Origin of the sequence: Micromonospora sp. M61 (assembly GCF_018070245.1) — a bacterium.
In the GTDB taxonomy this organism is placed as follows: domain Bacteria; phylum Actinomycetota; class Actinomycetes; order Mycobacteriales; family Micromonosporaceae; genus Micromonospora; species Micromonospora zamorensis.
In genome coordinates this window covers 1-43,938 of sequence record NZ_JAGPYA010000060.1, presented here as the reverse complement: position 1 = coordinate 43,938, position 43,938 = coordinate 1, and the positions used below count along the sequence as shown (strand labels likewise).

The window sequence follows — 43,938 nt, the reverse complement described above, 5'->3', positions numbered from 1 at the left end:
ACGGTCACGACCGCCGGCTCGAGCGGCGGCACGCCGTCGGCACTGCCGAGGGGCTTGCCCAGCAGCAGGCGAACGTACTCCGACCCGATGAATCCGGCTCCGCCGGTGACGAGGATCCTCACGGGTCGGGAAGTCTACGCCGACCGTTCGGCGGCGGCGGCACGTGTTCTGGCACTGCCGGTTAGGGCCGCCCGGACGATTGCAGGTGCAACAGCGTTCCGGTAGAAAGTGCCAGCGACGTACGACTCGTCGTGTTGCACGTGTCGAAAAACGGGGGCGAGAAACGGCGTGTCGCTGGTCAATGCTGCTCGGCCATCGCCGGGTCCGGACACCACACCACCGCCCGGCCGCCGCATAGCGGGCCTGATCCGGCGACTGATCGCACCCGAGCGGCTGTACATCGGAGCGCTCGGTCTGACCGGCCTGGCGGCGGTCCTGTCGGTGGCGCTGCCGCCGGCGGAGCGCGGTGAACTCTCCGCGAACATGGTGAGCGCGACACTGGGCGCGGCCGTCGGTGGTCTGTCCCTGGACACGTTCCTGCTGTCCAGGCCGGGCGGCTGGGTCTTCTCCCGGGGGCGTCCCTGGGTCCTTGCGATGCTGGCGTCCTCGATCCTGCTCTCCGTCGTCGCCGCAGCCGTACTCACCGCGGTCGCCGGGATCGGCAGTTACCTGGTCGGCGTGGGGTCGGCCGCAGGTCTGACGATCTTCAACACGGTCTCGTCGATCGCGCTGCGGCAGAAGGGCTTCATGGCCGTCTACTCGCTGCGGGCGGCGAGCGGCGCGGTCCTGGTCGGTGGTTACGTCGGGCTGTACTTCGCCGGCTACCTCGACGGCGGCCTGTGGAGCATGGTCTGGCTGGTCGTCCAGTGGGTCAGCGCGCTGGCGGTGTGCGGCCTGGTGCTGGGGATGCTCCGGCGGATCGGGCGCGCGCCACGGGCGCAGGCGACCGGGGTGGACTACCGCGCCGACCTGGCCGCCGTCGGCAACCTCCATCTCGGGATCTTCGCCCAGATGATGACGCTCCGGTTCAACCAGATCCTGGTGGCCCGGTTCGTCGGGGCCGGCCCACTCGGCGTGTACGCCCTGGCGGTCGCCGCACTGGAGTTCGCGCAGGCCGGTGCCGTCGTACGGGCGCAGCGAATCCTGGCCAGCCGGGATGGCACGGATGGGCCCGACCCCACCCGAGCCGTGGTCACCGCGGCCCTGCCGGTCGCCCTGGCGGCCGTCCTCGGGCTCGGCGTGCTCGGTTACCTCCAACCCGAGTACCGGCACGCCTGGATCCTCGGCCTTGTCCTCCTGCCCGGTTCGCTGGCCACCGCCGCCGGCAAGAGCTGGAGCGCCCTGCTGCTGAAGAGGCGGGGCGAGCGGGCGACGACTGTGGTCGCCATGATCACCTTGGCGTTCGCGATCCCCGCGTACTTTGCGATCATCCCGTGGGCGGGTGTGTTCGGGGCGGCGATCGCCTCGACGCTCGCCTACGTCGTACACGCCTTCGCCTCCAGAGCGAGCCTGCGACGAGCGCAGTCGCCGAATCATGGGACGGTTTGACATGGATGTCTCGATTGTTGTCCTCGCGTGGGAGGACTTTGAGCGCACCCGCGCCTGTGTCCTGTCGCTGCCGTCGGAGGCGGAGATCGTTGTCGTCGACAACGGCAGCTCACTGCACATCCAGGAGTCGCTCAGCGAGTTCTGCGCCCAGCAGGGCGTCCAGTACGTCCAGTCCGGCTCCAACCTGGGATACGCGCGAGGAATGAACCTCGGCGTGCGCCACACGAGCCGGTCGAACGTGATCCTCTCCAACAACGACATCATCGTGCACGCCGACGCCGTGGCCCGGCTGCTGGCCGCCCTGCAGGACCCGAAGGTGGGCGCGGCCTTCCCGGGCGTCGTCACGCCTTCCGGGGTGTCGCAGACCGAGGGTGGGCGGTTCCTGGGCCTGGGCGTCGGTTTCGCCCACGCCACCGGGCTGAGCCTCGTGCTGCCGAACCTGCGGATCGTCGCGCCACCGGAGAAGGCGGACTGGCTGACCGGGCCCTTCGTCGCCATGCGCCGGAGCACCTTCGACGCCATCGGCGGCGTCGACGAGACCTCGTTCTTCTACTCCGAGGACATGCGGCTGTGCTGGGCCGTCCGTCAGCAGGGCCTGCGACTGGCGTACGTCCCGGAGGCCGTGATCATGCACGAGGACGACGCGACCGCGAAGCGGCGCTGGTCCGAGGAGGAGATCTCCCAGCGCCGCACCCGGGAGTTCATCCGGGCGAGCCGGACCATGGGCGGCCGGCGCGGCCGCATCGCCACGACCGCGTACGTGGGCGGGGTGCTGCTGCGCGCTGCGGTGGGAGGAAACCCGGTCCGCCGCGCCATCGCGCGTGGCGCCGTCGAGGGACTGCGTGCCTGATGAAGGTGTTGTTCGTCTGCACGACGGGCGGCTCGGGCCGGCGGCAGCTCGGTGGCGCCGAGCGCATCCTGACGGAGATCATCCCGGCTCACGCACGTACCGGCCTCGACGTCATCGCCGCCACCTCGGACGACGAGGTGGGCTACGCGCTGCGTGAGGCCGGGGTGCCGTGGATCGGGCTCAGCGCGACCAGCCGGGTCGATCTCGGCTACGCTCGGGAGATCCGCCGCCTCGTCAACGAGGTCCAGCCGGACGTGGTCTGTGCTCATCTGCTGTCGGCGGCGATGCACTCCCGGGCAGCGCTGAGCATGGAACGCAGGCGGACCCCACTCGTCGTCACCCTGCACAACAGTCTCTGGCAGTACCGGGACACGGCCGGGTCGTTCCAGCAGAAGGCGCTCATCCAGTCCAACATCACGCTGGACCTGGCCATGCGTCGCGCCCGTCCACACGCGACGGTGGCGGTGTCCGAGTTTGAGGCCGCCGAACTGCGCGAGCGTGGCGGTGTCAAGAACATCCACCTGATCCCCAACCCGCTGCCCGTCACGTGGCCCAGCCCGAAGCCGCACACCCCACAGCCGGGTCGCCGGCCGGTGGTCGGCTATCTCGGCCGGCTGGAGAAGGAGAAGGGGGTCGATCTCCTGTCCGAGATCGCCGCTCTCCTCCCCGAGTTGGACTTCAAGGTCGCTGGCGCAGGCACGCTGCCGATCGCCCCCCAGCCGAACCTCGACCTCGTCGGCCGGGTCGTCGCAGCGGACTTCCTCCAGGGGATCGACTGCCTCGTGGTGCCGTCCCGGGTCGAGTCGTTCGGGCTCAGCGCGCTGGAGGCGTTGTCGCTCGGCGTACCCGTGGTGCACACCGGCGCCGGCGGCCTCGCCGAGGTCACCCGGCATGCGACGGGCACCCTGGCGTTCCAGGCGGACCTGGCGCCGGCCGCGCTCGCCGACGCCATCCGGCAGGCCGTCGGCCGCCGAGCCGTCGACGAGGCCCAGCGGGTGGCCGAGTGGTACGCCCAGGAGTACGCCTTCGACCGGTGCGTCCAGCGGTGGCAGAGCCTGTACAGGTCCCTCCTGTGACGGGGATGCCGTCGCCCGACCGGTTGTCCGCACGTGATCCGCAAACAGTGAGGGAGGTGTCCGCGTGACAGAGACGTTGACGCTCGTCACGGTTCTCTACCGGTCCAGCGACATGCTCGCCGAGACGCTCCCCACCTGGGTACGCGCCGCCGACGGGCTACCGGTGAGATTCATCTTCGCCGACAACTGGCCGGAGGACGAGAGCGCGAAGGTCATCGCCGACTGTCTGGACGACGACCGGTACGAGTATCTCCCCGACTCGTCGAACCCTGGCTTCGCCGCCGGCTGCAACCGAGCCGTCGCCGCGGTGCGGACGAGCCACGTCCTACTGCTGAACCCGGACGTCTGGTTGCCGGAGGACGCGCTGGCCCGCCTTTTCGCCGCCATCGCGGCGGACCCGGACAGCCCGATCGCCGTGGGTCTCGCGATGCACGGGGGCGAGTACGTCGGCATCGATCTGCACCCGGTCTCGCTCTTCATCGACCGGTCGGTGACGGTGCCGCGCGGACCACTCGGTCCGTCCGGTGGGGCGGCTGTCTTCCCCACCGCCCTCTTCCACCGCTTCGGCGGGTTCTACGAGCACCTGTTCGCCTGGGGTGAGGATGCCGACCTGGCGTTCCGCCTCTACGCGGCGGGCCTGCGGACCCGGCGGCTGGACTTCATGCTCCCGCACGCCGGTGGCCACAGCGTCGAAGGCGACAACAAGCTCCAGGGATTCCGGGCGTTCCTGCTGGCCCGCAATCGCCTCCTGGTCGCCGCGCGGACCTTCACCTGGCCGCTGATGCTCGTCGCGATACCGGTCCTCGCCCTGGCGCACGTGGCGCTGGCCGCCCGACGTGCCCGTCAGGGCCTGCTCCGCCCCTTCCTGCGCGGCGTGGGGCGTGGCCTGCTGGAGGGGCCTGCGGCCCGCCGGCAGTGGAAGGGCAAGCGATTCGGCTTTGCAACCCTGATCAGCTATCTGAGAGTTCGGAGCGCGTGATGTCAGGACACCCGTGGAGTGTCGTAACGGTCACCTACAACTCTGCGGACACGCTCCGGCGGTGCTGGAGCGGTGTCCACAAGCCCTATGAGTGGATCGTCGTCGACAACAACTCCGCCGACGACTCGGCCGCCGTGGCGGAGGAGCTGGGTGCCCGGGTCATCCGGTTGCCGGAGAACGTGGGCTTCTCCAAGGCCAACAACGTTGGCGTACGGCAGACGGCGAGCGAGTACGTGCTGTTCGCCAACCCGGACCTCGAGATCGGGCCGGACGGGTTCGCAACCATGCAGCGCCACCTCGACGTGCACGGTGGTCTGGTCGCGCCTCAGCTGCTCGCGACTGACGGCACGCCCCAGCCCAACGGCCGCGGTTTTCCTTACGCCACGGCGAAGCTGGGTAACCGGAAGATCTGGCCGCTGTCCCGGATGCACGCGAACTACCGGGTGGTGGCGAACGACGGCGAGGCCGTCTACGTGGCGTGGGTCATGGGTGCGGCGGTGGCCGCTCGCACCGCGGACTTCATCGCGATGGGTGGCTGGAACGACAAGTTCTTCCTCTACTACGAGGATCACGAGCTGGGGCTCCGGGCGTGGCGGCACGGCATGCCGGTCGCCCTGCTCGGCGACGTCCGCTGGACCCACCACTGGGCCCGCGCGACCAACTCGTTCCAGTGGTCCCGCGCGCACACCCTGGAACTGCAGAGCGCGAGGACCTTCTTCGGGATGTTCCCGGAGTTCCTGATCGGGTTGCCGACCGCGGCTCGGCGTAACCCGCATGCGGCCCGCCTGATCGGTTCGCCGGTGCCAGCGCAACGGGGCACGGGTGGGTCCGTACCGACGCCAGCTTGGCCGGCAGCGTCCAGCTAGTGTCCGCGTTCTCCCTTCGCCAGCGGGTGATGCGACGAACGACCATGTCGCAGCCATTGGCCGAGGCGTATCGTGGACGTGCGAACAGTTTCGGGGCCCTGCGGCTCGCGTTCGCACTCGCCGTGGTGCTCTCGCACGCGGCCGCGCTCGGCTTCGGGCGGCCGCTCTTCCGACAGGTCGACCTGGGCGACGTGGCGGTAGCCGGATTCTTCACGATCTCCGGGTTCCTGATCGTCCGTTCCGCTCGACGCAGCTCGGTGCCCCGCTTCCTGTGGCACCGGGCTCTGCGGATCTGGCCCGGCCTGTGGATCTGCCTGCTGGTGACGGGCCTGGTCGTCGCACCCCTGCTCCACCTCGATCGGCACGGCACGCTCGACGGACTGTGGCGGAGCCCCGGTGGCGTGCTCGAATACCTGCGGCAGAACTGGTGGGGTGGCCTCCGCCAGTTCGGTATCGCCGACCTGTTGCAGGGCGACACGCCGTACTGGCGGTGGCAGGGTGGCAACACGATCAATGGGTCACTGTGGACCCTCGGTTACGAGATCGTCTGTTATTTGCTGGTCGCCGTGCTGGCGGCGCTCACCTTCCTGCGCCGGCAGTTGCGCTGGCTCGTGCTGCTCGCCGCGTTCGCCGTCTACGGGGTGATCTGCTGGAACTACGTCCTGCACGGCACCAACGGGCAGGGGCTCAGCGACGGGCAGGGCATCTGGGCGACGGGGACGATCGGCCCCCTACCGCTGCTCGGCGCGCTCCAGAAGACCGACCTGCTCTGGTTCGGCTTCATGTTCCTCCTCGGCGGGGTAGCTGAGCTGTACAGCGACCGTCTGCCGATCAACGATCTGCTGGGGGTGCTCGCCCTCGTCGTCTTCGGGTGTTCCGCCGTCAGCGGGCACTTCTTCGGCCCGGGGCTGGTCGCCTATGCGTACGCCATCCTCTGGCTCGCCGTGCGGCTGCCAAAGGCGCTGCACCGGGTCGGAAATCGCAACGACTACTCGTACGGGGTTTACATCTACTCGTTCGTGGTGCAACAGGTCATGGCCACGCTCGGGGTGCAGGCGATCGGTCTCACCGGCTTCTTCCTGGTCAGCGCCATGGTCACTCTCGGAATCGCGTTGCTCTCCTGGCACCTCGTCGAGGAGCCGGCGTTGCGGCTGAAGAACTGGACGCCAGCCATGCTGCGTGAGCCGGAAGACCAGCCGACACCGCGCGACGATGGTAGCCCGACCGGTGACGGACCGCCCGGGAGCATCATCGCGCCAGTCGATCGCTTCCGCAGCCCCGGAACCGGCCGCGAATCTGCTGTGGCACCAACGGCTGGTTAGGGACGACATGACGCTCCGCTCTTCCCGACGACGCCGTCAGGTTGGAGCATGACGCATGGTCGTTCCGCACTCGGGATGGGAATCGGTGTGGTCGTACAACTCGTCCGTGAGGACGTGAGCCGTTCCGACGCGTCGGCGGTGCCTGCGACCAGGCGCCGTGGCAAGCCGGCGGACTGGATCGCGATGGCCGTCCTGGTGGCTCTGATCCCGGTGATCCACGACCTCAGGACCACGCTCACGGCGTCGTACTGGCTCGACGAGGCGTGGGTCGCGCTATCGGTACGGCTGCCGCTCAGCGATCTGCCGGTGGCGACCTCGTCGACCCCGCTCGGGTGGAGTTTCCTGCTGCAACTGGTGCCGGACACCGATTACCTGCGGGTGGTGCCGATCGCGTTCCATGGGCTCTCGGTTGTCGCCGCGTACGTGCTCGGTCGGTCCCTGCACTGGCCGACGCAACGCCTCAGGGTCGTCGCGGGGTTCGTCTCCGGGGCGGCGGTGCTGCTCCTGCCTGCGCAGCAGATCCGCCACGATCTCAAGCAGTACACGGCCGACGCCGCCGTCACCGTGGCTCTGCTCGCGCTAGGTGCCTGGGCCGAGCGCACCTGGTCGCGCAGACGGCTCCGGGTGATCACGGCGGCGGTCACCGGGGGGATGTTGTTCAGTCACGTGACCGCGATCGCCGCCCCATGTGTGTTCGGCGGGTTGCTGCTGGTCACCGCGATGCGGCAGCAGTGGGCCCGGCTGCGGGAGGTGGTCGCGGCAGGGCTCTGCACGGTCACCATCATCGTGATCATCTATTTCAGCATCTCCGCCCAGGGCAAGAACGACGCGATGCAGCGGTTCTGGGCCGACAGTTTCCCCAGCCTCACCGAGCTGCCCGGTTACCTCGGCCAGCAAATCGACGCCCTGACCCCGGTGCTGGGCGCACCCGCCCTTGTCGTCGGCGGTCTGCTCGTCGCCGGCGTCGTCACCATCGTCCGACAGGGCCGTCCCGCCTGCGCGACCGCGGTCGTCCTGCTGCCCGTGGCGGTGACAACACTGGGAGTCGCCAGGTCCTATCCGCTGTTGGAGCTTCGTACCTCCCACTTCCTGCTCGTCACGACGGCCACGGTGGCCGGCATCGGCGTCGTCGGCCTTGCCCACGGTGTGGTTACACTGGTACGACGCTGGGTCCCCCAGTTGCCGCCCACCGTGGCGACCGTGGCGATCTGCGCGGTCATGCTGACCACGTTCGGAGTGCACAACGAACGCTGGTACCGGTTCGACGGCAACAAGTCGGGGCTCTACTACCTCGCCATGTCGGTGACCGACATCCGTTCGTCGACGGAGTACGTGGCCACGCACCGGTCCCGCAACGACGTCGTCGTGGTGAACGCGGGGGCCTGGTACGGCTTCGCCTTCTACTCCAAGCCCGACCCGGTCAAGATTGTCGCGCGATACGGCAACACCGTCGGTTGGTGGGTGGACATGCCGACCCGATCCGATGTCGTGGTGGTCCGGGACCTCGACGAGCAGGCGATCCGCGCCGGCCTCACCCAGGCCCTGGCCCTGGCAGGACGACGTGGTGGCGCCCGGATCTGGCTTATCCGCTCACACGTCATCGGCGAGGAGGCGAATGCCTGGCGGACGGTTCTCGCCGACTACCGCGTCGAGCAGGCCTTCGACGGAGTCGAACCGGTCATGCTGATCAGCGAGGGCTGACCAAGCCGCCCTGCGGCTACCGCGTCAGGGACCGTCCCTCAGCCGACCGCGGCCGGGGTGGATTGCCCGCTGGCTGCCCCGTCGACCGCGGCGTGTCCGCCCCGGCGAGCGCGACCGCCAGGACGAACACGGCAACCGCTCCGAGCCAGAGCCAGGCGTCGAAGAAGAAGATCTGTGCCGCGAGCCCGACCAGGAGGATGCGGGTCGTCACCGAACGCAGGCGCCACCAGAGCATCGTCAGCAGCGACAACAGGCCGGCCAGGCCGAGCAACCCGTAGTTGTACCAGAAGGTCAGGTAGGTGTTGTCGAAAACCTGCGCCTCACCATCACCGATGGCGACCCTCTCCAGGTAACGGACATTTGACTCGGGACCGTTGCCGAACACCACTGTCGACCAGTCCTTAGTGATGCCGTTCCAGACCACGCTGATTCGGGCGAAGCGCGCGTTCGCGCTGGCCGACTGCAGGGGGTCGGAGATGCGCGACTCTGCCGCGCCGGCGGGATCGGCAGGCCCCTTGGCGGGGCCGGAGGAGCCCGGGGGGGACGTGCCGGAGCCCGGTGCGGGAGTGGGTGTCGTCGGCGACCCGGGAAACCAGGTCGGCCCGGGTGCGGCAGTGGTGATGAACGAGAAGGCCGATGGTTTGACGGCCACCAGCATCAGGGCCGTCGCGGCGATGAGGATCGCGCTGCCTACACCGCGCCAGGAGATCGTGCGCCACTGCAACAGCAGCCAGAGCGCGAGGGCGAGTACGATGCCCACCCATGCGCTGCGGGTGCCGGAGAGCACCAGCCCCACGAGGTTCGCGACGACGGGGACGTACCAGTATTTTCCCCGGATGGTCAGCGCGATGAGAGCCATCGCCATCGCGAAGCTGCCGTAGATGATGGGATGTCCCGAGATTCCCACCGCGCGGGTCGCGTCGAACGCCGACGTGTAGGTCCAGTGGTAGGCGAGTTGGTCGAAGATCGGCCAGCTCAGGGTGATCGTCTGATACTTGGCGAACGCGGCGACGGGAACGCTGAACCAGGTGAGCCACTCGGCGATCCGGATGATCAGCTGTCGATCGCGACGGGCTTCCTCGATGACATGCCAGCAGAGCACACCGACACAGGCGAGCGGGGCGAGACCGACGACGATCGGCTTGACCCCGTGCCAGTGCACCAGACCGGAGATCAGCCCACACAGCGGGAGGACGAGCACCGCCAGGATGACGTTCCGCCGCCACCCGTCGCGCTCGGCGCGCAGCAGGCGCCCCCAGACCGCGAGGACGAACAGGAGCAGCAGCAGGGTGTACGACGGGTTGGTGGGGTAGCCGAAGTTGATGGTGACCGGGATCGCGAAGGCGACGATGAACACCGCCCAGGTGATCCGGACAGCGTCGAGCAGCACCCAACCGAGCACGGCACCGACGGCGACTCCGACCGACAGATCCCACCTGCCGACCACCAGGAACGCGACGGCGAGCACGCCCAGGCCGATGCCGAGAATGCGGTCCAAGCCCCCCGTGCCCTTGACCTTTTCGGCCAACGAACGCATCCCCCGATTGTTGTTGTCCACGATCAGCTACCGCGGCGCCACAGATCCCGCAGAGCGTCCCAGTTGCCAGCGATGCCCTGCTCGCAGGGCGTTTCGACGTAGTAGGCGCCGTTGGAGTTGTCCGGGTCCCACCAGAGACCGCAGATCGGCTTTCCATCCCCGCCGTCGAAGGCGTACTCAAGATAGCTGCCGGCCGTGTTGGTCACGCCGCCAGTCGTGCGGGTCGCCTCACGCATGCCTGGTGCCAGCGAAGCGCCGGAGAAGTTGAGCCCCAACCGGAACTTGCGCGCAGCGGACTTCTGAGTGTCACCCGGGTACAGCACGAAGTGCAACCACGCACCGCTGTGGTCGCAGAAGACGTGTTGCTTCTCGTCCGAGGGCAACTTCGGCGCACCGGGAGTGTTGTACGACACACACCCGCCGATTCGGCTCAGCCAAGGCTTGGCCAAGGGTGCCAGCTCGCCCTGGAAGGTGCTGGTGTTGATGGAGAGCTGGGTGGCCTCGTACGGCGAGAGGGAGGCACTGGCCGATGGTGTCGGCGAGTCTCCCCCGCCAGCGCCAGCCTTGCCGACGAAGAACCCCGCTGCTCCGGCAATCAACGCGATCACCAACGCGCCTACCGGCAGGATCCACTTGGGCCGCTTCGGATCGCGTCGCACCGGCGCGATCCGACGAGCCGTACCGCCGAACGGGTCGTGCGGGGCCGGGAACGGCGCAGGAGTGCTGGTGACCACGGGCGGCCCGCTCTGCGAGGCCACGGGTGAAGTGGGCGCCCCGGAGACGGGATGTGGGGATGCGGACACCGGCTGCCCGGAGACCGGGCTCGCGTGCATCGCCCAGGGGAGCTGCGGCGGATGCGCTGCCAGCTCCGGCGCACCGGAGACCGACTTCGGCGGCCCACTGACCTGCTGCGGCACGCCGGACACCGGCGGCGCCGAGGAGGGCGGCGCCGAGACCGGCAGGTCGGGCACCGGCTGGTAGTCCATACCGAGGCTCTGGAAGAGCCGCTGCGGGGCGTGCCCCTCGTTGGCCCGGTAGGCCACCCAGGGGTGGGCGGCGGAAAGGTCGGCATCCGCGTATGGGTGGCCGCCGGCGGCCTGGGCCAGCGCGTTGGCCGCCGCGGCAAAGGCCGTCCGCCAGCGCTCGTCGGACGCGGCAACCCCGTCCAAGACGGCCACTGTGGCGAACTGGCCTTCCCCGTCGACCGCGGCCCAGGCCTTGCCAACCTGACACGCGCCCAACATATGGGTGTACCTGTATGGGCTCTCCGCCTGCATCCCACTCCTCCGCTCAAGCGCCGAGCGGATCCTACAGAGCCGACGCCATCTCAGCGTCCCGCCGGTCGGCCGTGCGACAGCTCAGGAGAACGGACGGTTGCGGCAAACCTTGCCGACTGAAAGTTTTGATGCATAGAGTCACGGCGTGAATGAAGAAGCGGCTGCGGCGTCGGTCGAGCAGGTGCTCGACCTGTTCGACGGGGTGCGCCTCACCCCCACCCAGCGCCGCATCGCGCACTGCCTCGTGCAGCACGCCCCCGCCGTGGCGTACCTGTCCGCCGCCGAGGTCGCCGAGTTGGCCGGGGTAAGTCAGCCGTCGGTCACCCGGTTCGCCGTCGCGCTCGGCCACGACGGCTACCCGGCGCTGCGCCGCCGGCTGCGCGACCTCACCATCGCAACGCCGGCCGGATCGGCGGACAGTGGAAACGAACTCCAGCAGGCGGTACGCGCGGAGATGGGAAACCTGGACCGGCTGGCCGCTCAGCTCGCCGACCGGGACCGGATCGCCGAGACCGGGCGGCTGCTCGCCGAGAGCCGCCCACTGCCGGTGCTCGGCCTGCGCGCCGCCGCGCCGCTGGCCGCGTACTTCGCCTACTTCGCGGCGAAGGTGCACCCGGACGTACGGGTCCTCGACGACGGCGGCAGCCTGCTCACCGACCGGCTGGAGCAGGCGGCCGAGGCGGGTGCGTCCGCCGTGCTCGCCTTCGTGCTGCCCCGCTACCCACGGGAGACCCTGGACGCGCTGCGCGACGCCCGCGCCGCCGGGCTGACCGTGGTGGCGATCACCGACTCGCCGGTCAGCCCGGCCACCGAGCACGCCGACGTGGTGCTCGCCGCGGCTGTCGGCGCGCAGCTCGTGTTCGATCTGCACACCGCACCGATGACCCTGGCCATGGTGCTGTTGCAGGCGATCTGCGACGCCACCCCGGCCGACACCCAGCGCCGACTGGAGGCGTTCGAAGCCTCCGCGGCCCGCCGACAGTTGTTCCTCGGTTGACCGGAGGAGAACCAGAGATGACCCAGCCCATTCGTGCCGCACGGGGCAGCCAGCTCACCACCCGCGGGTGGCAGCAGGAGGGCGCCCTGCGGATGTTGATGAACAACCTCGACCCCGAGGTGGCCGAACGCCCCGACGATCTGGTGGTCTACGGCGGCACCGGCAAGGCGGCGCGGGACTGGCCGTCGTACCACGCGTTGGTTCGCACGCTGACTGACCTGCGTGAGGACGAGACGATGTTGGTGCAGTCGGGTCGCCCGGTCGGGGTGATGCGTACGCACGAGTGGGCACCCCGGGTGCTGCTGGCCAACTCGAACCTGGTGGGCGACTGGGCGACCTGGCCGGAGTTCCGCCGGCTGGAGCAGCTGGGCCTGACCATGTACGGGCAGATGACCGCCGGTTCGTGGATCTACATCGGCACTCAGGGCATCCTCCAGGGCACCTACGAGACGTTCTCGGCGGTGGCCGCCAAGCGGTTCAACAGCACTCTCGCGGGGACGCTGACGCTGACCGCCGGATGCGGTGGGATGGGCGGCGCGCAGCCCCTCGCGGTCACCATGAACGGCGGCGTCTGCCTGATCGTCGACGTGGACCGCACCCGGCTCGACCGTCGGGTGCACGACCGTTACCTGGACGAGGTCGCCGACTCCCTGGACGACGCGGTCGCGCGGGTCCTCGCCGCGAAGCGGGATCGCCGGGCACTGAGCGTCGGCGTGGTCGGCAACGCCGCCGAGGTCTTCCCGGAGCTGCTCACCCGTGGCGTCGAGATCGACATCGTGACCGACCAGACCAGCGCGCACGACCCGCTGGCGTACCTGCCGGTGGGGGTGGAGCTGGCCGACGCCCGCGACTACGCCACGGCGAAGCCGGCCGAGTTCACCGACCGGGCCCGGGCGTCGATGGCGAAGCACGTCGAGGCGATGGTCGGTTTCCTGGACGCCGGCGCCGAGGTGTTCGACTACGGCAATTCGATCCGGGGCGAGGCGCAGCTTGCCGGCTACCAGCGAGCCTTCGACTTCCCGGGCTTCGTGCCCGCGTACATCCGGCCGTTGTTCTGTGAGGGCAAGGGGCCGTTCCGGTGGGCGGCGCTCTCCGGCGACCCGGCCGACATCGCGGCCACCGACCGGGCGATCCTGGAGCTGTTCCCGGAGAACGAGTCGCTGGCCCGTTGGATCAAGCTGGCCGGCGAGCGGGTCGCCTTCCAGGGCCTGCCGGCCCGGATCTGCTGGCTCGGTCAGGGCGAGCGGGACAAGGCGGGTGTGCGGTTCAACGACATGGTCGCCTCCGGCGAGCTCTCCGCGCCGGTCGTGATCGGCCGGGACCACCTGGACACCGGCAGCGTCGCCAGCCCGTACCGGGAGACCGAGGGCATGGCCGACGGCTCCGACGCGATCGCCGACTGGCCGCTGCTCAACGCCATGGTCAACACCGCCAGCGGCGCCTCCTGGGTGTCCATCCACCACGGCGGTGGGGTGGGCATCGGCCGGTCGATCCACGCCGGGCAGGTCTGCGTGGCCGACGGCACCGCCCTGGCCGGCCAGAAGATCGAGCGGGTGCTCACCAACGACCCGGCGATGGGCGTCATCCGGCACGTCGACGCCGGCTACGAGAGCGCCCGCGAGGTCGCCGACCGCACCGGCGTCCGTGTGCCGATGACGGAAGGCGGACCGGCATGAGCGACGACCTTGCTGCCCGGTTCCGGGAGTTGTGGGACGAGATCGCGCCGGTCGGGCGGGACGCCGACAGCGGCGGCTACCTGCGGTACGCGTTGACCGCCCCGGAGATCGAGCTGCGCGGCTGGTTCCGCGCACAGGCTGAGCAACGTGCCATGCCGGTCACCGAGGACGGCAACGGCAACCTCTTCGCCCACTGGGGTGACCCGGAGGGCGAGGATGCCGTGCTCACCGGCAGCCACTTCGACTCGGTGCCGCACGGCGGGGCGTACGACGGGCCGCTCGGCATCGTCAGCGCGTTCCTCGCCGTGGACGAGCTGCGCGCTGCCGGGGTGACCCCGGACCGGCCGCTGGTGCTGGCGGCGTTCGTGGAGGAGGAGGGTGCGCGCTTCGGCGTACCGTGCCTGGGGTCGCGGCTGCTCACCGGGGCGCTGCCGCCAGAGCGCGCGGCCGGCCTGCGCGACGCGGCCGGGGTGAGTTTCGCCGAGGCGCTCGGCGACAAACCGGCGGGCGCCCGCCCGGAGCTGCTGGGCCGGTTCGGCGCCTTCGTGGAGTTGCACGTCGAGCAGGGCCGCGCGCTCGTCGACACCGACGCGCCGGTCGCGGTGGCCAGCGCGATCTGGCCGCACGGCCGGTGGCGCTTCGACGTCGACGGCGAGGGCAACCACGCGGGCACCACCCGGATGGCCGACCGCCGCGACCCGATGCTGACGTACGCGTTCACGGTGCTGGCGGCCAACAAGGAGGCCCGGCTGCGGGGCGCGCACGCCACAGTGGGTCGGGTCTCCGTCGAACCCAACGCCACCAACGCCATCCCGTCGAGGGTGACCGGTTGGCTGGACGCCCGGGCCGCCGACCCGCAGACCCTCGCCGGCCTGGTCGAGGCGGTACGCGGCAAGCTCGCCGAGCGGGCGCGGCGCGACGGTACGGCGGTGACGGTCACCGAGGAGTCGGCGACCCCGCTGGTCGCCTTCGACGGCGGGCTGGCGCAACGGCTGGCCGCGCTGCTCGACGCGCCGGTGCTACCCACCGGTGCGGGACACGACGCCGGTGTGCTCGCCGGGCACCTGCCCACCGCGATGCTCTTCGTGCGCAACCCGACCGGGGTGTCGCACTCCCCCGCCGAGGCGGCCACCGACGACGACTGTGCCGCCGGGGTCCGGGCGCTGGCCCAGGTGTTGAAGGAGCTGACATGCCGGTGACACCGACCCGCTGGCTCGCCGAGTACGCCTGGCTGCCCGAGCACGCCGAACCCACGCCCGACGTGCTGATCGAGGTCGAGGACGGCCGGATCAGCGCAGTGACGCCACTGACGCCCGAGAGTCAGCCACCGGCCGGGGTCGAGGTGCACGCCGACGCGGTGCCGCTGCCCGGCCTGACCCTGCCCGGCCTGTCCAACGTGCACTCACACGCCTTCCACCGGGCTCTGCGCGGGCGTACCCACGGGGGCCGGGGCGACTTCTGGACCTGGCGGGACCAGATGTACGCGGTGGCGGACCGCCTGGACCCCGACACCTACCTCGCCCTGGCCCGTGCGGTCTACGCCGAGATGGCGCTGGCCGGAATCACCTGTGTGGGCGAGTTCCACTACCTGCACCACCGGCCCGACGGCGGCGCCTACGACGACCCGAACGAGATGGGCGCTGCGCTGGTCGAGGCCGCCGCGCACGCCGGGATCCGGCTGACCCTGCTGGACACCTGCTACCTGACCTCCAGCGTGGACGGTCAGGCGCTCGCCGGCCCGCAGCGCCGGTTCGGTGACGGCGACGCGGCCCGCTGGGCGCAACGGGCATCGGCGTTCCAGCCGACGGACTCCCACGTCCGGGTCGGCGCGGCCGTGCACTCGGTGCGGGCCGTCCCGGCCGACCAGCTCCGAACGGTCGCCGACTGGGCCCGGGAACGGCGGGCACCTCTGCACGTGCACCTCTCCGAGCAGCCCGCCGAGAACGACGAGTGCCGGGCCGTGCACGGGCGCTCGCCCACCGCGCTGCTCGCCGAGCACGGTGTGCTCGGGCCGGACACCACCGCCGTGCACGCCACCCACCCGACCAGCGCCGACCTGACGCTGCTCGGCGACAGCCGGACCGGGGTGTGCCTCTGCCCGACCACCGAACGGGACCTCTCCGACGGCATCGGCCCGGCCCGCCTGATGGCCGACGCCGGGATCCGGCTGAGCCTGGGCAGCGACAGTCACGCGGTGGTCGACCTGTTCGAGGAGGCCCGGGCGGTGGAGCTGGACGAGCGCCTACGGACCCGCCGACGCGGCCACTTCGCGCCCGTCGACCTGCTGACGGCGGCCAGCGCCACCGGGCACGCCGCGCTGGGCTGGGCCGACGCCGGGAGGATCGCCGTCGGCGCCCGCGCCGACCTGGTGACGGTACGGCTGGACACCGCCCGCACCGCCGGAGTGCCGCCGGTGGGTGTGTTCTTCGCGGCCTCCGCGGCAGACGTCGAACAGGTCGTCGTCGACGGTCGGGTGGTGGTGGCCGACGGCCGGCACCTGAGCGTGGACGTGCCGGCCGAGCTGTCGGCGTCGATCGAGGCGGTCACGCCCTCATGAGCAGCATGCTGGTCGACAACATCGGGGAGCTGGTCACCAACGGTGCCGGTGAGGGCCCGCTGGGCATTCGCCGGGACGCGGCAGTGCTGGTCGAGGAGGGCCGGGTGGTCTGGGTCGGGCCGTCCGCGTACGCGCCGGCGGCTGACCGGCGACTCGACGCCGGCGGGGCGGCCGTGCTGCCCGGCTTCGTGGACAGCCACGCCCACCTGGTCTTCGCCGGGGATCGCGCCGCCGAGTTCGCCGCGCGGATGGCCGGTGAGCCCTACACCGGCGGCGGCATCCGGACCACTGTCGGAGCGACCCGGGCCGCCACCGACGACGAGCTACGGGCCACCGTGCGCCGGCTGCGCGGGGAGGCGCTGCGCCAGGGCACCACGACCATGGAGATCAAGAGTGGGTACGGGCTGACCGTCGCCGACGAGGCCCGCTCGTTGCGGATCGCCGCCGAGTTCACCGAGGACACCACCTATCTCGGCGCGCACGTGGTGCCCGCCGAGTACGCCGACCGCCCCGACGACTACGTGGGGCTGGTCTGCGGGCCGATGCTGGCCGCCGCCGCGCCGCACGCCAAGTGGATCGACGTGTTCTGCGAGCGGGGTGCCTTCGACGTGGACCACGCCCGGGCGATCCTGGCCTGCGGTCAGGCCGTCGGGCTCGGTGTGCGGGTGCACGCCAACCAGCTCGGCCCCGGACCGGGCGTGCAGCTCGGCGTGGAGCTGGGCGCGGCCAGCGTGGACCACTGCACCTACCTGTCCGACGCCGATGTCGACGCGCTTGCGTCCTCCCTGGTCGACTGCATGTGCCATGAGGGTCCGCACACCAGCACCGTCGCGACCCTGCTTCCCGGCGCGGAGTTCTCCACCCGCTCGCCCTACCCGGACGCCCGCCGGCTGCTCGACGCCGGTGTGACCGTGGCGCTGGCGACGGACTGCAACCCCGGCTCCTCGTACACCTCGTCGATGGCGTTCTGTGTGGCCCTGGCGGTCCGCGAGATGCGGATGACCCCGGCGGAGGCGGTCTGGGCCGCGACCGCCGGTGGCGCGCGGGCGCTGCGCCGCGACGACATCGGTGTCCTCACCCCCGGCGCGCGGGCCGACCTCGTGGTCCTGGACGCGCCGTCCTACCTGCACCTGGCCTACCGGCCCGGTGTCCCCCTGATCCGCCAGGTAATGCGCAACGGAGTAACGCCATGACGACCGTGACCATCCAACCCACCGGAATCTCCGCCGACGACGTTCTCGCGGTGGCCCGCGGCAGCGCCACGATCGTCCTCGACCCGGCAGCCATCGACGCGATGGCGACCAGTCGGGCCATCGTGGACGGCATCGAGTCGTCCGGCCGTCCCGTCTACGGGGTCTCCACCGGGTTCGGGGCGCTGGCCAACACCTTCATCGCCCCCGAGCGGCGGGCTGAGCTGCAACACGCGCTGATCCGGTCGCACGCCGCCGGGGTGGGCGCCCCGATGCCGCGCGAGGTGGTCCGGGCCATGATGGTGCTGCGGGTCCGGTCGCTCGCCCTCGGCCGCTCCGGGGTCCGGCCGCTGGTCGCCGAGGCCCTGATCGACCTGCTCAACCACGACATCACCCCGTGGGTGCCGGAGCACGGCTCGCTGGGCGCCTCCGGTGACCTGGCGCCGCTGGCGCACTGCGCGCTGGTGCTGCTCGGTGAGGGCTGGGTCCTCGGCCCGGCCGGCGAGCGGCAGGACGCGGCCGACGCGCTGACCGCCGCCGGGCTCAAGCCGATCGAGCTGGCCGCCAAGGAGGGGCTGGCGCTGATCAACGGCACCGACGGCATGCTCGGCATGCTGCTGCTGGCCATCCACGACGCGGCGCACCTGTTCGCCATGGCCGACGTGACGGCCGCGCTGGCCATCGAGGCGATGCTCGGCTCCGAGCGACCGTTCCTGCCCGAGCTGCACGCCATCCGGCCGCACCCCGGCCAGGCCGCGTCGGCGGCGAACATCCACCGGCTGTTGCAGGACTCCCGGGTGATGGACTCGCACCGCGACGACCTGGCGCACGCCGTGCAGGACGCGTACTCGATGAGGTGTGCCCCGCAGGTGGCCGGCGCGGCCCGCGACACCCTGGACTTCGTCCGCACAGTCGCGGGTCGGGAGCTGGTGTCCGTTGTGGACAACCCGGTGGTGCTGCCGGACGGGCGGGTCGAGTCGACAGGTAACTTCCACGGCGCGCCGCTCGGCTTCGCCGCGGACTTCCTGGCCATCGCCGCGGCCGAGGTGGGCGCGATCGCCGAGCGTCGGGTGGACCGGCTGCTCGACGTCACCCGTTCCCGGGAACTGCCGGCGTTCCTCTCCCCCGACGCCGGGGTCAACTCCGGGCTGATGATCGCCCAGTACACGGCGGCGGGGATCGTCGCCGAGAACCGTCGGCTGGCCGCCCCCGCCTCGGTGGACTCCCTGCCCACCAGCGGCATGCAGGAGGACCACGTCTCGATGGGCTGGGCCGCGGCCAAGAAGCTGCGCACCGTGCTGGACAATCTCACCAGCCTGCTCGCGGTGGAGCTGCTGGCCGGCGTACGCGGTCTGCAACTGCGCGCCCCGCTGGAGCCGTCAGCGGCCGGGCGGGCGGCCGTCGCGGCGCTCGGCCCGGCGGCTGGCGAGCCCGGCCCGGACGTGTTCCTCGCCCCGGTGATGGAGGCGGCCCGCGCCGTCGTCGCCGGGCCGGAGTTGCGCGCCGCCATCGAACGGGAGGTCGGCCCGCTGGGCTGACCTCCGCCGGGTCGCTGTCGTCCGCCGCGGGTCAGGCGGCGGACGGCAGCACCTGGTGCCCGTCAGGCGGCGGGCGGCAGAACCTCACGCCCGTCAGTTGGCGGGCGGCAGCACCCAGCGCCGGTCAGGCGGCCGGCGGCAGGACCTTGGCGATCAGCTTGGCCAGCTCGCGCAGCGCCTTGCCGCGGTGGCTGATGGCGTCCTTCTCCGCCGGGGTCAGCTCCGCGTTGGTCCGGTCCTGTCCGTCGCCCAGGAAGATCGGGTCGTAGCCGAACCCACCGTCGCCGCGCGGCGCGCGCAGCACCCGCCCGGACTGGCGGCCGTCGACCAGGTGCTCCTTGCCGCCGGGCAGCACCAACGCCACGGTGCAGACGAACGACGCCGCCCGCTGCTCGTCGGGCACGTCGCCGATCTGGTCCAGCACCAGCTGAAGGTTGGCCTGGTCGTCGCCGTGTCGGCCGGACCAGCGGGCGCTGAACACCCCCGGCATCCCGTTGAGCGCGTCGACCGCGAGGCCGGAGTCGTCGGCGATCGTCGGGAGCCCGGTCTGCCGGCACCCCTCCCGCGCCTTGATCAGCGCGTTCTCGCCGAAGGTAAGACCGGTCTCCGGCAGCTCCGCGTACTGCTCGACGTCGTCCAGCCCGAGCAGGGCGATCCGGTGCGCGCCGAGCGCGCCGTCCAGGATCCGCTGAAGCTCCACCAGCTTCTTGCGGTTACGGGTGGCGAGCAGGACCTTGTTCATGCTGAGACACCTTTGTTCGCGACTGCGGGGCTCGCAAGCTCACTCCTCACGCTCACCCGAGTGCCTTCCGCTGGGCTTCGGCCAACTCGGCGCAGCCGGCGACGGCCAGGTCGAGCAGGGCGTCGAGCTGGTCGCGGGCGAACACGCCCGCCTCACCGGTGCCCTGCACCTCGACGAAGTCGCCCGCGCCGGTGCACACCACGTTCATGTCCACCTCGGCGGCGACGTCCTCCTCGTAACAGAGGTCGAGCCGCGCCTCGCCGGCGATGATGCCCACGCTGACTGCGGCCACCGACCGGTGCATCACCTTCTCCGGCTTACCCGCCAACGACTTCCGGGCGGCGAGCCAGCCCACCGCGTCGTGCAGCGCGACGTACGCGCCGGTGATCGCCGCCGTGCGGGTGCCACCGTCGGCCTGGAGCACGTCGCAGTCCAGCACGATCGAGTTCTCGCCGAGAGCCTTGAGGTCGATGCTGGCCCGCAGGCTGCGGCCGATCAGCCGGGAGATCTCGTGGGTGCGACCACCGACCCGGCCCTTGACGCTCTCCCGGTCGGAGCGGGTGTTGGTGGCCCGCGGCAGCATCGCGTACTCGGCGGTCACCCAGCCGAGCCCGGAGCCCTTACGCCAACGGGGCACCCCCTCGGTGACGCTCGCCGTGCAGAGCACCCGGGTGCCGCCGAACTCGACGAGCACCGAGCCCTCCGGATGGGTGCTCCAGCCTCGGGTCAGGGTCACCGGTCGGAGTTGAGAGGGCCCTCGCCCGTCAGGTCGCGCCATACCTGCACCCTATGCGGTGCGACCCTCCACCTCCGCCGGGGTGTCCCCGGCAAGGCGCGGGAGGTCAGACGTCGTAACTCGCGCCGGGCCGGACCACGTCGATCGGTCCGGTGTACGCGGCGGCGGCCGACTCCAACGTGTGCGCCTCGCTGCCCCAGGCCGCGACCAGGTGGGTGAGCAGCAGCCGACCCACCGCGGCCTTGGTCGCCGTCTCGCCGGCCTCCCGGCCGGTCAGGTGCAGATCCGGTGGGTTGTCCACCCCGTCGAGATAGCTGGCCTCGCAGAGGAAGACGTCGGCGTTCTGGGCCAGCCGCAGCAACGCGTCGCAGGACGCCGTGTCCGACGAGTAGCACAGGGACCGACCGTCGTGCTCCAGCCGCACCCCGTACGTCTCCACCGGGTGGTTGACCCGGTCGACGGTGACAGTGAACGGGCCGATCGGGAAGGTGCCCGGCTGAAGGGCGTAGAACTGGTACACGTCCTCCACGGTGCCCTCGTCGCCGTAGGCGGCACTGAGCCGGTCCGGTGCGCCGGAGGGCGCGTACACCGGAAGTGCCGGGTAGGGGCCGTCCGGGGCGTACCGGCGGACCACCACATACGTCACGGCGTCGAGGATGTGGTCACAGTGCAGGTGGGTCAGCAGGATCGCGTCCGGGGCGTGCAGCCCGGCGTATCGCTGGAGGCTGGACAGCGACCCGGAGCCGAAGTCGACCAGGAGCCGGAAACCGTCGGCCTCGACAAGGTAGGCCGAGCACGGTGACTCCGGGCCGGGAAAGCTGCCGGCGCAGCCGAGGACGGTCAGTCGCATCGAGTTGTCTCGCTGTCACTGTCAGTAGCATCCGTGGCGGCCGCAGTCCCAGCCATGATCTCTACCGACGCGTGCGTCACGCTGCGCAGCCTACGCCGGGGTGCCCGGCAGCAAGAATGATCCAACCGAAGTTGTCACGAACGTGACACCTGCTCACGGTGCCGTGGACAAGGCACGGGCCGCCGACGCGGATCGGCGGCCCGTGCCCGGGAAGACCACGTCGGTCAGGCCCAGAGCTGCCCCTCCAGGGCGTCCTCGGCATCCGACAGCGTGCCCCCGTACGCGCCGGTGGACAGGTACTTCCATCCGCCGTCGCAGACCACGAAAGCCACGTCGGCGCGCCGGCCGTCGCGGACCGCCTCGTGCGCCACCGCGAGCGCGGCGTGCAGGATGGCCCCGGTGGAGAACCCGGCGAAGATGCCCTCCACCTCCACGAGCTGCCGGGTACGCAGCACCGCGTCCCGGGTGCCGACCGAGAACCGCCGGGAGAGCACCGAGGCGTCGTACAACTCCGGCACGTACCCCTCGTCGATGTTGCGCAGGCCGTAGACCACCTCGCCGTACCTCGGCTCGGCGGCCACGACCTGAATGCCGTCGACCTTCTCCCGCAGGTAGCGTCCGGTGCCCATCAGCGTGCCGGTGGTGCCCAGCCCAGCCACGAAGTGCGTGATGGTGGGCAGGTCGTGCAGCAGTTCCGGCCCGGTCGTCTCGTAGTGCGCCCGGGCGTTGGCCTCATTGCCGTACTGGTAGAGCATCACCCAGTCGGGGTGCTCGGCGGCGATCTGCTTGGCGGTGGCGACCGCCTGGTTGGAACCACCCGCCGCCGGCGAGAAAATGATCTCGGCGCCGTACATCCGGAGCAGTTGGACCCGCTCCGTGGAGACGTTCTCGGGCATCACGCAGACCAGTCGGTAACCGCGCAGCTTGGCCACCATCGCCAACGAGATGCCGGTGTTGCCACTGGTCGGTTCGAGGATGGTGTCACCGGTGCGGAGCCGGCCGGCCTCCTCCGCCGCACGGACCATGAACAGCGCCGCGCGATCCTTGATGCTGCCGGTCGGGTTCCGATCCTCCAGCTTGGCCCAGAGCCGCACCGGCGGCGCCCCGTCGGGCACCGTCGGCGAGAGCCGGGGCAGGCCGACGAGCGGCGTACCCCCGCAGGCGTCCAGCAGACTGTCGTACCGCGCCATGGCGGACGACCTCAGCGGGCGCTGTGCGAGCTGATCGCCGCAGCCGCGGCGAAGCCGAACGCGCCGCCGGCCACGGCCGGCAGGATGGTCACGCTGTCGCCGTCGGAGAGCTTGGCGTCCAGCGCACCGAGGAAGCGGACGTCCTCGTCGTTGACGTAGACGTTGACGAAGCGGTGCAACGTGCCGGTCTCGGTGATCAGCCGGCCGCGCAGACCGCCGTGGCGGGAGTCCAGGTCGGTGAGCAGATCGGCAAGGGTGTCGCCGCTGCCGTCGACGACCTTGGCGCCGCCGGTGTAGCTGCGCAGGATGGTGGGGATGCGAACCTCAATGGCCATGATGTCGAGCTCCTCGATCGGGTGTGCCTACGGTGACGGGACGAACGGGTGCGGGCGCTGACGGGTCAGCGGTCGGAACACTCGTAGTCGACCGTCGCCGGGCTCTGCCCGAACATGTAGGACTGGACCGCATGCGGGTCGACGCCCGCCTCCACGACCTGGACCGGCTCCTCGGCCACCACACCGTCGACGATCCGGAAGGACCGGATCTCCTCCGAGTCGGGCTCGCGGGTCGAGACGAGCAGGTAGTGCGCGCCCGGCTCGCCTGCGAAGGAGACATCCGTCCGTGACGGGTATGCCTCGGTGGCGGTGTGCGAGTGGTAGATGATCACGGGCTCCTCGTCCCGGTCGTCCATCTCCCGCCACACCCGCAGGTGCTCCATCGAGTCGAACTCGTAGAAGGTCATCGACCGCGCGGCATTGTCCATCGGGATGTGCCGGGTGGGGGTGTCGCTGCCGACGGGGCCAGCGACGACGCCGCACGCCTCGTCGGGGTGGTCCCGCCGCGCGTGGGCGACGATCGCGTCGATGATCGACCGGTCGATGCTCAGCACGAGCACCAGCCTAACGCCTGATGAGCACGGGCCGAAGTGGTGCCGGTCACGCTTAGTCGATCAAGGCGTTGAGCAGCGACTCCTGCAAATATCCGAGGTACGCGTAGACCGACAGTTGGAACACCCTGCTGGAGGCCGGATCCTCGGCGACCGCGTCGTCCAGCTCTTCGCCCAGGTCCGTGCCGTCCTTGATCTCCAGCCGGACGCCCATCGCGAGCCGGGCGTCGTTCAACGCCCGCAGCCACGCCTCGGCCGCCTCGGCGTCCAGCCGCACCTCACCGCCGGCCTCGTCGGGAAGCGCGGCGAGGATCGCCCCGGCCTGATCGATCTTCGCGGTCTTCAGGTCGCCCTCGGTGTAGCGGCGGAACTCGGCGGTGCCTGGGGCGTCCTTGGGATAGACCGCCGGGAAGAGCCGACCGACGACCGGGTCGGTGTGGTCGAAGCCATCGGTCAGCAGGCCGACCACCTCGGAGGCCACCTTGCGCAACACCCGAACCTCGTCGACGGCGAAGGTGGCGACATAGCGGCCGGACTGGCGACGGAACATGCTCATGATCTGTCCACCGTCGCCCACAGCCCGTACGCGTGCAGCTGCGACGCGTCGTGCTCCATCCGCTCCCGGGCACCGGTGGAGACCACGGCCCGGCCCTTGTGGTGCACGTCCAGCATCAGCTGCTCGGCCCTCTCCCGGCTGTAGCCGAAAAGCTTCTGGAAGACCCAGGTCACGTACGTCATCAGATTGACCGGGTCGTCCCACACGATCGTCACCCACTGCCGGTCGGACGCCGGCACCTCGTCAGTGTCCGGCGTCTCGACCGGTGCAACCTGCGGAGCCGCCATGCCCCCCATCGTGCCACCGGTTTCCCGGAACCGAGGAACCGGAACGCCGGCCCGGCGTGGATCGCCCACCCCGGGCACCCCTGACTCGCCCCGAACGCCGTCGGGCGCGCGGTGCAAGGCGGACCCCAACCGAAGGGTCGCCACGCCGTCAGGCGAGCAGGATGCCGTGATCGACTGCATCGGAGAGCACCGCGCCCAGCGAGAGGCGGATCACCTCGAACCGTCGGGAGATCTCCCGGGACAAACCCAGCTCGACCTCCCGCACCGCCCGCTGGGACCAGGCCCGCGCCGCGCTGTGGTCGTTGTTGCCGGGCGTACGCCACTGCTGCCAGCAACCACCGGAGAGCGCCACGGCGACCGGCGGGAGCACCTCGGAACGGGCCGCCGCCGGGTAGCTGGACAGGGCGTCGATCGCCTCCGGGCCGGTCAGCCCGGCGACCCCGGCTGTGCTGGTGATCAGCAGCACCTTGTCCAGGTCCTGGCCGGGCCGGTCGTCGACCAGGCCGTACTGCACGGCGGTGGCGATCCGCCGGTGCACGCCTTCGGTCGGCGGCGCGCCGAGCACCCGGCTCGCGGCGTCGGTGATGATGCCGCGCACGGCCTGGTCGCACTGAGCCGTGGCCAACAACGACAACGCCGCCATCTCCCGGTCGAGGAGATCCGGGAGGCCAGCACAGCCGACCCCGAACACGATCTCCTGGACCGCCCGCAGGTGGATGTTCGCCAGCTCCAGGGCGAGGTGCTGGCGGATCCGCTGAGCGCACGAGCGGGTCTGCCGGTCGAGCCGCTCGGACCAGTCGCCGGGGTCGGCGGCCACCGCGATCCGGTCGTGCTGACCCGGCAGCACCGGCGGGTTGACACTGGCCCGTTGCAACCCTTCCCGCGACGACCAGCCCACCAGGGCCCGCCGCAGATCGGCGGCGGAGTCGGCGTCGTCGACCGGGAACCACCGCGCGCCGGCCAGCGCCGGCACCGCCGCCAGCAGCGCCGCCCGGTGTGCCGCGATGGTCACCGCAGCCGGGGTGGCTTCCGTCGCTCCGCTCCCGGCTGGCGGGACGGACGCCCCCGCGTCCTCCGTAGTCGCCGCGCCGTCGGCCAGCGGGGCCCAGCCCGCCGCGCCGGGGGTGACCGCGAAGACGACCTCCACCGAGGTCGGGGCGACCTCGGCGAGCAGGTTCAGCTCCGTGGCGGTGAACGCCTGGTCGGCGGCGATCACGAAGAGCAGCGCACCGGCACGGCCGACCGCTTCGAGCAGCACCCGGTTGCCGGCCGCGCCGAGCGTGGCGGTGTCCGGAACGTCGATCAGGGTGAAGTGCCGCAGCAGCGGCTCGGGCACGCTCAGCTCGACCCGCCGGGGCGGACGGGCCAACGCCGGACCGGCGGCGTCCCGGTCCGCGCCGTACGAGTGCGGTTGACGGTAACCGGGCACGAACGCCGCCCGGGTGGGCACCTTGGCATTGCGCACCACCAACCAGCTGCCCGCCGGCACGGTGAGCATCACCGGGTCGAGCTTGAGCAGGGTGGCGAGCACGGCGCGCCGCTCGGCACCGGCCGGGCCGACGGCGACCACGCCGAGCGGCTCCTCCGGTGCGGGACCGGTGACGCCGACCCGCGTGGGCAGCGGGCCGCAACTGGGCAGGTCGGTCGGGCCGGTCATGTCGTCCGGCGAATCGACCGAGGGGAGAGGGCCCTGCTTCATCAGGTGCCTCCCGTTGCAGGTGACCGGTTGCCCGGTCGCGTGAACATTCCAGTGGAGCAACCCCCGGATGTCGAAGACTACGGGCGAGCCGACGACCGGGCGGAACACCTCCGATACTCACCGGTAATTGTGCCGCTACTCAACTTCGTTCGGTGACGGTGCGGGCGCGCACGGAATTCATCGATATGCTGCCCGGATGAGTCGATGGGAGTTCGTCGGCCGAACAGATGAGCTCAACCGCCTGCTCGCGGCGGTGACCGGTGAGGCTGGCCGGGGGCTCTTCTTCAGCGGCAGCGCTGGCATCGGCAAGAGCCGGTTGCTGCGTGAGGGCGTGAACGCGTTGCCCACCGACCGGTTCGCGATCTGGTCCATCGCGGCCAGTGCCACCACCGCCGCGCTGCCGTTCGGCGGGCTGGTGCAGGTGCTCCCCGCCGAGCAACCCCAGGGCCTCTCCCCCGCCGGCATCCTGCGCTGGGCGCTCAACCTGCTGCAACAGCAGGCGGCCGGCCGACGCATCGTGCTCGCCATCGACGACGCCCACCTTCTCGATCCGCCCTCGGCGGCGCTGGTGCACCTCGTCGCCCGCGCGGAGAACGCCACAGTGCTCGGCACCCTGCGCGACGGCGAGCAGATCCCGCTGCCGATCCGTGCACTCTGGACCGACGATCTGGTCGAGCACGTCGAGCTGACCCCGATGCCACCGGAGGAGACCGCAGGCCTGCTGGCGGCCATCCTGGAGGGCCCGGTCGACGCCGGCTCCGCCGACCGGCTCGGCCAGCTGTCGGCCGGCAACCCGCTGCTGCTGCGCGAGCTGGTGCACGCCGCCACCGGCAGCGCGGAGCTGAAGCGCACCTACGGCATCTGGAAGTGGACCGGCCGACTGGAGCTGGCGCCGAGCCTGACCGATCTGATCGACACCCGGGTGGGCAAGCTCACCGACGGCGTCCGCGCGGTCGTCGAGCTGGTGGCGTTCGGCGAACCACTCGGTCTGCACCTGCTCAAGCAGGCCGCCGACCAGGCAGACGTGGAGACCGCCGAGGAACGCGGTCTGATCAGCGTGATCCAGCACGACCGGCGGACCAACGTCCGGCTGGCCCACCCGCTCTACGGCGAGGTGATGCGTCGCCGCTGCCCGGTCAGCCGCACCCGCCGCCTTCAGGCGCACCTCGCGGAGCTGCTGGAGCAGGTCGGCAAGCGCCGACGCGACGACCTGCTGCGGGTGGCCGTCTGGCGACTCGACTCGGGCACCGCACAGGACCCGGCCATGCTGCTCGATGCCGCGGTGCAGGCCTTCACCCGCTACGACGTGCCGCTGGCCACCCGCCTGGCGCGCGCCGCGCTCAACGCCGACGGCGGCTCCGACGCGGCAGAGCTGCTGGCCACCATCCTGATGTTCGCCGACCGGCCGGAGGAGGCGATCGGCGTCCTCGACGCGGTGCCACCCGAGCCCGGCGACGAACGACGACTCTGCCGCTGGCTGACAGTGCGCGGGATGGTGAGCTACTGGGGGTTGAGCCGCCAGTCCACGGTGGATGAGCTCGCCAGCCGGGTCAAGCAGCTCGGTGACTCCGCGGACCAGTCCCGGGTGCACGCCTTCGAGGCGATCATGCGCCTGCACGGGCTCGACACGACGAAGGCGGTGCGGCTCAGCCAACGCGTACTGGACCGGCCGGCAGCCGGCGTCGCCGCCCGCGAGCTGGCCCGATCCACCATCGCGTACGTCCAGGCCGCACAGGGCCAGCTCAACCGCAGCGGTACGGCGATCGCCCAGGTGCACTCCGCCGCGGGCAGTTGGCGCACCGACATGCCGTACCTGCAGTTGGCACTGGAACTGGCCCGGGGCACCAGGCTCATGCTCACCGGTGACCTGGCCGGGATCGACGCGATCGTCGCCGACGAGTTCGCCGACCTCGCCGGTGCCGGCGACTTCCGGCTCGGCACCGGCTACCTGGCCATCCTCCAGGCGTACGCGGCCCGGATGCGTGGGCAGAGCGACGCGGCCATGCGGACCTCCCTGGGTGCCTGCGCGGTGCTGGCCACCAGCCGGGTCTACGCCGGTCTGGCCCAGGCCGAGCGCGCCCAGTCGGCGGCCCTGCGCGGCGACTCGGCGCAGGCCACCGCGGCGATGGCCGAAGCGGACCGCACCCACGCGCCGGGCATGGCGGTGCTCTACCCGTGGCTGGAGCAGGCCCGGGGCGCGGCGCTCGCCGCATCGGGCGACCTGCCGGGCGCGGTCAAGCACCTCGGCGACCTGGTCGACCGCCTGCGATCGGATGGTTTCGCCGGGCACGAGGTGCACGTCCTGCACGACCTGGTGCGGCTGGACCAGGCGGGCATGCCGGTCGGTCCCACCTGCTCCGACGGTGGTCGCCGCACAGTCGCGCAGCGCCTCGCCGAGCTGTCCGAACGGGTCGACGGGGCGCTTCCGCCGCTGCTGGCCCGGCACGCCCACGCGGCGGTGACCGACTCCGCCACCGATCTGCTCGCGGTCGCCGACGACTATGCCGCGTTGGAGCTGACCGTGTTCGCGGCGGAGGCCACCTCCCAGGCCGTTCAGCGGTTGCGCCGGCAGCACTCGCCCGCGGCCAACGATGCCCGGGAGCGCCTGGCCGGGCTGCTCGGGCGTTGTGACCTGATCCGCACACCGGCACTGCAGGCGGGCGCGCCGGTGCTCACCGAGCGGGAGTGGCAGGTGGCGCGCCTCGCCGCGCACGGCGCACCCAGCCGGGCCATCGCCGAGCGGCTCTACCTCTCGGCGCGCACCGTGGAAAATCACCTTCAGCGCATCTACGCCAAGCTCGGCGTGACCGGTCGCGCCGAGCTGTGGGCCGCGCTGCGCTCGATCCCGGGCCACGAGGGCGGCGACGCGGGCTGAACCTTAGGCTGGGGCGGTGAGCACCCACCGCCCCGCGCTGCTGACCGACCACTACGAGCTGACGATGGTCAGCGCGGCACTGAAGGACGGCACCGCCGACCGCCGGTGTGTCTTCGAGGTGTTCAGTCGCCGGCTGCCGAGTGGCCGCCGCTACGGCGTGGTCGCCGGCACCGCCCGGCTCATCGAGCTGATCCGCGACTTCCGGTTCGACCCCACCGAGGTCGACTTCCTGCTGCGGACCGGGGTGGTCGACGACGCGGCCGCGGCCTGGCTCACCGACTACCGCTTCACCGGCGACATCGACGGGTACGCCGAGGGTGAGCTGTTCTTTCCGGGCTCGCCGATCCTCACCGTCTCCGGCGGCTTCGCCGAGTGCGTGGTGCTGGAGACGGTGGCGCTCTCCGTGCTCAACCACGACTGCGCCGTGGCGGCAGCGGCGGCGCGGATGGTGACCGCGGCGCGGGGCCGGGCGCTGATCGAGATGGGGTCGCGTCGGGCGCACGAGGAGGCGGCGGTGGCCGCGGCGCGGGCCGCGTACCTGGCCGGGTTCCGGTTCACCTCCAATCTCGCCGCCGGTGAGCGCTACGGCATCCCGACGGCGGGCACGGCGGCGCACGCGTTCACCCTGCTGCACGACGACGAGCGGGCGGCGTTCGCCTCGCAGGTCGCCACGCTGGGCAAGGACACCACGCTGCTGGTCGACACGTACGACATCAGCCAGGGCATCCGCAACGCGATCGCGGTGGCCGGGCCGGAGCTGCGGGCGGTACGGATCGACTCGGGTGACCTGGCGGTGATCGCCCAGCAGTCTCGTGAGCTGCTCGACTCGCTGGGCGCCACCGAAACCAAGATCATTGTTTCCGGTGACCTCGACGAGTACTCGATCGCCGCGCTGGCCGCCGAACCGGTGGACATGTACGGCGCCGGCACGGCCGTGGTCACCGGCTCCGGTGCGCCGACCGCCGGGCTGGTCTACAAGCTCGTCGAGGTCGAGGGACGCCCGGTGGTGAAGCGCTCCGAGCACAAGGCCACCATCGGCGGCCGGAAGGTCGCGGTCCGCCGCCACAAGCCGACCGGCACCGCCACCGAGGAGATCATCGTCCCGCAGGGTGTGCCGGACCGGAAGCCCAACGACCGGATGCTCCAGCGCTCGTACGTGGTGGGGGGCGAGCCGGTCTCGCTACCCTCTCTCGACGAGTCACGGGAGCACCTGCGCGAGTGCCTGATCTCCATCCCGTGGGAGGGGCTGAAGCTCTCGGCCGGCGACCCGGCGGTGCCGGTCACCGTCGTACCCTCCGACTGACCTCGACCCAGATCGCCCGCACCGGCCGGATCACGAGAGGAACCCCCGAATGGCCAACGCTCTGATCATCGTGGACGTGCAGAACGACTTCTGCGAGGGCGGCTCACTGGCCGTCGCGGGCGGCGCGGGGGTGGCCTCGGGCATCTCCCGGCTGCTGGCCTCCGAGCCGGACCGGTGGTCCCACGTGGTCGCCACCAAGGACTACCACGTCGACCCGGGTGCGCACTTCGGCGATCCGCCGGACTTCGTGGAGTCCTGGCCCCGGCACTGTGTGGTCGGCACCAGCGGCTCCGAGTTCCACCCCGAGCTGGACACCGGCCGGGTCGAGGCGATCTTCCACAAGGGCGAGCACGCGGCGGCGTACTCCGGTTTCGAGGGGCATGCCGACGACGGCGAGTGCCTGGCCGACTGGCTGCGCCGGCACGACGTCGATCAGGTCGACGTGGTCGGCATCGCGACCGACCACTGCGTCCGGGCGACCGCGCTGGACGCCGCCCGGGAGGGCTTCGCCACCACCGTGCTGCTCGAGTTGACCGCCGCCGTCGCTCCGGCGACCACCGACGTGGCGCTGCGCGCGATGGACGGCGCCGGGGTGACCCTGCACGGCGAGCCTGTGATCAGGGCCGCATGAGGGCGTAATTGGTTGGCCATCGGGCCGCCTCCGGTCGAGGATGTCGCCGGAGGTACGGACCCACGTGAACATGAAGCCTTACCGGCAAGCGCTCGCCCTGCCCGGCCTGCGGTCGCTGCTGCTGGTCGCCGTCCTTGCCCGCATCCCGCTCACCGCGACCGGGGTGACGCTGACCTTCCACGTGGTGTTCGATCTTGATCGCGGTTACGGGGCCGCCGGTCTGGTGGGCGCGGCCGTCACAGTGGGCGCGGCGATCGGTGGGCCAGTGCTCGGCCGACTGGTGGACCGTCGCGGCCTGCGCCCGGTCCTGGTGGTCACCGGCATCGCCGAGGCGATCTTCTGGTCCACCGCGCCCACGCTGCCGTACCCCCTGCTGCTGCCGGCCGCCTTCGTGGCCGGCTCCCTGGCCCTGCCCATCTTCTCCGTGGTCCGTCAGTCCATCGCTGCGCTGGTCCCGGAGGCTCAGCGCCGCCCGGCGTACGCGCTGGACTCCATGTCGGTCGAGCTGTCCTTCATGATCGGGCCGGCCCTGGCGGTGGCCCTGGTCACCGCGATCTCCGCGCAGACCACCATGTACCTGGTCGGCGGCGGCATCGTCGCCGCCGGGATCGCCCTGTGGGTGGTCAACCCACCGATCCGGGGAGCCGCCGAGCCCAGCGGCCCACCTCGGCGGGTGCCTCGCCGGGAGTGGCTGACCCCCCGACTGCTCGCCGTGCTGGCGCTCAGCGCCGCCGCGACCCTGGTGCTCGGCGGCACCGACGTGGCGGTGGTCGCCGTGCTGCGCGCCAGCGGCGAGGTCGGCTGGACCGGCGCGGTGCTGGCCATCTGGGCGGTCGCCTCGCTGTTCGGCGGGTTCGCCTACGGGGCCGTGCACCGCTCGTTCTCCCCGTTGGCGCTGACCGCCGCACTCGCCCTGTGCACCATCCCGGTCGGGCTGGGCGGTGCGCACTGGTGGCTGCTGTGCCTGGCGCTGATCCCGGCTGGCGCGCTCTGCGCGCCGACCATCGCGGCCGGCTCCGACGCGGTCAGCCGCCTGGTCCCAGCCGAGGTACGCGGTGAGGCGATGGGCCTGCACGGGTCGGCGGTCACCGTCGGCATCGCGATCGGCGCGCCGCTCGCCGGCGCGGTGATCGACGCCAGCTCGCCACTCTGGGGCTTCGTGGTCACCGGAGCGCTCGGCGCGCTGGTCACCCTCGTGGTGCTTCCGATCGAGCTACGCCGCCGCCGCACCGCTGACGCGGCCAACCCCGCGCAGTCCGTCGAGGCCGACCTCGCCCCCACCGCCCGCTGACGGCTGCACCCACGCTGTCGACAGCGGGGGTCGGGGGCCGGGCTGGCTGGGCGTGCCGCGGTAGCGGACCAGTCGGGTGTCCGCCGGGCTTCCGACCGGCATGCATGCTGAAGAGCGTGATGCCTGTGAGTCATCTTGATGACTCACAGGCATCAGGCACACAGCCCCGTCGGAGCCAGACCGGTCGAGCCGAGCCCGGCCGGACATGGCGACGGGCGCCGCTCCCGGTGGTCCCGGGGGGCGGCGCCCGTCGTACAGCTGGGTTGAGCGTCAGTGCCGGTCGATGTCGCTGCCGGTGTCCTCGCGGTAGCTGGCACCGCCGTCCGACTCACTGGTGAGCGGCTTGGAGCCGCCCTCCGGCGGGCCGGCCAGGCTCTGGCCGCCAGCGGCCAGTTCCGGGAACTTCTCGTCGAACGCCGGCCGCTCGGAACGGATGCGGGGCATCCGGTCGAAGTTGCGCAGCGGCGGCGGGCTGCTGGTCGCCCACTCCAGCGAGTTGCCGTGACCCCAGGGGTCGTTCACCTCGACCACCGGGCCGGTCTTGTACGACTTCCAGCAGTTGTAGATGAAGGGCAGCGTGGAGATACCGGTGATGAACGCACCGATCGTGGAGATCATGTTCAGCGTGGTGAAGCCGTCGCTGGGCAGGTAGTCGGCGTACCGACGGGGCATGCCCTCGTTGCCGAGCCAGTGCTGCACCAGGAACGTGGTGTGGAAGCCGATCATGGTGAGCCAGAAGTGAATCTTGCCCAGCCGCTCGTCGAGCATCCGGCCGAACATCTTCGGGAACCAGAAGTAGATGCCGGCGAACACCGCGAACACGATCGTGCCGAAGAGCACGTAGTGGAAGTGCGCCACCACGAAGTACGAGTCCGACACGTGGAAGTCGATCGGCGGGCTGGCCAGCAGCACACCGGTGAGACCACCGAAGAGGAAGGTGACCAGGAAGCCGACCGCCCAGAGCATGGGCGTCTCGAAGCTGATCTGGCCCCGCCACATGGTGCCGATCCAGTTGAAGAACTTCATACCGGTCGGCACGGCGATCAGGTAGCTCAGGAAGCTGAAGAACGGCAGCAGCACCTGACCGGTGGCGAACATGTGGTGCGCCCAGACGCTCATCGAGAGCGCGGCGATCGCGACGGTCGCGGCGACCAGACCCTTGTAGCCGAAGATCGGCTTGCGGGAGAAGACCGGGATGACCTCGCTGATGATGCCGAAGAACGGCAGCGCGACGATGTAGACCTCGGGGTGCCCGAAGAACCAGAACAGGTGCTGCCAGAGCATCGGCCCGCCGGTTGCGGGGTCGTACACGTGGGCGCCGAGGATGCGGTCTGCGGCGAGCGCGAACAGCGCGGCGGCCAGCAGCGGGAAGACCAGGATCACCAGGAGGCTGGTGACCAGGATGTTCCACGTGAAGATCGGCATCCGGAACATGGTCATGCCGGGCGCGCGCAGGGTCAGCACCGTGGTGATCATGTTCACCGCGCCGAGGATGGTGCCCAGGCCGGAGATGGCCAGACCCATGACCCACATGTTGGCCCCGACGCCGGGCGAGTGCTCGACGCTGCTCAGCGGCGCGTACGCGAACCAGCCGAAGTCAGCGGCACCACCCGGGGTGATGAAACCGGCCGTCGCCATCGTGCCGCCGAACAGGAACAGCCAGTAGGCGAAGCTGTTCAGTCGGGGGAAGGAGACGTCGGGTGCGCCGATCTGGATCGGCACGATGTAGTTCGCGAACGCGAACACGATCGGTGTCGCGAAGAACAGCAACATGATCGTGCCGTGCATCGTGAAGAGCTGGTTGTACTGCTCGGGCGACAGGAACTGCAGCCCGGGTCGGGCCAGCTCAGCCCGCATGATCAGGGCCATCAGGCCGCCGATCATGAAGAACGCGAACGCGGTGACCATATACATGATCCCGATTTGCTTCGCGTCCGTGGTTCGCAGCAGCCGCGCGATGGCCGACCCCTTGACCGGCTCCCGGACCGGCCAGGGCCGGGTCACGACCGGCTTGGGTGCGACGGTGGTCACGAGTGGCCTCCGGTTCTCGGTTGTCCCGCTCGGCACACGCTGGTTATCGGCGGGCCGTCATCCGCAAGGAGGATAGTCCCCGGCAGGTCGCAGCGCCGCGTGGGGTGGCGTGACACGATCTACTACGGGCCTACAGCGGGCCGAGCAAGAGCCGGTAGTGCTCCCCGAAGATCCGGCCGCCGCGTCCGCGCAGCAGGGGGTCGCGCAGCGCCGGCGGCACGTCCCTGGTGCGGTTGCGGTCCCGGGTCCGGTCGCGCACCCAGCGCGTACGCGGCCGGCGACGACTCTCGTACGCGACCAGGGCCGCGTCCACGCTGCCGGCGGCACGCAGCGACTCGGCCAGCACCACGGCGTCCTCCAGTGCCATCGCCGCGCCCTGGGACAGGGTCGGCGCGGTGGCGTGCGCGGCGTCACCGATCAGCAGGACGCGACCCCGGTACCAGCGGCCCAGCTCCACCTCGTCGGTGATCCCGACGTGCACCTCGTCGAGCGCCGCCAACACCTCGGGCACCGGGCCGCGGTAGTCGGCAAAGAGTTCGCGCAGCCGGGACAGTGGCTCGGCCGGCTCCTCGGTGCCGGCCTCGTCGGCGTACAGGTGCAGTCGCCCGGCACCGATCGGCACCATCAGGAACCCGGAGCGCTGGCCGAGCAGGGCGGTCCACTCGGCGACCGGCGGGCCGTCGCGGAGCACGGCCCGGTAGACCACCTGCCCGACGGGGCGCGGCGGCCCACCGAGCGCGGCGAGGGCCCGCACCGAGGAGCGCGGCCCGTCGGCGCCGATGACCAGGTCGTACTCGGTGGTGGTGCCGTCGATGAAGGTGACGCCGACGGCGCCCGGAAGCAGGTCCAGGGTGCGGACCTCGGCGCCGTGGCGGACGGCGCCGCCGGCGCCGCTGAGCAGCACCCGGTGCAGGTCCGCCCGGGGCAGTGCCCGGCATTCGCCGACGCCGGCCCAGAGGGTGTCGAGGTCGACGTCGCAGAGCTTCGCACCAGCGGCATCGAAGAAGTGCTGCCGGTGGATCACCTGCCCGAGTGGACGGACCGGGTCGTGCAGATCGAGACGGTGCAGCGCGCGGGCGGCGTTGCCGGGCAGGTAGAGGCCGGTCTCGGTGGACTCCCCGGGCGGCAGCCTGTCGGTGACGTCCGGCCGGAAGCCCGCCAGGCGTAGCGCCCGGGCCACGGCCAGGCCGGCGATGCCCGCGCCGACGACGAGGATGCGCAGGGGGGAGCCACCCATGGTGGTGTACGCCTCCGGAGGGGGAGCGGAACGCGTTGGAGGCAACACGCTACTCGGAGCTATTCGCCCACACCAGGCCCCAATCGGCCGGCTCGGCGGCGCTCGTCGGCGGCGCGCGCCGCTTAGCTGGCCGTCGAGCGGCAGCCGTCCGGGGGGGTGGTGGCAATCCTCACAATTCACCAGTTTGACGCGCGCGGTTGCGGATGAGTTTCAGACATGTGAATGTGTCATTGAGCGTGGGAGCGCTCCCGCACAGCCCCACCACATCCGGCGCCCGGCACGCGCCGAGTCAAGGAGCGTCATGAAACGTCAACTTCGGGCCCTGGCCGCCGCCGGGCTCCTCCTCACCAGCTCACTGGTGGCCGTGGCCCTCGGCGGCAACGCCTCCGCCGACACCCTGATCTGTGAGCAGTACGGCTCGACCACCATCCAGGGTCGCTACGTGGTGCAGAACAACCGCTGGGGCACCACCGCCCAGCAGTGCATCAACGTCACCGGCAGCGGCTTCGAGATCACCACCCTGAACGGCAGCAGCCCCACCAACGGCGCACCGACTGCGTACCCCTCGGTGTTCTTCGGTTGTCACTACACCAACTGCTCCCCCGGCACGAACCTGCCGATCCAGGTGAGTCAGATCAGCAGTGCCACCAGCAGCATCTCCTACCGGTACGTCAGTGGCGCCACCTACAACGCGTCGTACGACATCTGGCTGGACCCGTCACCCAAGCGGGACGGGGTGAACCAGATGGAGATCATGATCTGGCTCAACAGGCAGGGCCCGATCCAGCCCATCGGCTCGGTGGTCGGTACGACGAATCTGGCCGGTCGGACCTGGGAAGTCTGGCGGGGCAGCAACGGCTCCAACAACGTCATCTCGTACGTCGCGCCGTCGGCGATCTCCAGCTTGAACTTCAGCGTGCTGGACTTCATCAACGACGTCCGTAACCGGGGCGCGATCACCAACTCCTGGTACCTGACCAGCATCCAGGCCGGCTTCGAGCCCTGGCAGGGCGGCGTCGGCCTGGCGGTGACGTCGTTCTCGGCCTCGGTCAACGGCGGCGGCAACCCCACCACCCCGCCGCCGACCACCCCGCCGCCGGGCAATGCGGCCTGCGCGGTGAAGTACACGGCGAACTCGTGGAACAACGGGTTCACGGCCGACGTGCAGATCACCAACACCGGGTCCAGCGCGATCAACGGCTGGACGCTGAACTACTCGCTGCCCAGCGGGCAGACCGTCACCAACGCGTGGAACGCCACGGTCAGCCAGAGCGGCTCCGCGGTGACCGCCCGCAACGCCAGCCACAACGGGGCGGTCGCACCCGGCGGCACGGCCAGCTTCGGCTACCAGGGGACGCTGAGCGGGTCGTACTCGTCCCCGACCAGCTTCTCGCTCAACGGGGCCACCTGCTCGCGCGCCTGAGCAGTATCCCAACCGACAGCGAGGGGCGTGACCATCTGGTCACGCCCCTCGCATTGTGCCCGCCACCCGCGCTCTCCTCGACGCGCTTATCCCAGTACCGTCGGTCGGATGACCTCCGCCTCCTCGACCAACTCCCTGTACGTCACGAGGTCAATCTCCTGCAGGGAGAGTCGGGCCGCGGCTGAGTGCAGGAAAGTGACAGCCCGGTCGAGCTGCACCTGGAATTCATTTCCCCCGACTGGCCCAGGAGAGGATTCGACGTCATAGCCCTGGACGTCCAGCGAAACCACCAGTGGGTTGATCACATACTGAACCCAGATCGGTTTGACATCGCGGTCGCCCAGTGTTGATGCCGCAACCAACGCCGCGTCAACACAGGTGAGCGCGTCCTGCGCGTAGGTACTCCAGGGTGAATCGAGTTCGTGCCCATTCGGCCCAGCCGCAAGGATGCGCTGCCGGAGCTCACGGTGATCGCCCCGAGAGGGCCCACCCTCGACGAACCCCGACACCAGATCGAGGGCTATCCGAGCCGCAGGAAAGGTCCATCTACCCGACGTCCGCCGCTCGACCTCGTCCAGCAGGGGGACCAACGCCTCGGCACATGCCCCGAACAGCGCTGCCTTCGAACGCATCGGAAGCGACTCGACAGAGAGAGCAAGCTCTTCGACTGTCGAGTCAAGATCGAAGTTTGCCATCAGTTGTGCTCAATCCTCAGGTCTTCGCCCCGCATTGCTGAGGTGCGCCTTCGTAGTTCGACGACGGTGAGGTGCCACTCGCCGCTGTGTTGGGCCGACCGGCGGTGGTCTTCGATGTCTCTGCCGCTGGTGGCCGCCGCCTCAGTACGGGCGCCGGATCCCTCGCTCCGAAAGCGTCGTTTCGTAGAAGCCGAGGAAGCGCTCTGCCTCGCCGACGGCGTCGTCGAGCTCGTCGAGAGCTGCGGGGGCGCCGGGGTCATGGCGCAGTAGACGAGCCGCCTCCTCCAGCTGCATCAACAGGGCAGCGAACGTATCGCCCTGCAGACAGATGCCGGGAAACGCCCTACCCACCAGCTGTACGACGGCACAGTTGGTGCCACGGGACAGCACCTGCGCTTGCTCCTGACTCATCTGGGCAGAATCGCAGAATCGCTCGAAGGTCGCCCAAGGGAGGTCTCCTAACCCGCTGACCGACGTAAGGAGGTCGGTAGGGCTGCCAGCGCAACCCTAGGTGATCATGCCGTGCCGCAACCCCGCCGACGGCGCGATCCACCTGCCGAAGCAGCGGCAACGAGAAGATCTGCAGCGGTCCGAAGGACTGACCTAGATGCATATGCGTGGCATCCATCCCCATTACCTGGAGCCAAGGGGATGCTGTGCCGTAGCGGCGACGACCTCCGCTTCATCGGCGACGTGCAGATCACCAACACCGGGTCCAGCCCGATCAGCGGTTGGACGCTGACCTACAGCTGCCCAGTGGGCAGCAGGTCACCAACTCGTGGAACGCCACGGTCAGCCAGAGCGGCTCAACGGTGACCGTCCGCAACGCCGGCTACAACGGGTCCCTTGCACCTGGCAGCACGGCCAACTTCGGCTACGAGGGGACGCTGAACGGGCCGTACTCGTCCCCGACCAACTTCTCGCTCAACGGGGCCACCTGCTCAAGGAGCTGAGGGCGACGTGAAGACTGCGGGGTGAGCCAAATTTGCTTTCACCCGCAGTCTTCACTGCACGCGTCTATTAGTAGTCGGCGTTGACGCAATGTCAGTCTCGACTACAAATCAACGACCCTTGGACCGCTGATATCGCAGGAATTCCCGGGCCTCATTGACTGCAGATTCCGAAGCCTTGGAATGCCCATCCACTGAAGCAAGCAGGTCTAGCCAACGACCGACATCCGGTGGGTTGGTGTTGAGCACGCGGTTCACCATCCACGCACCCAACGCGGTCGGCTTCCGCCGCATCGACTCCCAAAGGTAAGGGAGATGCAGAGGTCCCGCACTTTCGAGAGCATGCACGACTGGCCCCGGGGCGCCAATATCTGAGCCATCAAGCCGCTCAAGGAAGGCGAAGAGCGGCGGAGCAAACGCCTGAATGTCGAAGTGATCCACGAGACGGTCACACACCTCACCCAGGCGGCCCCACCCCGCGCTACTCTCGTTGCCGAGATCGAAGTCCGCCGGCCCAAGCGCCTGCAGCTCCGCGATCAATCCTTCGAACTCATCCACTCCGCCGCCCTCCAATCAGACTAGCTAGATATCACAGAGATTTTGTCCAGGGAATTGTGAATCGGTCTGAATCTTCATCTCAGCTTGCGCCACCGGCGGCGCATTCCTTATTCAGTCACCGCTCCTCGGTAGCCCAGACTCTCACGCAAAAGTGTCAGGATCGTGGCGCAGAAGGCGTCCTCGATCGGAGCGGCATGGGTGACCAGCGTAAACGCCGTCGCCTCCGGCATAGCCAGTTCGACCTCGGTCCATCCTGACAGCGGACCGTCGTCCAGGCCACCGTCGCCGGCAACGTCTACCTCTACCACCAGACTTCGGTGAATCTCATAGAAGAGTGCGACTGGCCCGGAGCCGTCCGACATCGGGGCATATCCGCCCTTCTCCCAATGCTCGTCCATCGCCCCGTCGCGGGCGAACGTCAGTTCGCCATGAGCGGGAAAGCTGGTGGCGTCGGCGAGATCGGTAGCCGTCGTCCCCTTGCCATCGTCGAAGCCGATGAGGGCGGACGGCCACAGCCGCCGCATGCCATGGACAAACGCGGCCACGGATGGCCGCCCGTCGAAAGGCACCATAATGAGCGTGTCCACTCCAGTGATCTCCACGCACTCTCCTGTCATGTTGTCCGACCGGGCGCCCGCCTCGGCGCCGCCGGCCGACAGAAGCTTTTCGTAACCCCACGCAGCTGCTTCACAGCGGCATGGCCGTGACGTCGTTCTCGACCGCGGTCAACGGCGGCGGCAACCCCACCACCCCGCCGCCGACCACCCCGCCGCCGGGCAATGCGGCCTGCGCGGTGAAGTACACGGCGAACTCGTGGAACAACGGGTTCACGGCCGACGTGCAGATCACCAACACCGGGTCCAGCGCGATCAACGGGTGGACGCTCACCTACAGCCTTCCCAGTGGGCAGCAGGTCACCAACGCCTGGAACGCCACGGTGAGTCAGAGCGGGTCGACGGTGACCGCTCGCAACACCGGCCACAACGGGGCGGTCGCACCCGGCGGCACGGCCAGCTTCGGCTATCAGGGGACGCTGAGCGGGTCGTACTCATCCCCGACCAGCTTCTCGCTCAACGGGGCCACCTGCTCCCGCACCTGAGCACGACTGGCGGCATCCATTGACGTTGTCCGGAGGCCCGGCGTTGCCTAGTTCGAGAGGCCGCGCCGGGCGTCTGCAACCGTCCCCTCAACGACGATTCTGCCCACAACGAGCACAACGATTTTCGCCGAGCGGAACCAACGTCCACTGACATCGCCGTCGGCTCTCGCCGTTGGACCTCGAGAGGCCCCGCCAGGACACCTGACGGGGCCTCTCGACTGCGCACACAAGGGATGCAACCCAACGGAAGGCCCCTCTCATGCCTCCATGAGAGACAGGCGAGATTCAGTGATAGATCCTCGCCCGGTCCTCCAGCGTCAGGAAGCCGCCTCCCCCTCTTCCCGCAACAAGATCTGCACCTTCGACGGAAACTGCGGGTCATCCACCATCACGGAGCAGACCGCAGATCGACGGAACCCCAAGAATTGCATCCGAGCATAGTTGTTCGGGTCGTGCAATATGAACCATCCAGACGGACACGGGAGCGACACTTCGAAGAGTTTCGCAGGAAGCGTCGAGGGAGGGACGGCCTTCCATACCTCGCATTCGACAGGACCATCGACGCCGGCCTGAACACCGAAGATGAGCGAACTACCCTCTTGATACCAGGTGCTCGACGCCGGATCCCAGTCGCTGACGTCATCAGCACTCCCTGCATCCTGCAAGATCAGGCATCCATGCTCGATCTTTGCAAGAAACGCAACCACAGGGCTACGAGCTACCATTCCTTCGCACTCTTCTCTTGTACAAGTTGTGAGACGACCCCACCCTGCCTCCTAGCGCAGGGTAGGCAATGAGGATAAGCCGTCTGGGGGGAGTCGAGAGTGATCAGACTAGTTGGGGGCTGGTGGTCCGGGATCCAGTCCCCCTCCTTAGTGCCGGGGGTCCTTGCGTCGCAGGTGTGGCAGCCATGGGCGTTTCCTGATTCATTGATCAAATCTCGAACGCCGTCTGCTTCAATATCACCATTAACCAGGGCAACGCCCTCACGGGCATTCGGACCAGCACCCAGCGTAAGATCACACTTCTGACCAGGTGTTGCATTATGAACAAGTACTGGAGAGACCCCTGCCAGTACATAGTACGTGTGGATGTCGTCGACCGTCAGGTTGTACACGGTCTCCTGGGTCATCCACCGCGCGATTGCGGCGACTTGAACATGGGTGCCCGCCGAAGTGCGGAGCCACTGGCCAACCTGCAGGTTCGCAGCGTCCACCCATTCGTGCAGTTCGGGCACCCAGAACGGATGTCCATCCGTGGCTACCACGCTGCCGGAACTGTTTTCCTCCCCGGCAGGGCGGACTGCAATCCGAACTAGGCTCTTGTCTCCTGAGCCGATGATGGTTGCTACCACCTGCTTGGCGACGGTGCCGCCAGTCAGCACGTCGGTGGCTAGGACAACCTGACCAGCCTTGATGTCCTCAATCGGCTTCCGCGTACCGTCGGCCATGAGGACCAGAGTTCCAGGGATGAAACTGTTACATGACTTGCTTAACTTGAGGAAGTCTTTGACGCCACTGACCAGATCTCCGAGAAGATTCTTGGATCTGCTTGCAAGCCTGGCAGCCTTCTCCCACTTCCAAGGCGCCCCGTAGCGTGCGGCGAGTTTGCCCAGTGCGCCACCGAGGGCGGCGCTGGCGACGTTGAGGGCGGTGTTGAGACAGCCGCCCATGTCTCCCTTCATGAAGCAGTCCAGGGCATCGGTGATGCCCAGCTCGTCCATCATGATCTTGGCGAGAGCCTTGGCAGCGTTCAGCAACTTCTGCTTTGCCCGTGCGATACGCGCTTGGCGCTCCTTCTCCGCTGCGGCCGCAGCCGCCCGAGCCTTGTCCGCCTCGCTCGCCCGAGGATTGTTCCAGACGTTCTTCGTCGGCTCGTCCGGGTCGTACGCGCCCGAGCAGCCACCACAACCGTCGTTGTGTCCCTTGACGTCGTGGTAGTTGCCGTACATGTCCTCGTAGTCGGCACCGGGACCGCAGGCGTCGTCGGAGCACGCCTTGAGGCCGTCGGGGTCAGAGAACGAGATCGGGTTGTTGTTGGCGTACGCGTACCCGTGCATCTGCTGCGGGTCAGTGTTGTCGATGATCGGGTCGACGGAGATGAACCGGCCGGTGACCGGGTCATACTCGCGGGCACCGATGTTCACCAGGCCGGTGGTCGAGTCCTGGTTACCGTTGACGAAACCCTTCTCCGTCGGCCATTGCCCAGGTGTTGGCGGCGTGCCACGGCTCTCACCGAACGGCGTGGTCCGCCGGTGCACGATGCCGCCGTTCTCGTCGACCGTCGCCTGGCCCGTGCCGTGATGGTCGGAGGCGACGTAGTGCAGGCCGTTGAGCTTGCGGACGATCGTGCCGCCGCCCGGCAGGGGGTAGTAGCGGGTGCCGTCTGTCGCCTTGGTGGTGTGGTCGAGCCGGATCTCCATGCCCGGCAGGTAGAGGGTGGTGGCGTTCGGCTCCTTGCGGAGCATCCGGGAGCCGTCGACGTCGTACAGGAAGCTGGTCTTTTTACCTGCGGCGTCGGTGACAGACTCGAGGTTGCCCTCGACGTCCCACTTCAGGGTCTGGTCCTCGCCGACCTTGGTGCGACGTGTCGTGTTGCCGGCGGCGTCGTAGCCGTACTCGTGGAGCTTCGACCCCGCAGACGTCGTCTCGGTCATCGAGCGCAGGGTGTGCGGCTGCGGCTGGCCCGCGGCCGGGTAGGTGTAGGCCCGCTCCTTGATTGAGGTGCCGTTGGCGGCGAACTGCGACTCGGTCTTGCGGTTGCCCACCACGTCGTAGGTGTAGGCGTGGTGGTACGGAGCCACACCACCCACACCCGTGCTCGACGGACCTCCGGCGCACGGGTCGGTGGCGGTGCTCGCCGACGTCCAGGCCCGCTCCATGCGGCGCAGGTAGTCGTAGGTGAAGCACTGCACGTCCCGGGTACCCGAGGGCGTGTCGGCGATCTGGGTGATGTTCCCGGACGCGTCGTAACTGTATTGGGCGTCGATGTCGATGACCGGGGCACCGCTGCGATCCAACCGCTGGTTGGTGAGGCGCTTGGAGCCCTGCTCGTACCCGTAGGTCGACCAGACCTTGTTGTCGCCGAGCTTCGCCTCGGTCTGGATGACCTCACTGGTGGCCGAGTAGTCGACGTCGGTCAGGTACGGCACGGCGCCCTCGGTCGCGGTCAGCCGCTCCATAGCGTCGTAGGTGTAGGCGATGCTCTCGATCGGCAAGCCACCACCGCCGGACATACCCGTCGCTCGTACGGTGCCGTCCTCGTTGTACTCCGCCGCGAAGCTGTAGAACCCCGCGAGTTCGGTGCCGGCGTGCGCGGGCACCTGGTAATCGGTCTTGTGCGGCCGGTAGAACACGTCGTAGCCGGTGTAGTACGTGGCGTACTCGGCCCCGTCGATCAACCGGCTCGTCATCGAGAGCGTCCCGAGCCTCTGAATGTCGTACATCCAGCTACTGAGGAGCGTGCCGGTCTCGGCGGTCCCCTTGTAGCTGGCCGTCCTCCGTCCGATCGCGTCGTAGGTGGTGCTGATCGTCTGCTGCACACCATTTGTGGTGCTGGTGAGCCGGTCCAGATTGTCGTAGGTCATCGTCGACGTACCCGCATCCGGGTCGATCGACTTGACCTTCCGACCGAGCTGGTCGTACTCGTGCTTCCAGACGTTGCCGGCGGGGTCGGTGACCGTCGCGAGCTGGCCGGAGCGGTTGTAGGTGTAGGACGTCTTGTCGGAAGCGCCCGACGGCTCAGCGCCCTTGTACTGCAGCAGCTGCGTCGTCTGCCCGATCGCG

The 43,938-nt window shown here is 69.8% G+C and carries 38 protein-coding genes and 1 pseudogene; 20 read left to right on the top strand and 19 right to left on the bottom strand.

Annotated features, from left to right (window positions below; all coding sequences use genetic code 11):
• Positions 1-122: pseudogene (locus tag KBX34_RS34470) on the bottom strand (dTDP-glucose 4,6-dehydratase); the annotation flags it as partial.
• Between the two features lie 166 nt (positions 123-288).
• On the opposite strand from KBX34_RS34470, the gene KBX34_RS26920 reads away from it, so the two are divergent.
• The 7 genes from KBX34_RS26920 to KBX34_RS26890 all read left to right on the top strand — a co-directional run bounded on the left by KBX34_RS26920 (position 289) and on the right by KBX34_RS26890 (position 8,342).
• Positions 289-1,548: a hypothetical protein gene (locus KBX34_RS26920; RefSeq protein WP_307871506.1), complete on the top strand. Its 1,260-nt coding sequence runs from the start codon at positions 289-291 to the stop codon at positions 1,546-1,548.
• A 1-nt stretch (position 1,549) separates the two neighbouring features.
• Positions 1,550-2,398, top strand: coding sequence for a glycosyltransferase (locus KBX34_RS26915; RefSeq protein ID WP_210794522.1), 849 nt, complete (start codon positions 1,550-1,552; stop codon positions 2,396-2,398).
• Positions 2,398-3,474, top strand: a complete 1,077-nt coding sequence (locus KBX34_RS26910; protein WP_210794524.1) for a glycosyltransferase family 4 protein — start codon at positions 2,398-2,400, stop codon at positions 3,472-3,474. The genes KBX34_RS26915 and KBX34_RS26910 overlap by 1 nt, the downstream gene beginning before the upstream one ends.
• Before the next feature lie 64 nt (positions 3,475-3,538).
• Positions 3,539-4,453, top strand: coding sequence for a glycosyltransferase (locus KBX34_RS26905; protein ID WP_307871505.1), 915 nt, complete (start codon positions 3,539-3,541; stop codon positions 4,451-4,453).
• Entirely contained in the window at positions 4,453-5,319 is an 867-nt protein-coding gene (locus KBX34_RS26900; protein WP_210794526.1) for a glycosyltransferase, read from the top strand. The genes KBX34_RS26905 and KBX34_RS26900 overlap by 1 nt, the downstream gene beginning before the upstream one ends.
• A 44-nt stretch (positions 5,320-5,363) precedes the next feature.
• Positions 5,364-6,641, top strand: coding sequence for an acyltransferase (locus KBX34_RS26895; protein WP_210927692.1), 1,278 nt, complete (start codon positions 5,364-5,366; stop codon positions 6,639-6,641).
• Positions 6,642-6,689: 48 nt separating this feature from the next.
• Positions 6,690-8,342: a hypothetical protein gene (locus tag KBX34_RS26890; RefSeq protein WP_210794529.1), complete on the top strand. Its 1,653-nt coding sequence runs from the start codon at positions 6,690-6,692 to the stop codon at positions 8,340-8,342.
• Between the two features lie 16 nt (positions 8,343-8,358).
• Here KBX34_RS26890 and KBX34_RS26885 read toward each other — a convergent pair whose 3' ends face one another.
• Both KBX34_RS26885 and KBX34_RS26880 read right to left on the bottom strand, forming a co-directional pair.
• Positions 8,359-9,879 carry an O-antigen ligase family protein gene (locus tag KBX34_RS26885; protein ID WP_210794531.1) on the bottom strand — a complete coding sequence of 507 codons (1,521 nt, stop codon included), beginning with the start codon at positions 9,877-9,879 and terminating at the stop codon, positions 8,359-8,361.
• Between the two features lie 23 nt (positions 9,880-9,902).
• Positions 9,903-11,057, bottom strand: coding sequence for a hypothetical protein (locus tag KBX34_RS26880; protein WP_307871507.1), 1,155 nt, complete (start codon positions 11,055-11,057; stop codon positions 9,903-9,905).
• Positions 11,058-11,301: 244 nt separating this feature from the next.
• On the opposite strand from KBX34_RS26880, the gene KBX34_RS26875 reads away from it, so the two are divergent.
• From KBX34_RS26875 to hutH, 6 genes are read left to right on the top strand one after another with little or no spacing between them, the layout of a single operon-like run.
• Positions 11,302-12,153, top strand: a complete 852-nt coding sequence (locus KBX34_RS26875) for a MurR/RpiR family transcriptional regulator (protein ID WP_210794534.1) — start codon at positions 11,302-11,304, stop codon at positions 12,151-12,153.
• Positions 12,154-12,170: 17 nt separating this feature from the next.
• Positions 12,171-13,829, top strand: a complete 1,659-nt coding sequence (hutU, locus tag KBX34_RS26870; RefSeq protein WP_210927691.1) for a urocanate hydratase — start codon at positions 12,171-12,173, stop codon at positions 13,827-13,829.
• Positions 13,826-15,028: an allantoate amidohydrolase gene (locus KBX34_RS26865; RefSeq protein WP_210927689.1), complete on the top strand. Its 1,203-nt coding sequence runs from the start codon at positions 13,826-13,828 to the stop codon at positions 15,026-15,028. The genes hutU and KBX34_RS26865 overlap by 4 nt, the downstream gene beginning before the upstream one ends.
• On the top strand, positions 15,019-16,386 hold the full coding sequence (locus KBX34_RS26860) for a formimidoylglutamate deiminase (protein WP_210927687.1): 1,368 nt from the start codon (positions 15,019-15,021) through the stop codon (positions 16,384-16,386). Before KBX34_RS26865 ends, KBX34_RS26860 begins: the two co-directional genes overlap by 10 nt.
• Positions 16,383-17,579 (top strand): imidazolonepropionase, encoded by a 1,197-nt coding sequence (gene hutI, locus KBX34_RS26855; RefSeq protein ID WP_088946441.1) that lies wholly within the window; start codon positions 16,383-16,385, stop codon positions 17,577-17,579. The genes KBX34_RS26860 and hutI overlap by 4 nt, the downstream gene beginning before the upstream one ends.
• Positions 17,576-19,114, top strand: a complete 1,539-nt coding sequence (gene hutH / locus KBX34_RS26850; RefSeq protein ID WP_210927685.1) for a histidine ammonia-lyase — start codon at positions 17,576-17,578, stop codon at positions 19,112-19,114. The genes hutI and hutH overlap by 4 nt, the downstream gene beginning before the upstream one ends.
• A 124-nt stretch (positions 19,115-19,238) precedes the next feature.
• Here hutH and rdgB read toward each other — a convergent pair whose 3' ends face one another.
• The 9 genes from rdgB to KBX34_RS26805 all read right to left on the bottom strand — a co-directional run bounded on the left by rdgB (position 19,239) and on the right by KBX34_RS26805 (position 26,060).
• Positions 19,239-19,856, bottom strand: a complete 618-nt coding sequence (gene rdgB / locus KBX34_RS26845; protein ID WP_099850934.1) for an RdgB/HAM1 family non-canonical purine NTP pyrophosphatase — start codon at positions 19,854-19,856, stop codon at positions 19,239-19,241.
• Between the two features lie 52 nt (positions 19,857-19,908).
• On the bottom strand, positions 19,909-20,634 hold the full coding sequence (rph, locus tag KBX34_RS26840) for a ribonuclease PH (RefSeq protein ID WP_088946438.1): 726 nt from the start codon (positions 20,632-20,634) through the stop codon (positions 19,909-19,911).
• Positions 20,635-20,698: 64 nt separating this feature from the next.
• Positions 20,699-21,442: an MBL fold metallo-hydrolase gene (locus KBX34_RS26835; protein WP_088946437.1), complete on the bottom strand. Its 744-nt coding sequence runs from the start codon at positions 21,440-21,442 to the stop codon at positions 20,699-20,701.
• A gap of 224 nt (positions 21,443-21,666) precedes the next feature.
• Positions 21,667-22,632 carry a PLP-dependent cysteine synthase family protein gene (locus KBX34_RS26830; RefSeq protein ID WP_210927682.1) on the bottom strand — a complete coding sequence of 322 codons (966 nt, stop codon included), beginning with the start codon at positions 22,630-22,632 and terminating at the stop codon, positions 21,667-21,669.
• Positions 22,633-22,643: 11 nt separating this feature from the next.
• Complete coding sequence (locus tag KBX34_RS26825) at positions 22,644-22,967, bottom strand: MoaD family protein (protein WP_210794543.1); 324 nt, start codon at positions 22,965-22,967, stop codon at positions 22,644-22,646.
• Positions 22,968-23,032: 65 nt separating this feature from the next.
• A complete protein-coding gene (locus tag KBX34_RS26820; protein WP_088951494.1) occupies positions 23,033-23,521 on the bottom strand; it encodes a Mov34/MPN/PAD-1 family protein in 489 nt (162 codons plus the stop codon).
• Positions 23,522-23,573: 52 nt separating this feature from the next.
• Entirely contained in the window at positions 23,574-24,074 is a 501-nt protein-coding gene (locus tag KBX34_RS26815; protein ID WP_088946434.1) for a DUF2017 domain-containing protein, read from the bottom strand.
• On the bottom strand, positions 24,071-24,361 hold the full coding sequence (gene clpS, locus KBX34_RS26810; RefSeq protein ID WP_088946433.1) for an ATP-dependent Clp protease adapter ClpS: 291 nt from the start codon (positions 24,359-24,361) through the stop codon (positions 24,071-24,073). The genes KBX34_RS26815 and clpS overlap by 4 nt, the downstream gene beginning before the upstream one ends.
• 148 nt (positions 24,362-24,509) lie before the next feature.
• Positions 24,510-26,060 carry a hypothetical protein gene (locus tag KBX34_RS26805; RefSeq protein ID WP_210794547.1) on the bottom strand — a complete coding sequence of 517 codons (1,551 nt, stop codon included), beginning with the start codon at positions 26,058-26,060 and terminating at the stop codon, positions 24,510-24,512.
• 196 nt (positions 26,061-26,256) lie between these two features.
• On the opposite strand from KBX34_RS26805, the gene KBX34_RS26800 reads away from it, so the two are divergent.
• Genes KBX34_RS26800 through KBX34_RS26785 form a run of 4 tightly spaced genes read left to right on the top strand, consistent with a single transcriptional unit; the run spans position 26,257 to position 32,160 of the window.
• Positions 26,257-28,935, top strand: coding sequence for a LuxR C-terminal-related transcriptional regulator (locus tag KBX34_RS26800; RefSeq protein WP_210794548.1), 2,679 nt, complete (start codon positions 26,257-26,259; stop codon positions 28,933-28,935).
• 16 nt (positions 28,936-28,951) lie between these two features.
• The gene (locus tag KBX34_RS26795) at positions 28,952-30,238 is read left to right on the top strand and encodes a nicotinate phosphoribosyltransferase (RefSeq protein ID WP_088946430.1); all 1,287 of its coding nucleotides are present in this window, start codon (positions 28,952-28,954) and stop codon (positions 30,236-30,238) included.
• A 49-nt stretch (positions 30,239-30,287) separates the two neighbouring features.
• The gene (locus KBX34_RS26790; protein ID WP_088946429.1) at positions 30,288-30,869 is read left to right on the top strand and encodes an isochorismatase family protein; all 582 of its coding nucleotides are present in this window, start codon (positions 30,288-30,290) and stop codon (positions 30,867-30,869) included.
• Between the two features lie 40 nt (positions 30,870-30,909).
• On the top strand, positions 30,910-32,160 hold the full coding sequence (locus KBX34_RS26785; protein ID WP_210794550.1) for an MFS transporter: 1,251 nt from the start codon (positions 30,910-30,912) through the stop codon (positions 32,158-32,160).
• A 270-nt stretch (positions 32,161-32,430) separates the two neighbouring features.
• Here the strand turns inward: KBX34_RS26785 and ctaD are convergent, their stop codons facing one another.
• Together ctaD and KBX34_RS26775 are read right to left on the bottom strand one after the other, a co-directional pair.
• On the bottom strand, positions 32,431-34,191 hold the full coding sequence (gene ctaD / locus KBX34_RS26780) for a cytochrome c oxidase subunit I (protein ID WP_088946427.1): 1,761 nt from the start codon (positions 34,189-34,191) through the stop codon (positions 32,431-32,433).
• A 130-nt stretch (positions 34,192-34,321) separates the two neighbouring features.
• Entirely contained in the window at positions 34,322-35,428 is a 1,107-nt protein-coding gene (locus KBX34_RS26775; protein ID WP_210927680.1) for an FAD-dependent monooxygenase, read from the bottom strand.
• A 301-nt stretch (positions 35,429-35,729) separates the two neighbouring features.
• Here KBX34_RS26775 and KBX34_RS26770 point away from each other — a divergent pair, with 301 nt between their 5' ends.
• A complete protein-coding gene (locus KBX34_RS26770) occupies positions 35,730-36,851 on the top strand; it encodes a cellulose binding domain-containing protein (RefSeq protein ID WP_210927673.1) in 1,122 nt (373 codons plus the stop codon).
• An 86-nt stretch (positions 36,852-36,937) separates the two neighbouring features.
• On the opposite strand, the gene KBX34_RS26765 is transcribed toward KBX34_RS26770, so the two are convergent.
• On the bottom strand, positions 36,938-37,546 hold the full coding sequence (locus KBX34_RS26765; RefSeq protein WP_210927671.1) for a hypothetical protein: 609 nt from the start codon (positions 37,544-37,546) through the stop codon (positions 36,938-36,940).
• Between the two features lie 141 nt (positions 37,547-37,687).
• Entirely contained in the window at positions 37,688-37,957 is a 270-nt protein-coding gene (locus KBX34_RS26760) for a hypothetical protein (protein WP_210927669.1), read from the bottom strand.
• Between the two features lie 320 nt (positions 37,958-38,277).
• Between KBX34_RS26760 and KBX34_RS26755 the strand changes: the two genes are divergently transcribed.
• Positions 38,278-38,499, top strand: coding sequence for a cellulose binding domain-containing protein (locus KBX34_RS26755; RefSeq protein ID WP_247672278.1), 222 nt, complete (start codon positions 38,278-38,280; stop codon positions 38,497-38,499).
• A gap of 108 nt (positions 38,500-38,607) precedes the next feature.
• On the opposite strand, the gene KBX34_RS26750 is transcribed toward KBX34_RS26755, so the two are convergent.
• Together KBX34_RS26750 and KBX34_RS26745 are read right to left on the bottom strand one after the other, a co-directional pair.
• Positions 38,608-39,054, bottom strand: coding sequence for a hypothetical protein (locus KBX34_RS26750; protein WP_210927667.1), 447 nt, complete (start codon positions 39,052-39,054; stop codon positions 38,608-38,610).
• 107 nt (positions 39,055-39,161) lie between these two features.
• Complete coding sequence (locus tag KBX34_RS26745) at positions 39,162-39,656, bottom strand: hypothetical protein (RefSeq protein WP_210927665.1); 495 nt, start codon at positions 39,654-39,656, stop codon at positions 39,162-39,164.
• A 101-nt stretch (positions 39,657-39,757) separates the two neighbouring features.
• On the opposite strand from KBX34_RS26745, the gene KBX34_RS26740 reads away from it, so the two are divergent.
• Positions 39,758-40,153 carry a cellulose binding domain-containing protein gene (locus KBX34_RS26740; RefSeq protein WP_307871504.1) on the top strand — a complete coding sequence of 132 codons (396 nt, stop codon included), beginning with the start codon at positions 39,758-39,760 and terminating at the stop codon, positions 40,151-40,153.
• Between the two features lie 718 nt (positions 40,154-40,871).
• On the opposite strand, the gene KBX34_RS26735 is transcribed toward KBX34_RS26740, so the two are convergent.
• Positions 40,872-43,938 (bottom strand): polymorphic toxin-type HINT domain-containing protein (locus tag KBX34_RS26735; protein WP_247672277.1); only part of this gene is annotated, 3,067 nt, incomplete at its 5' end.

Coding starts and splice junctions, on each gene's coding strand:
- KBX34_RS26900 (WP_210794526.1), top strand. CDS start 4,453: ATGTCAGGACACCCGTGGAGTGTCGTAACGGTCACCTACAACTCTGCG.
- KBX34_RS26890 (WP_210794529.1), top strand. CDS start 6,690: ATGACGCATGGTCGTTCCGCACTCGGGATGGGAATCGGTGTGGTCGTA.
- KBX34_RS26835 (WP_088946437.1), bottom strand. CDS start 21,442: ATGCGACTGACCGTCCTCGGCTGCGCCGGCAGCTTTCCCGGCCCGGAG.
- KBX34_RS26910 (WP_210794524.1), top strand. CDS start 2,398: ATGAAGGTGTTGTTCGTCTGCACGACGGGCGGCTCGGGCCGGCGGCAG.
- KBX34_RS26800 (WP_210794548.1), top strand. CDS start 26,257: ATGAGTCGATGGGAGTTCGTCGGCCGAACAGATGAGCTCAACCGCCTG.
- KBX34_RS26885 (WP_210794531.1), bottom strand. CDS start 9,879: ATGCGTTCGTTGGCCGAAAAGGTCAAGGGCACGGGGGGCTTGGACCGC.
- KBX34_RS26805 (WP_210794547.1), bottom strand. CDS start 26,060: ATGAAGCAGGGCCCTCTCCCCTCGGTCGATTCGCCGGACGACATGACC.
- KBX34_RS26830 (WP_210927682.1), bottom strand. CDS start 22,632: ATGGCGCGGTACGACAGTCTGCTGGACGCCTGCGGGGGTACGCCGCTC.
- KBX34_RS26790 (WP_088946429.1), top strand. CDS start 30,288: ATGGCCAACGCTCTGATCATCGTGGACGTGCAGAACGACTTCTGCGAG.
- KBX34_RS26915 (WP_210794522.1), top strand. CDS start 1,550: ATGGATGTCTCGATTGTTGTCCTCGCGTGGGAGGACTTTGAGCGCACC.
- KBX34_RS26765 (WP_210927671.1), bottom strand. CDS start 37,546: ATGGCAAACTTCGATCTTGACTCGACAGTCGAAGAGCTTGCTCTCTCT.
- KBX34_RS26860 (WP_210927687.1), top strand. CDS start 15,019: ATGCCGGTGACACCGACCCGCTGGCTCGCCGAGTACGCCTGGCTGCCC.
- KBX34_RS26775 (WP_210927680.1), bottom strand. CDS start 35,428: ATGGGTGGCTCCCCCCTGCGCATCCTCGTCGTCGGCGCGGGCATCGCC.
- KBX34_RS26895 (WP_210927692.1), top strand. CDS start 5,364: ATGTCGCAGCCATTGGCCGAGGCGTATCGTGGACGTGCGAACAGTTTC.
- rdgB (WP_099850934.1), bottom strand. CDS start 19,856: ATGAACAAGGTCCTGCTCGCCACCCGTAACCGCAAGAAGCTGGTGGAG.
- KBX34_RS26865 (WP_210927689.1), top strand. CDS start 13,826: ATGAGCGACGACCTTGCTGCCCGGTTCCGGGAGTTGTGGGACGAGATC.
- hutU (WP_210927691.1), top strand. CDS start 12,171: ATGACCCAGCCCATTCGTGCCGCACGGGGCAGCCAGCTCACCACCCGC.
- hutH (WP_210927685.1), top strand. CDS start 17,576: ATGACGACCGTGACCATCCAACCCACCGGAATCTCCGCCGACGACGTT.
- KBX34_RS26770 (WP_210927673.1), top strand. CDS start 35,730: ATGAAACGTCAACTTCGGGCCCTGGCCGCCGCCGGGCTCCTCCTCACC.
- clpS (WP_088946433.1), bottom strand. CDS start 24,361: ATGGCGGCTCCGCAGGTTGCACCGGTCGAGACGCCGGACACTGACGAG.
- KBX34_RS26760 (WP_210927669.1), bottom strand. CDS start 37,957: ATGAGTCAGGAGCAAGCGCAGGTGCTGTCCCGTGGCACCAACTGTGCC.
- rph (WP_088946438.1), bottom strand. CDS start 20,634: ATGGCGCGACCTGACGGGCGAGGGCCCTCTCAACTCCGACCGGTGACC.
- KBX34_RS26815 (WP_088946434.1), bottom strand. CDS start 24,074: ATGAGCATGTTCCGTCGCCAGTCCGGCCGCTATGTCGCCACCTTCGCC.
- KBX34_RS26825 (WP_210794543.1), bottom strand. CDS start 22,967: ATGGCCATTGAGGTTCGCATCCCCACCATCCTGCGCAGCTACACCGGC.
- hutI (WP_088946441.1), top strand. CDS start 16,383: ATGAGCAGCATGCTGGTCGACAACATCGGGGAGCTGGTCACCAACGGT.
- KBX34_RS26785 (WP_210794550.1), top strand. CDS start 30,910: ATGTCGCCGGAGGTACGGACCCACGTGAACATGAAGCCTTACCGGCAA.